This is a genomic window from Labedella endophytica, assembly GCF_003990045.1.
In the GTDB taxonomy this organism is placed as follows: domain Bacteria; phylum Actinomycetota; class Actinomycetes; order Actinomycetales; family Microbacteriaceae; genus Labedella; species Labedella endophytica.
Genome location: NZ_RZGZ01000005.1, coordinates 55,791 through 113,461, shown reverse-complemented (window position 1 = coordinate 113,461; position 57,671 = coordinate 55,791). Strand labels below are relative to the sequence as shown.

The 57,671-nt window shown below is 69.5% G+C and carries 53 protein-coding genes, 1 pseudogene and 1 riboswitch (2 of these 55 cut by a window edge); of the genes and pseudogenes, 41 read left to right on the top strand and 13 right to left on the bottom strand.

The genetic code is table 11. The features are described from left to right. Positions 1-483, top strand: the 3' portion of a protein-coding gene (gene rnc, locus ELQ94_RS15640; RefSeq protein ID WP_127051301.1) for a ribonuclease III. 210 nt of this gene lie to the left of the window's left edge; only the last 483 of its 693 coding nucleotides appear in the window; the start codon falls outside the window, past its left edge; it ends in the stop codon at positions 481-483. Between the two features lie 45 nt (positions 484-528). Continuing rightward, complete coding sequence (gene mutM, locus ELQ94_RS15635; RefSeq protein ID WP_127051300.1) at positions 529-1,425, top strand: bifunctional DNA-formamidopyrimidine glycosylase/DNA-(apurinic or apyrimidinic site) lyase; 897 nt, start codon at positions 529-531, stop codon at positions 1,423-1,425. A 31-nt stretch (positions 1,426-1,456) separates the two neighbouring features. On the opposite strand, the gene ELQ94_RS15630 is transcribed toward mutM, so the two are convergent. Further along, positions 1,457-2,542, bottom strand: coding sequence for a GNAT family N-acetyltransferase (locus tag ELQ94_RS15630; RefSeq protein ID WP_166404863.1), 1,086 nt, complete (start codon positions 2,540-2,542; stop codon positions 1,457-1,459). Between the two features lie 186 nt (positions 2,543-2,728). Between ELQ94_RS15630 and smc the strand changes: the two genes are divergently transcribed. Genes smc through ELQ94_RS15615 form a run of 3 tightly spaced genes read left to right on the top strand, consistent with a single transcriptional unit; the run spans position 2,729 to position 7,692 of the window. Further along, positions 2,729-6,262: a chromosome segregation protein SMC gene (gene smc, locus ELQ94_RS15625; protein ID WP_127051298.1), complete on the top strand. Its 3,534-nt coding sequence runs from the start codon at positions 2,729-2,731 to the stop codon at positions 6,260-6,262. 52 nt (positions 6,263-6,314) lie between these two features. Then, positions 6,315-7,190, top strand: coding sequence for a signal recognition particle-docking protein FtsY (gene ftsY / locus ELQ94_RS15620; RefSeq protein WP_127051297.1), 876 nt, complete (start codon positions 6,315-6,317; stop codon positions 7,188-7,190). Between the two features lies 1 nt (position 7,191). After that, on the top strand, positions 7,192-7,692 hold the full coding sequence (locus ELQ94_RS15615) for a DUF2004 domain-containing protein (RefSeq protein WP_127051296.1): 501 nt from the start codon (positions 7,192-7,194) through the stop codon (positions 7,690-7,692). A gap of 36 nt (positions 7,693-7,728) precedes the next feature. On the opposite strand, the gene lipA is transcribed toward ELQ94_RS15615, so the two are convergent. Then, complete coding sequence (gene lipA / locus ELQ94_RS15610) at positions 7,729-8,736, bottom strand: lipoyl synthase (protein ID WP_127051295.1); 1,008 nt, start codon at positions 8,734-8,736, stop codon at positions 7,729-7,731. Next, positions 8,733-9,365, bottom strand: coding sequence for a lipoyl(octanoyl) transferase LipB (gene lipB, locus ELQ94_RS15605; protein ID WP_127051294.1), 633 nt, complete (start codon positions 9,363-9,365; stop codon positions 8,733-8,735). The genes lipA and lipB overlap by 4 nt, the downstream gene beginning before the upstream one ends. 91 nt (positions 9,366-9,456) lie before the next feature. Here lipB and ffh point away from each other — a divergent pair, with 91 nt between their 5' ends. Beyond that, positions 9,457-11,037, top strand: coding sequence for a signal recognition particle protein (ffh, locus tag ELQ94_RS15600; RefSeq protein ID WP_127051293.1), 1,581 nt, complete (start codon positions 9,457-9,459; stop codon positions 11,035-11,037). A gap of 78 nt (positions 11,038-11,115) precedes the next feature. On the opposite strand, the gene ELQ94_RS15595 is transcribed toward ffh, so the two are convergent. After that, complete coding sequence (locus ELQ94_RS15595) at positions 11,116-12,255, bottom strand: glutamate--cysteine ligase (RefSeq protein WP_127051292.1); 1,140 nt, start codon at positions 12,253-12,255, stop codon at positions 11,116-11,118. Between the two features lie 269 nt (positions 12,256-12,524). On the opposite strand from ELQ94_RS15595, the gene rpsP reads away from it, so the two are divergent. The 4 genes from rpsP to trmD are packed head-to-tail and all read left to right on the top strand — an operon-like array spanning position 12,525 to position 14,634. Next, entirely contained in the window at positions 12,525-12,953 is a 429-nt protein-coding gene (gene rpsP, locus ELQ94_RS15590; protein ID WP_127051291.1) for a 30S ribosomal protein S16, read from the top strand. A 2-nt stretch (positions 12,954-12,955) separates the two neighbouring features. Then, entirely contained in the window at positions 12,956-13,192 is a 237-nt protein-coding gene (locus tag ELQ94_RS15585; protein ID WP_127051290.1) for an RNA-binding protein, read from the top strand. A gap of 1 nt (position 13,193) precedes the next feature. Then, positions 13,194-13,910, top strand: coding sequence for a ribosome maturation factor RimM (gene rimM, locus ELQ94_RS15580; protein WP_208007756.1), 717 nt, complete (start codon positions 13,194-13,196; stop codon positions 13,908-13,910). 10 nt (positions 13,911-13,920) lie between these two features. Next, positions 13,921-14,634 carry a tRNA (guanosine(37)-N1)-methyltransferase TrmD gene (trmD, locus tag ELQ94_RS15575; protein WP_127051289.1) on the top strand — a complete coding sequence of 238 codons (714 nt, stop codon included), beginning with the start codon at positions 13,921-13,923 and terminating at the stop codon, positions 14,632-14,634. Here trmD and map read toward each other — a convergent pair. Continuing rightward, the gene (gene map / locus ELQ94_RS15570; protein WP_127051288.1) at positions 14,618-15,385 is read right to left on the bottom strand and encodes a type I methionyl aminopeptidase; all 768 of its coding nucleotides are present in this window, start codon (positions 15,383-15,385) and stop codon (positions 14,618-14,620) included. The genes trmD and map overlap by 17 nt on opposite strands. Positions 15,386-15,482: 97 nt before the next feature. On the opposite strand from map, the gene ELQ94_RS15565 reads away from it, so the two are divergent. From ELQ94_RS15565 to dprA, 8 genes are all read left to right on the top strand, one after another. Continuing rightward, positions 15,483-15,974: a hypothetical protein gene (locus ELQ94_RS15565; protein WP_127051287.1), complete on the top strand. Its 492-nt coding sequence runs from the start codon at positions 15,483-15,485 to the stop codon at positions 15,972-15,974. 155 nt (positions 15,975-16,129) lie between these two features. Beyond that, positions 16,130-16,477, top strand: a complete 348-nt coding sequence (gene rplS / locus ELQ94_RS15560; RefSeq protein ID WP_127051286.1) for a 50S ribosomal protein L19 — start codon at positions 16,130-16,132, stop codon at positions 16,475-16,477. Between the two features lie 78 nt (positions 16,478-16,555). Beyond that, positions 16,556-17,332, top strand: coding sequence for a signal peptidase I (gene lepB, locus ELQ94_RS15555; RefSeq protein ID WP_127051285.1), 777 nt, complete (start codon positions 16,556-16,558; stop codon positions 17,330-17,332). A 24-nt stretch (positions 17,333-17,356) separates the two neighbouring features. Continuing rightward, positions 17,357-18,004, top strand: a complete 648-nt coding sequence (locus ELQ94_RS15550; protein ID WP_341807740.1) for a ribonuclease HII — start codon at positions 17,357-17,359, stop codon at positions 18,002-18,004. A 10-nt stretch (positions 18,005-18,014) separates the two neighbouring features. Beyond that, positions 18,015-18,338: a DUF2469 domain-containing protein gene (locus tag ELQ94_RS15545; RefSeq protein WP_127051284.1), complete on the top strand. Its 324-nt coding sequence runs from the start codon at positions 18,015-18,017 to the stop codon at positions 18,336-18,338. A 125-nt stretch (positions 18,339-18,463) separates the two neighbouring features. Beyond that, positions 18,464-18,820 carry a YraN family protein gene (locus tag ELQ94_RS15540; protein WP_127051283.1) on the top strand — a complete coding sequence of 119 codons (357 nt, stop codon included), beginning with the start codon at positions 18,464-18,466 and terminating at the stop codon, positions 18,818-18,820. Beyond that, positions 18,820-20,355, top strand: a complete 1,536-nt coding sequence (locus ELQ94_RS15535) for a YifB family Mg chelatase-like AAA ATPase (RefSeq protein ID WP_127051282.1) — start codon at positions 18,820-18,822, stop codon at positions 20,353-20,355. Before ELQ94_RS15540 ends, ELQ94_RS15535 begins: the two co-directional genes overlap by 1 nt. Beyond that, the gene (gene dprA, locus ELQ94_RS15530; RefSeq protein ID WP_127051281.1) at positions 20,352-21,578 is read left to right on the top strand and encodes a DNA-processing protein DprA; all 1,227 of its coding nucleotides are present in this window, start codon (positions 20,352-20,354) and stop codon (positions 21,576-21,578) included. Before ELQ94_RS15535 ends, dprA begins: the two co-directional genes overlap by 4 nt. 18 nt (positions 21,579-21,596) lie before the next feature. Here the strand turns inward: dprA and ELQ94_RS15525 are convergent, their stop codons facing one another. Next, positions 21,597-22,586: a hypothetical protein gene (locus tag ELQ94_RS15525; RefSeq protein ID WP_127051280.1), complete on the bottom strand. Its 990-nt coding sequence runs from the start codon at positions 22,584-22,586 to the stop codon at positions 21,597-21,599. Between the two features lie 159 nt (positions 22,587-22,745). On the opposite strand from ELQ94_RS15525, the gene ELQ94_RS15520 reads away from it, so the two are divergent. Continuing rightward, entirely contained in the window at positions 22,746-23,666 is a 921-nt protein-coding gene (locus tag ELQ94_RS15520) for a tyrosine recombinase XerC (RefSeq protein ID WP_127051279.1), read from the top strand. A 27-nt stretch (positions 23,667-23,693) separates the two neighbouring features. Here ELQ94_RS15520 and ELQ94_RS15515 read toward each other — a convergent pair whose 3' ends face one another. After that, the gene (locus tag ELQ94_RS15515; RefSeq protein ID WP_243697068.1) at positions 23,694-24,194 is read right to left on the bottom strand and encodes a peptidoglycan DD-metalloendopeptidase family protein; all 501 of its coding nucleotides are present in this window, start codon (positions 24,192-24,194) and stop codon (positions 23,694-23,696) included. A 473-nt stretch (positions 24,195-24,667) separates the two neighbouring features. On the opposite strand from ELQ94_RS15515, the gene rpsB reads away from it, so the two are divergent. The 9 genes from rpsB to ELQ94_RS15470 all read left to right on the top strand — a co-directional run bounded on the left by rpsB (position 24,668) and on the right by ELQ94_RS15470 (position 31,498). Continuing rightward, positions 24,668-25,651 carry a 30S ribosomal protein S2 gene (gene rpsB, locus ELQ94_RS15510; protein WP_127051277.1) on the top strand — a complete coding sequence of 328 codons (984 nt, stop codon included), beginning with the start codon at positions 24,668-24,670 and terminating at the stop codon, positions 25,649-25,651. 22 nt (positions 25,652-25,673) lie between these two features. After that, entirely contained in the window at positions 25,674-26,501 is an 828-nt protein-coding gene (tsf, locus tag ELQ94_RS15505) for a translation elongation factor Ts (protein WP_127051276.1), read from the top strand. 113 nt (positions 26,502-26,614) lie between these two features. Continuing rightward, the gene (gene pyrH, locus ELQ94_RS15500; RefSeq protein WP_127051275.1) at positions 26,615-27,328 is read left to right on the top strand and encodes a UMP kinase; all 714 of its coding nucleotides are present in this window, start codon (positions 26,615-26,617) and stop codon (positions 27,326-27,328) included. A gap of 36 nt (positions 27,329-27,364) precedes the next feature. Continuing rightward, entirely contained in the window at positions 27,365-27,919 is a 555-nt protein-coding gene (gene frr / locus ELQ94_RS15495; RefSeq protein WP_127051274.1) for a ribosome recycling factor, read from the top strand. Between the two features lie 40 nt (positions 27,920-27,959). Next, positions 27,960-28,961 carry a phosphatidate cytidylyltransferase gene (locus ELQ94_RS15490; protein WP_127051390.1) on the top strand — a complete coding sequence of 334 codons (1,002 nt, stop codon included), beginning with the start codon at positions 27,960-27,962 and terminating at the stop codon, positions 28,959-28,961. A 53-nt stretch (positions 28,962-29,014) separates the two neighbouring features. After that, the gene (locus tag ELQ94_RS15485) at positions 29,015-29,566 is read left to right on the top strand and encodes a DivIVA domain-containing protein (RefSeq protein ID WP_127051273.1); all 552 of its coding nucleotides are present in this window, start codon (positions 29,015-29,017) and stop codon (positions 29,564-29,566) included. A 53-nt stretch (positions 29,567-29,619) separates the two neighbouring features. Further along, positions 29,620-30,312: an aggregation-promoting factor C-terminal-like domain-containing protein gene (locus tag ELQ94_RS15480; protein WP_243697067.1), complete on the top strand. Its 693-nt coding sequence runs from the start codon at positions 29,620-29,622 to the stop codon at positions 30,310-30,312. A gap of 138 nt (positions 30,313-30,450) precedes the next feature. Further along, the gene (locus ELQ94_RS15475; protein ID WP_127051271.1) at positions 30,451-30,750 is read left to right on the top strand and encodes a hypothetical protein; all 300 of its coding nucleotides are present in this window, start codon (positions 30,451-30,453) and stop codon (positions 30,748-30,750) included. A gap of 31 nt (positions 30,751-30,781) precedes the next feature. Next, the gene (locus tag ELQ94_RS15470) at positions 30,782-31,498 is read left to right on the top strand and encodes an alpha/beta hydrolase (protein WP_127051389.1); all 717 of its coding nucleotides are present in this window, start codon (positions 30,782-30,784) and stop codon (positions 31,496-31,498) included. Between the two features lie 81 nt (positions 31,499-31,579). Here the strand turns inward: ELQ94_RS15470 and ELQ94_RS15465 are convergent, their stop codons facing one another. Beyond that, on the bottom strand, positions 31,580-32,626 hold the full coding sequence (locus ELQ94_RS15465; protein ID WP_127051270.1) for an AI-2E family transporter: 1,047 nt from the start codon (positions 32,624-32,626) through the stop codon (positions 31,580-31,582). A 218-nt stretch (positions 32,627-32,844) separates the two neighbouring features. Here ELQ94_RS15465 and ELQ94_RS15460 point away from each other — a divergent pair, with 218 nt between their 5' ends. Both ELQ94_RS15460 and ELQ94_RS15455 read left to right on the top strand, forming a co-directional pair. After that, positions 32,845-34,770, top strand: coding sequence for a DUF8094 domain-containing protein (locus tag ELQ94_RS15460; protein WP_127051269.1), 1,926 nt, complete (start codon positions 32,845-32,847; stop codon positions 34,768-34,770). Next, the gene (locus ELQ94_RS15455; RefSeq protein WP_127051268.1) at positions 34,767-35,720 is read left to right on the top strand and encodes a tetratricopeptide repeat protein; all 954 of its coding nucleotides are present in this window, start codon (positions 34,767-34,769) and stop codon (positions 35,718-35,720) included. Before ELQ94_RS15460 ends, ELQ94_RS15455 begins: the two co-directional genes overlap by 4 nt. Positions 35,721-35,831: 111 nt before the next feature. Here the strand turns inward: ELQ94_RS15455 and glgB are convergent, their stop codons facing one another. Continuing rightward, positions 35,832-38,021 (bottom strand): 1,4-alpha-glucan branching protein GlgB, encoded by a 2,190-nt coding sequence (gene glgB / locus ELQ94_RS15450; protein ID WP_127051387.1) that lies wholly within the window; start codon positions 38,019-38,021, stop codon positions 35,832-35,834. 161 nt (positions 38,022-38,182) lie between these two features. Continuing rightward, a complete protein-coding gene (locus ELQ94_RS15445) occupies positions 38,183-40,225 on the bottom strand; it encodes an alpha-1,4-glucan--maltose-1-phosphate maltosyltransferase (RefSeq protein ID WP_208007765.1) in 2,043 nt (680 codons plus the stop codon). A gap of 236 nt (positions 40,226-40,461) precedes the next feature. Here ELQ94_RS15445 and glgP point away from each other — a divergent pair. Next, positions 40,462-43,036 (top strand): annotated as a pseudogene (glgP, locus tag ELQ94_RS15440) (alpha-glucan family phosphorylase). 25 nt (positions 43,037-43,061) lie between these two features. Here glgP and ybaK read toward each other — a convergent pair. Together ybaK and glgX are read right to left on the bottom strand one after the other, a co-directional pair. Continuing rightward, positions 43,062-43,535, bottom strand: a complete 474-nt coding sequence (gene ybaK / locus ELQ94_RS15435) for a Cys-tRNA(Pro) deacylase (protein WP_243697066.1) — start codon at positions 43,533-43,535, stop codon at positions 43,062-43,064. A gap of 17 nt (positions 43,536-43,552) precedes the next feature. Next, complete coding sequence (gene glgX / locus ELQ94_RS15430) at positions 43,553-45,601, bottom strand: glycogen debranching protein GlgX (protein ID WP_127051266.1); 2,049 nt, start codon at positions 45,599-45,601, stop codon at positions 43,553-43,555. Between the two features lie 58 nt (positions 45,602-45,659). Here glgX and ELQ94_RS15425 point away from each other — a divergent pair, with 58 nt between their 5' ends. The 6 genes from ELQ94_RS15425 (at position 45,660) to gatB (ending at position 53,992) form a co-directional block, all read left to right on the top strand. Then, positions 45,660-46,883 (top strand): cysteine desulfurase family protein, encoded by a 1,224-nt coding sequence (locus ELQ94_RS15425; protein ID WP_127051265.1) that lies wholly within the window; start codon positions 45,660-45,662, stop codon positions 46,881-46,883. Positions 46,884-46,924: 41 nt separating this feature from the next. Then, positions 46,925-48,049, top strand: a complete 1,125-nt coding sequence (mnmA, locus tag ELQ94_RS15420; RefSeq protein WP_127051264.1) for a tRNA 2-thiouridine(34) synthase MnmA — start codon at positions 46,925-46,927, stop codon at positions 48,047-48,049. 118 nt (positions 48,050-48,167) lie between these two features. Continuing rightward, complete coding sequence (ligA, locus tag ELQ94_RS15415; RefSeq protein WP_127051386.1) at positions 48,168-50,624, top strand: NAD-dependent DNA ligase LigA; 2,457 nt, start codon at positions 48,168-48,170, stop codon at positions 50,622-50,624. 58 nt (positions 50,625-50,682) lie between these two features. Beyond that, entirely contained in the window at positions 50,683-50,982 is a 300-nt protein-coding gene (gene gatC / locus ELQ94_RS15410) for an Asp-tRNA(Asn)/Glu-tRNA(Gln) amidotransferase subunit GatC (RefSeq protein ID WP_127051263.1), read from the top strand. Continuing rightward, on the top strand, positions 50,979-52,490 hold the full coding sequence (gatA, locus tag ELQ94_RS15405) for an Asp-tRNA(Asn)/Glu-tRNA(Gln) amidotransferase subunit GatA (protein ID WP_127051262.1): 1,512 nt from the start codon (positions 50,979-50,981) through the stop codon (positions 52,488-52,490). The genes gatC and gatA overlap by 4 nt, the downstream gene beginning before the upstream one ends. After that, positions 52,490-53,992, top strand: a complete 1,503-nt coding sequence (gene gatB / locus ELQ94_RS15400) for an Asp-tRNA(Asn)/Glu-tRNA(Gln) amidotransferase subunit GatB (protein WP_127051261.1) — start codon at positions 52,490-52,492, stop codon at positions 53,990-53,992. The genes gatA and gatB overlap by 1 nt, the downstream gene beginning before the upstream one ends. A 100-nt stretch (positions 53,993-54,092) precedes the next feature. On the opposite strand, the gene ELQ94_RS15395 is transcribed toward gatB, so the two are convergent. Further along, a complete protein-coding gene (locus tag ELQ94_RS15395; RefSeq protein ID WP_127051260.1) occupies positions 54,093-54,656 on the bottom strand; it encodes a TIGR03086 family metal-binding protein in 564 nt (187 codons plus the stop codon). 115 nt (positions 54,657-54,771) lie between these two features. On the opposite strand from ELQ94_RS15395, the gene dinB reads away from it, so the two are divergent. The 4 genes from dinB to ELQ94_RS15375 form a co-directional block, all read left to right on the top strand. After that, positions 54,772-56,025 carry a DNA polymerase IV gene (dinB, locus tag ELQ94_RS15390; RefSeq protein ID WP_127051259.1) on the top strand — a complete coding sequence of 418 codons (1,254 nt, stop codon included), beginning with the start codon at positions 54,772-54,774 and terminating at the stop codon, positions 56,023-56,025. A gap of 38 nt (positions 56,026-56,063) precedes the next feature. Further along, positions 56,064-56,432, top strand: a complete 369-nt coding sequence (locus tag ELQ94_RS15385) for a spore germination protein GerW family protein (protein ID WP_127051258.1) — start codon at positions 56,064-56,066, stop codon at positions 56,430-56,432. A gap of 15 nt (positions 56,433-56,447) precedes the next feature. Further along, positions 56,448-56,557, top strand: a riboswitch (TPP riboswitch). Positions 56,558-56,593: 36 nt separating this feature from the next. Next, a complete protein-coding gene (locus ELQ94_RS15380; RefSeq protein ID WP_127051257.1) occupies positions 56,594-57,226 on the top strand; it encodes an ECF transporter S component in 633 nt (210 codons plus the stop codon). A gap of 2 nt (positions 57,227-57,228) precedes the next feature. Further along, positions 57,229-57,671, top strand: partial view of an ABC transporter ATP-binding protein gene (locus tag ELQ94_RS15375; protein ID WP_127051256.1) — the beginning only. It continues 1,039 nt past the right edge of the window; 443 of the gene's 1,482 nt are visible here — the first part of the coding sequence; it begins with the start codon at positions 57,229-57,231; the stop codon falls past the right edge of the window.

Below are 57,671 nucleotides of genomic sequence, written 5' to 3'. Positions count from 1 at the left end.
TCGCTCGCCAAGATGCGGGCGAGCGTCGTCTCGACCGTCGCCCTCGCCGTCGTGGCCCGTCGCATCGATCTCGGGGAGCACATCCGTCTCGGTCGGGGCGAAGAGCTCACGGGTGGCCGAGACAAGGCGTCGATCCTCGCGGACACGATGGAGGCCGTGTTCGGCGCCGTCTTCCTCGACAGCGGACCGGCTGTGGCGAAGGACCTCGTCCTCCGGCTCGTGTCGCCGCTCATCGGCGAGATCGATCGCTTCGGCGCGACCATGGATCCGAAGACGAGCCTCCAGGAGGCTGCGGCGGCTCTGGGCGGCCCCGCACCCACGTACACGGTGACGGCCTCGGGGCCCGATCACTCGCGCGTCTTCGTGGCACGGGTCGCCGTCGGCGACATCGTGTCGGCGGAGGGCACCGGCAGCAGCAAGAAGCACGCCGAGATGGCCGCGGCCCTGACCGCGTGGACAGAGCTCGATGCCCGAACTCACTGACCCCCGCTCCCTGATGCCCGAACTCCCCGATGCCTGAATTCGCCGATGCCTGAACTGCCGGAGGTCGAGGTCGTCCGGGCCGGACTCGAGCCGGCGGTGACCGGGGCACGGGTCACCGGTGTCGAGGTCCTCGACCGCCGCTCCCTTCGACGCCACCTCGGAACGGCGTTCGAGGACGATCTGACGGGGCTCATCATCCGGTCGGCCGTGCGTCGAGGGAAGTTCCTGTGGTTCCCCCTCGACGATGGTCGTGCGCTCACCGCGCACCTCGGCATGAGCGGACAGATGCTGTTGCGCCGGCCCGGTGAGACGGACCGGTTCACCCGGGTCGCGCTGTCCCTCGAGCATCCCGAGCACGGCGAGCTCGCCGTGAACTTCGCCGACCAGCGCATCTTCGGCGGGCTCGCGATCGACCCGCTGGTGGTCGCACCGGACGCTCGACCCGCCGGCCACGCTGGAGCCGTCGTCGCGGACGCCCTGCTCCCCGAACGCGTCGCGCACATCGGCCGGGATGCGCTCGACCCGTTCATCGACGAGGAGCGGGTCGTCTCGAGGATCCGAGCGAGTCGCAGCGGGATCAAGCGACTCCTGCTCGATCAGACGATCCTGAGCGGGATCGGCAACATCTACGCCGACGAGTCCCTCTGGGGAGCGATGATCGCCCCCGAGCAGCCAGGGGTCAGCCTCTCGGTCACGGACGTGCGCCGGATCCTCGAGGAGGTCCGCGCCGTGCTCCGGAAGGCGCTGGCGGAGGGCGGTACGAGCTTCGACGCCCAGTACGTCAACGTCAACGGCCAGGCCGGCTACTTCGCCCACAGCCTCAACGCCTACGGTCGCCAGGGCGATGCCTGCCGACGGTGCGGCACGAGCATCGTCCGGGTGGCCTTCGCGAACCGCTCGAGCCACTACTGCCCGGTGTGTCAGGTGCTGCGGGAGGCCTAGGCGGCTGCCAGGAGCTGCGGACGACGTCCCGTCACGGCAGCGAGACGTCCTTCCGCCACCCGCCCTCGGCGCCGATGGGACGGAACCCGAGAGCCTCATTGACGCTCAGCATCGGCCTGTTCTCCTCGGCGTTGTAGGTCGTGACGGTGGTCGACGCGGGGGAGGCGTCGCGCAGCGCGAGCAGGTTCGTCGCCTTCACGAGCATGCCGAGACGGTGACCACGATGCTCCGAGAGGACGAGCGTCGAATCCTGCAACACGGGCCGGCCGCGGTCGGTCGGTACGAGTAACTCCGTGAAGGCCACGAGGCGCCCGCTCGCATCGTGACGCGCGACGGTCGTGAGGGCGAGCTGACCTCCCGCGGCGCGATCGGACTCCATGCGTCGTACACGATCCGTGTCCCAGACCTCCTCGTCGACGTCGAGCCCACCGGCGGGCGCATCCGTCGACATCCGCTGCTGCAGCACGACCATGTCGGCGAGCCACTCGTCGGGAAGCGCGCCGGACACGGTGAGGGTCGTGTAGCCGGTGGCCCGGGCACCGACCTCGGCGGAGACGCTGGCGAGGACGGGGAGGGTATCGGCGACATCGAGGCGGGACATGCGCTCGACCTGTTCGAGGCGGTACCCGCGGCCCTGCGCGAACGACACCTCCGGGGCGTCCGAATCGATCCGGCCGAATCCCGTCGGGGGCCGGAGGGCTCGTCCGCCGCGGAAGGGTCCATGGGTGACGAACGCCTTGAGGATCGTGCGGTCGGCCTCGGTCGCCCACTCCTCGATACGGGTCAGGAGAGCCGTCCCGATCCCCGCATCGCGAAAGTCGGGCAGCACCTCGGCCGAGACGAAGGCGGTGGGCGATCCGGGCTCGGCCGGCAGATCCAGCACGCCGCGCCCGACGATGCGCCCGTCGACCCGCGCGAGCAGCAGCCGTCTCGGACCGTCCGTGGAGTTGAGCCAGCCCGGGAGGATCTCCTCGGCCGTCGATGCGTATTCGTCCGTACCGAACGCCGCGGCTTCCACGGCGTTCCGGACGTCGACCATCTCCCGGAAGGACGCGCCGTCCGGTCCATCGAGGGTGGCAGGGATGCGTCCCTCCTCGATGACGACGCGTTCATGCACTCGCTCGTCCACTCTCTCGCCCTTCTTCTCCGCCGCCGATGGGCAGCCGAGGCTACCGCGCACGCGTGGTCCCTGACCAGACCGCGTTCCGACCCCCGTCGTCGCGCAGCGTGGGAACCCGGCCGGGCCGGGTCGTTCGGCTACCGTAGAGCCGAACGACCCGGGCCGGACGAAGGGACAGCACGCGTGTACTTGAAGAGCCTCACGCTCAAGGGCTTCAAGTCGTTCGCGTCCCCGACCACCTTCGCCTTCGAGCAGGGGGTGACGTGCGTCGTCGGCCCGAACGGCTCCGGCAAGTCCAACGTCGTGGACGCGCTCGCCTGGGTCATGGGCGAGCAGGGCGCCAAGACGCTCCGCGGCGGCAAGATGGAGGACGTGATCTTCGCCGGTACGTCGACGAGGGGTCCGCTCGGCCGGGCCGAGGTCACGCTCACGATCGACAACGCAGACGGCGCCCTGCCGATCGAGTACACCGAGGTCACGATCAGCCGCACGCTCTTCCGCAACGGCGGCAGTGAATACGCGATCAACGGGGAGAGCTGCCGCCTCCTCGACGTCCAGGAGCTCCTGTCCGACTCGGGACTCGGTCGCGAGATGCACGTCATCGTCGGTCAGGGGCAGCTCGACGCCGTCCTCCGTGCGAGCCCCGAGGAGCGCCGTGGCTTCGTCGAGGAGGCCGCCGGCATCCTCAAGCACCGTCGCCGCAAGGAGAAGACGGTCCGCAAGCTCGAAGCGATGCAGACGAACCTCACCCGATTGAGCGACCTCGCCGGGGAGATCCGGCGGCAGCTGAAGCCGCTCGGACGGCAGGCGGAGGTCGCGCGGGAGGCGCAGACGATCGCGGCCGTCGTGCGCGACGCCCGCGCCCGGCTCCTCGCCGACGAGGTCGTCGGACTGCGCCGGCAGCTCGAGGACTTCTCGCGGAACGAGTCGGAACGGCACACCGAACGGATCGTGCTGCAGGAGCAGCTCGAGCAGAAGACCCTGCGGATCGCGCGGATCGAACAGGAGCAGCAGGGCGATGCGGTGGACGGCGCGCGCCGGACGAGCTTCGCGCTCGAATCCGTCCAGGAGCGGACGAGGAGCCTCCACACCCTCGCCACGCAGAAGCTCGCGCTGCTCGGTGCGGAAACCGAACCGACCGAGCTGGCCGACGGAGTGACGCCCGAGAGGGTCGCGCGTGCCGCCGCTCTCGTCGTCGAACTGCAGGAGGGGCTCGTCGCGGCGGATGCCGCCTGGCAGTCCGCGCAGGCGGACACGGCATCGGCACGCGAGAGGCTCGACGCGATCGACGTGGAGATCGCGGCACAGAGCGCACTCGTGTCCCGCCACGACCTCGAGATCACGAAGCTCACCGGCCAGGCGGAGACCGCCGCCAGTCGCCTCGCCGCGGTGCGCGGGGAGCGGCTCCGTCAGCAGAACGCGATCGACCAGGCGGAGGCGCGCCGCGACGAGGCGGCCGCGACCCTCGCGCGCATCGACGACGAATCGCCGCTGCGCGACCTCGGGGACAGCGGACTCGACGAGGCGTACGAGCTCGCCCAGGGAGAGGTCTTCGAGGCGGAGGCGGAGATCGATCGACTCCGGGAACAGCTGCACGGTCACGAACGCGAGAGGGATGCACTGACGGCGCAGGTCCGTGCGCTCGGCCGCGCCCTCGAGGTCAAGGACGGCGCCTCCGACCTCATCCGGGCATCGCTTCCGGGAATCAGAGGCATCGTGGGGGACTCGGTCCAGGTCGACGCGGGCTTCGAGACCGCCATCGCGGCGGCGCTCGGGTCCACGGCCGACGCCGTGCTCGCCGAGGATCTCGACGCCGCCGTCGCCGCCGTGACGCGCGCGACCGAGAACGACCTCGGCCGTGTCGAGGTCGTGATCGCCGACGGCGAGGTCGTCGCCGTCGACTGGCCCGAACTCGACGGGATCACGCCGGCCGCCGCGGTCGTGACGGCACCCGACGGTGTCCGCGGCCTCCTCTCCTTCGTCGGCATCGCCGATGATCTCGACTCGGCCCGAGCGGCCGCCCCAGCGCTCCGATCGTCCGGGATCGGCGTCCAGCTCACGCTCGTGACGCGCGGGGGAGAGGTCCTGACGGAGCACCTGCTCCGCGGCGGATCCGGCGGAGAGCAGGGACGCATCGAGCTCGTCGCCGAACGCGACGCCGCGGCCGAACGCCTCACCGAGGTGGAACGGACGATCGACGAGGAGCGGTTCGAGCTCGCCGAACAGCGCGCGACGGTGACGGCGGCCAAGGAGCGTTCGCAACTCGCTCTCTCTGCGTTGCGCGAGTACGACGCCCAGCTCGCCGCCGAGACGGAGAAGGTCAACAGGGCACGCGTGCAGGCGGAGGCCTCCGCCGCCGAGTTCGACCGGCTCGTGCTCGCTTTCGAGTCCTCCACCGAGCAGGTCGCGGCAGCCGAGACGGCGGCGGATCGAGCGCGAGCCGACCTCGAGACGGCCCGGTCGCGACCACGGCCGATCCTCGACGTGTCGACCCGCGACGCCCTGTCCGGTGAGTTCGAGCAGACGAGGGAGCGGGAGATCGAGGCGCGCCTCGAGGTCGAGACGGCGCGTGAGCGGATCCGCTCGGAGCAGGAGCGCGTCCGCGCTCTCGAGCGCCGCAGGGCGGCCGAACGCCAGGCCGCCGAGCAGGCCGCTCGACGCGCCGTGATCCGTCGTCGTCAGATGGAGACCGCGCAGCGGGTCGTCGACGCCCTTCCCGATGTCCTGTCCTCGATCGATCGTTCCGTCGCCGAGGCCCGCCTCGTGCTCGCGCGCGCCGAGGCCGACCGGTCGAGCCAGAACGAGGAGCTCGGGCGCCTGCGACGCGAGGAACAGGCCCTCCGGGAGCGCCTCCAGGCGATCACCGAGAGCGTGCACGGCCTGGAGCTCCAGATCTACGAGAAGAAGCTGCACCTCTCGAGCCTGCTGGAACGGGCGGGGTCCGAGCTCGGCCTCGTCGAGGACGTCCTCGTCTCCGAGTACGGGCCGGACGTGCCGATCCCCGAGGCGGACGCGGAACCCGACGAGAACGGCGAGCGCCCGAGCGCGCCGTTCGATCGCGCGCAGCAGCAGCGGCGGTTCGACCAGGCGGAGCGCAAGCTCGCCCAACTCGGTCGCGTCAATCCGCTCGCGCTCGAGGAGTACGCCGCCCTCGAGCAGCGCCACACGTTCCTGACGGAGCAGTTGACGGACCTCACGAAGACCCGGGCGGACCTCGTGACCATCATCGAGGAGCTCGACGAGAAGATGCAGGTCATCTTCGCCGCGGCCTTCGAGGACACCCGCACCGCCTTCACGGAGGTCTTCCCCGTGCTCTTCCCTGGGGGTACTGGCTCCATCCGGCTGACCGACCCGGACGACCTCCTGACGACCGGCATCGAGGTGAGCGTGAAGCCCGCCGGCAAGAAGATCGAGCGGTTGTCGCTGCTCTCGGGTGGAGAGCGTTCCCTCGCCGCGGTCGCTCTGCTCATCGCGATCTTCAAGGCTCGTCCCAGCCCGTTCTACATCATGGACGAGGTCGAGGCGGCGCTCGACGACGCGAACCTCGGTCGCCTGCTCACGATCTTCCAGGACCTGCGCGAGTCGAGTCAGCTCATCGTCATCACGCACCAGAAGCGAACGATGGAGATCGCCGACGCTCTCTACGGAGTCTCGATGAGGCAGGACGGGGTCTCCGCCGTCGTCGGTCAGCGGGTCGTGGCGGAACAGGCCTCCTGAGCGCACGTCGGTCGCCGACAGCAGGGCCGGGTCGCGCGGGTAGGCTGTGAGGATGGCAGAACGCACTCCGTGGTCCCTGAGCGGTGCCCTGCGCGGCATGTTCCAGCGCCCCACCATCACTGACGAGACCTGGGACGATCTCGAGACCGCCCTCATCGGTGCCGACTTCGGTCCCGACGTGACGGAGGCGGTCATCTCCGAGCTCCGAGCGAACGTCGAGCGTTTCCGCACGACCGATCCGCGCGACCTCCAGCGCATGCTCCGCGAGACGATCGAGGAGCGGCTCGCGAAGTACGACACGACGCTCCGGCTCACGGACCGCCCGGCGGTCGTGCTCGTCGTCGGGGTCAACGGCGTCGGCAAGACCACGACGATCGGAAAGTTCGCGCGATTCCTCGGCACGTACGGCCGCACGGTCGTGGTGGGTGCCGCCGACACGTTCCGCGCCGCGGCCGTCGACCAGCTCGCGACGTGGGCCGAGCGAGGCGGCGCCCAGATCGTGCGGCCGCAGCAGCAGGGGCAGGATCCGGCCTCGGTCGCCTACCAGACGGTCGAGTTCGCGCAGCGCACCGGTGTCGAGATCGTGCTCATCGACACGGCCGGGCGCCTCCACACCAAGGGCGGGCTCATGGACGAGCTCACGAAGATCCGCCGCGTCGTGGAGAAGCAGGCGCCGATCGCCGAGGTGCTGCTCGTGCTCGACGCGACGACCGGCCAGAACGGACTCTCTCAGGCGCAGGCCTTCATCGAGCACGCAGGGGTCACGGGGCTCGTCGTCACGAAGCTCGACGGCTCGGCCAAGGGCGGCTTCGTGCTCGCCGTGCAGGAGCAGACAGGCATCCCGATCAAACTCGTGGGGCAGGGTGAGGGGATCGGGGACCTCACCGGATTCACCCCCCACGTCTTCGCACAGAAACTGGTGGGCTGAGATGGCAGTGGAACACGACTTCTTCGGTGTCGTCGACGCCGGGAGCGACGGAAGCGCGTACTGGTCGGAGAACGTCGAGCTCGGCGATCTGTCCGTCGACGTCTCTCTCGTCGCCGACGACGCGAGCGACCTGCGCGAGGACGACCTCGACCTCGTCCAGGCCATGATCCTCTCGCTCGACGGGATCGATCGCGAGACCCGCGAGTCGATGGTCGCCGAGCTGGGTGACCGCTCGTCCGTCACGGTCACCTACGTCGACGCCCTCATCGAGGAGCTCGGCGACGCGGTGCACGACGTGCTCACGGACTCCTCGGGCGACCTCCCGATGGACGTGCTGCGATCGCTCATCGTCTCGCGCGTCGAGTTCCGTCCCCTCTCGCGCGGTACGGACGACGTCTTCGCGGTCCTCGAGTACACCCTGGGGGAGGACCTCAGCGAGGACTACCTCGTGGCGTCGATCAATCGCACCGGCGAAATGGTCGACACGGAGATCCAGGGCTGACCCCCCGCGATAGGCGCTGACGCGGCACGTCGTCGGTCAGCGCGTCTTGACGCCCGCCGTGCGCGCCTCCTGCCGGAACTCACCGTCGCCGGCGAGGTGCCGGAGCGCGTCGGCGACGGGGCGGCCGGTCGCTTCCATCGTGCGGGCCCAGAGTCGACCCGCGCGATAGGAGGAGCGCACGAGAGGTCCGGCGAGCACCCCGGAGAAGCCGATCTCCTCGGCCTCCGCGCTGATCTCCACGAACTCCTGCGGTGTCACCCAGCGCGCGACGGGCAGATGGCGTGGCGTGGGACGCAGATATTGCGTCACGGTGATGATGTCGCACCCGGCGGCGCGCAGATCGCGCAAGGCCTCGGAGATCTCCCCGCGTTCCTCACCCATGCCGAGGATCAGATTGGACTTCGTGACGAGACCAGCCTCCCGTGCGCGTGTGATGACGCCGAGGGAACGCTCGTAGCGGAAGGCGGGCCGGATGCGGGAGAACAGGCGCGGTACCGTCTCGACGTTGTGCGCGAAGACCTCAGGGGCCGCGGCGAAGACGACGTCGAGGAGATCGGGATCGCCCGAGAAGTCCGTCGCGAGGATCTCGACTCCGGTGCCCGGATTCAACGCGTGGATGCGCCGGACGGTCTCGGCGTGCAGCCACGCACCCTCGTCCGGGAGATCGTCGCGTGCGACTCCCGTCACGGTCGCGTAACGCAGCCCCATCCGCCGGACGGACACCGCGACCCGCGTGGGCTCGCCCGTGTCGTAGGCCGCCGGCTTCCCCGTGTCGATCTGGCAGAAGTCGCACCGCCTCGTGCACTGGGCGCCCCCGATGAGGAAGGTCGCCTCGCGGTCCTCCCAGCACTCGTAGATGTTCGGACAGCCGGCCTCCTGACAGACCGTGTTGAGGCTCTGCGCCGCCACGAGATCGCGGAGCTGGGTGTACTCGGGCCCCATCCGAGCTCGCGTCTTGATCCATTCCGGCTTGCGTTCGATCGGCGTCTCGGCATTCCGCGCTTCGATGCGGAGGAGCCGGCGGCCCTCGGGTGCGGCGCTCACGCGATCGCCCGTTCCGCGGCGAACCCTGCCGCGACGATCTCGGCGAGGTCGACGGGATCGACGGGACGATGCGCCTCGATCGAGAGCGTCGAGACACCGGCGTCGGAGATGCCGCAGGGCACGATCGTCCCGTAGGCGTCGAGCGTGTTGGAGCAGTTGAGTGCGAAGCCGTGCATCGTGGTCCCCGACACGACCCGCACGCCGACGGCTCCGACCTTGACGGGCCCGCCCGACGCCAGGACCCAGACGCCGGAGCGACCGGGGATCCGGACGCCCGAGACGCCCACACGACCCGCCGCGTCGATCATGACCTGCTCGAGCCGGCGGACGTGGCCCACGACGTCGCGGTTCGAGCCGAGACGCACGATGGGGTACCCGACGAGCTGTCCCGGTCCGTGCCACGTGATGCGCCCACCCCGGTCGACCTCGACGACGGGACTGCCGTCGCGGGGCAGGTCACCCGGTTCCGTGCGGCTGCCGGCGGTGTAGACGGGATCGTGCTCGCACAGGATGACGGTGTCCGGGCGTTCCCCCGCGACGACCTCGGCGTGGATCGTGCGCTGGAGGCGCAGCCCCTCGTCGTACGGGAGGGTGTGCGGGGAGAACCCGGGAAGCAGGACGTCGGTCATGACGCCAGTGTCTGATTAATGGACTCAGTACACAAATGCGACACGCCTGTGCGCGCCCGCACGTGTCTCGACACGTTAAACTGGACGTCTCATGGCTACCTTTGGAAACCTCTCCGACCGCCTCGCGGACACCTTCAAGAACCTGCGCAAGAAGGGCACGCTGTCGGCGTCCGACGTCGACGGCACCGTGCGGGAGATCCGTCGGGCACTGCTCGAGGCCGACGTCGCCTTCGACGTCGTCAAGCAGTTCACCTCGCGCATCCGCGAGCGCGCGCTCGGCGACGAGGTCAACAAGGCCCTGAACCCGGCGCAGCAGGTCGTTCAGATCGTCAACGAGGAGCTCGTCGGCATCCTGGGTGGACAGCAGCGTCGCCTCGAGTTCGCCAAGAACCCCCCGACGGTCATCATGCTCGCGGGCCTCCAGGGTGCCGGTAAGACCACGCTCGCCGGCAAGCTCGCGAAGTGGCTCGCGAAGGACGGTCACACGCCGCTCCTCGTCGCAGCCGACCTCCAGCGCCCCAACGCGGTGACGCAGCTCTCGGTCGTCGCGGAGCAGGCGGGTGTCGCGGTCTTCGCCCCGGAGCCGGGCAACGGCGTGGGGAACCCGGTGAAGGTCGCGAAGGACGGCGTCGCCTACGCCCGTTCGCGCCAATACGACACCGTGATCGTCGACACGGCCGGTCGACTCGGCGTCGACGCCGAGCTCATGAAGCAAGCCGCGAACATCCGCAAGGCCGTCGACCCCGACGAGGTCCTCTTCGTGATCGACGCGATGATCGGCCAGGACGCCGTCAACACTGCCAAGGCCTTCCAGGACGGCGTGGACTTCACGGGAGTCGTGCTCTCGAAGCTCGACGGCGACGCTCGCGGCGGTGCCGCGCTCTCGGTCGCCTCCGTCACCGGTCGCCCCATCATCTTCGCCTCCACGGGCGAGGGACTCGACGACTTCGAGCCCTTCCACCCCGACCGGATGGCGTCGCGCATCCTCGACCTGGGTGACATCCTGACCCTCATCGAGCAGGCCCAGGAGGCCTTCGACGAGGAGGAGGCCCGAAAGGTCGCCGAGAAGTTCGCGACCGACACCTTCACGCTCGAGGACTTCCTCAAGCAGATGCAGCAGCTGCGCAACATGGGCTCGATCAAGAAGATGATCGGCATGCTCCCTGGCGCCGGCGCCATGCGTGAGCAGCTCGACTCCTTCGACGAGCGCGAGATCGTTCGCACCGAAGCGATCATCCAGTCGATGACGCCCGCCGAGCGGCGCAACGCCAAGCTCCTCAACGGGTCTCGTCGACTCCGGATCGCGCGCGGTGCCGGGACGAGCGTCACCGAGGTCAACCAGCTCGTGCAGCGCTTCGAGCAGGCCGCGAAGATGATGAAGACCGTCGCACGCGGCGGTATGCCCCAGATGCCCGGAATGGGGCCGGTCCCGGGTGCGCACGGCGGGGCGAACCGCAAGCAGCTCGCGAAGGCGAAGAAGAAGGGCGGGAGTTCCCGTTCCGGCAACCCCGCGAAGCGCGCGGCGGAGAACTCGGGCCTCGGTGCCGCGGCCCCGCAACCGGGTTCCGGTTCCGGATTCGGACTCGGGGCACCGGGCGCGGCGCCCGCCGGTGCGGACGGACCGTCCGAGGACGAGCTCGCCGCCCTCCAGAAGTTCCTCGGTCGCGGCTGATTCGCCGCCGGCTCCGATCGGAGGCGGCGGGCGACGCGGCCGGGAGGTTCGCGGTCGTGAGCGTCACGACCGCGAGACTCAGCGGCCCGTGATGCCGTGCCGCAGCTCGTACGCGAGGGAGCGGACGACGGCCGTCAGGTCGCCCCCGTTCTTCTCCGCCACGCGGAGCTGTCGCTGGTAGCTCGCTCCCGCGTCCAGGATGTCCACGATCGACGCGAGTTCCGCAGAGCACCCCAGGCGGTCCGCGGTGTCGGCGAGGGTCCCGACGAGTTCGCGGAGGTCGTCGGATACGAGCGACTCCCGGCCGTCGGCCCCGACGATGAGCTCGGCGTCGAGCCCGTACCGGGCCGCGCGCCACTTGTTCTCCCTCACGTACCAGGGTGGCAGGGAGACGAGGGCCTCGCCGCGGTCGAGCACGGTGGACAGGTGGTCCGTCAGGCAGTGGATGAGTGCGGCGACGGCGCCGAACTCGGTGAGGGTGGATGCGCTGTCGCATGCGCGGAACTCGACGGTGCCCCAGCGGGGAGCCGGCCGGATGTCCCAGCGGACCTCGGTGACGTCGTCGACGACGCCGGTCCTCGTCATGTCGTCGACGTAGCGTTCGAAGGCCGACCAGTCGGGGAGCTGGTATGGCAACCCCGCCGTGGGTAGCTGCTGGAACATGAGGGCGCGGTTCGACGGGTATCCGGTATCGACCCCGGCCCAGAACGGGCTCGACGAGGACAGGGCCTGGACGTGCGGCGACCACGTGAGGAGGGCGTCGAGCAGCGGCATCACCTTGTCGCGGTCCTCGATGCCGACGTGGGTGTGCACGCCCCAGATCATCATGTTCCGTCCCCACCACCGGGTGCGGTCGATGAGCTTGTGGTAGCGCTCCTTGTCGGTGATGGGCTGGTCGAACCATTGGCCGAACGGGTGCGATCCGCTCGCGATCAGCTCGACGCCCAGGGGATCGATGATCTCCCGGACCTCGTTGATCTGTCCCTCGAGGTCGCGGATCGCCGACGGGACGTCGCGGTGCACGTCGCTCACGAGCTCGATCGTGTTGAGGAGGAGTTCGCCGGTGATGCGGGGGTGTTCCGAGCCGTCCGGACGTCTGAGCCCCTCGAGGACGTCGTCGGCGATCGAGCGGAGTTCACCGCTCTCCCTGTCCACGAGGGCGAGCTCCCACTCGAGACCGATCGTCGAGCGGTCCGACGAGGCGAACTCGATCTGCACGTGATGTCCCTTTCGGTGGCGGACGGGCGTCGTCGACATCCTTCCACGAGGGGAGGCGGTTTCTCGCGACCGGTCGGGCACGTTGCGCGGTGAGTCGTCCGCGACGAGGTGATTAGGAACCGTGCCCGCCTCATGACAGAATAGAGAGTTGGATGCGCCGTGCCGACCCTCTATCCGGTCCGGCTGCGTCCCCTCGAGCTCATGCCGAGTGTGCCCCCACGCTCACGGCGACAGTTCATACGACATCTCATACACATCAGGAGCATCGTTTGTCCGTCAAGATCCGTCTCAAGCGCCTCGGTAAGATCCGCGCGCCCTACTACCGCATCGTCGTCGCCGACTCGCGCACCAAGCGCGACGGCCGCGTGATCGAAGAGATCGGCAAGTACCACCCCACGGAAGAGCCCTCGTTCATCGAGGTCGACTCCGAGCGTGCGCAGTACTGGCTCTCCGTCGGCGCCCAGCCGACCGAGCAGGTCGCCGCCCTCCTCAAGCTCACGGGCGACTGGGGTCGCTTCAAGGGTGACAAGGACGCCGTCTCGACCGTCAAGGTCAAGGAGCCGAAGGTCGCCTTCGTCGCCGACGAGAAGAAGAAGCCCGTCCTCAAGCCCAAGTCGGAGCCGAAGGCCGCTCCCGCTCCGGAGGCCGCCGACACCGAGGCGCCCGCCGCAGAGGCCGCCGACGCAGACAAGGCCTGACGTTGCTCGGACCCGCGCTCGAACACCTCGTCAAGGGGATCGTCGACAATCCCGACGACGTCCGCGTGGTCGAACAGAACACCGCTCGCGGTGAGGTCCTCGAGGTTCACGTGAACCCCGAGGACCTCGGCCGCGTGATCGGTCGTTCGGGCCGCACCGCCAAGGCGCTCCGCACGCTCGTCACCGCCCTCGCCGACGGCCGCCGTGTGCGCGTCGACGTCGTCGACACCGACGCCTGACGTGTCGGACGCGAATCGCAAGACCGAACTGCGCGTCGGTCGACTCACGAAGGCGCACGGCCTCAAGGGCGCGTTGAAGGTCGAGCTCTACACCGACGACCCGTCGACGCGCTTCACGCCCGGAGCCGTCTTCACGCTCCAGGTCCCCGACGAGTCGCCGTGGGCCGGTAAGACCCTCGAGCTCGCCGAGATGCGCTGGTACAACCAGCAGCCGGTGGCCTTCTTCGTCGGGATCGACGATCGCACCGCTGCCGAGACCCTCGTGAAGGCGATCCTGTGGGTCTCTCTCGACCCCGACGCCCTCCCCGAAGAGGAGAACGCCTGGTACGACCACCAGCTCGTCGGCCTCCGTGTCCTCGACGGGGACGACGAGGTCGGACGCGTCGCGCGGGTCGATCACTTCCCGGCGCAGGACCTTCTCGTCGTGACCACACCGAGCGGCGAGGTCCTCGTTCCGTTCGTCGCCGCCATCGTGCCGTCCGTCGACGTCGTCGCGGGCACCGTGACGGTGACCCCTCCTCCCGGTCTCTTCGAGATGAACGCGGACGCCGACAGCACGGACAACGACAGTGCCACCGCCGAGGAACCCTCGGAGGTCGACGCGGCGGGTGACGGCTCCGCGAGTGTCGACGACGACGGCATCGAGACCGATGCGGTCGCGAACGCCGACACCGGTACTCCCGACGACGTGTCGTCGGATCCCGCTGACCGATCCTGACGGAGGACCCGTGCGATTCGACGTCGTGACGATCTTCCCGGAGTTCTTCGACACGCTCGACATCTCCCTCCTCGGCCGTGCTCGGCGAGGGGGGACGGTGTCGTGGGGGATCCACGACCTGCGTGACCACACCCACGACCGTCACCGGACCGTCGACGACACCCCCTACGGCGGGGGAGCCGGCATGGTCATGCGCCCCGAGCCGTGGGGCGAAGCACTCGACGGCATCCTCGACGACGCCGACGACCCCGTCGTGATCTTCCCCTCGCCGGCCGGCGAGGTCTTCACCCAGTCGCTGGCACGGGAACTGAGCCAGGAGAAGCACCTCGTCTTCGGGTGCGGGCGGTACGAGGGAATCGACCAGAGGGTCTTCGAGCACACGGCGACGCGAGCCAGGACCCGTCTCGTGAGCATCGGGGACTACGTGCTCAACGGGGGAGAGGTCGCGGTCGTCGCGATGCTCGAAGCCATCGTGCGTCTCGTTCCGGGGGTCGTCGGGAACCCGGAGAGTCTCGTCGAGGAGTCCCACGAGGCCGGTCTCCTCGAATACCCGTCGTACACGAAGCCGCCCGCGTGGCGTGGGCTCGATGTGCCCGACGTGCTGCGGAGCGGCAACCACAAGGCGATCGCCGACTGGCGGCTCGAGGCGAGCCGCGAGCGTACGAGGCGCGTGCGTCCCGATCTGCTTCCGCCAGACGACGAGGGCGTCAGCCCCGCGCGGTGAGGACGATCGGTCCGTCGTCCGTGATGGCGATCGTGTGCTCCATGTGGGCGCCGCGCGATCCGTCGGCGCTGCGGAGCGTCCAGCCGTCCCTATCGGTGTAGATCTCGTCGGTCGTCTCGAGGAACCAGGGTTCAACGGCGATGACGAGCCCCGGGCGCAGCGGGAAGCCTCGTCCCGCTCGACCGTCGTTCGGTACGTGCGGATCCCCGTGCATCGTGCGCCCGACGCCGTGGCCGCCGAAGTCGGTGTTGATCGAATAGCCGGCGGCGGTGGCCACGGCCGAGATGGCCGCCGAGATGTCGCCGACCTTCGAGCCCGTCGTCGCCGCCTGGATGCCGGCGTCGAGCGCCGCGCTCGTGACGTCGATGAGGCGGCGGTCCTCCGGTCGTTCCCGACCGACGATGATGCTCACCGCGGAGTCGGAGACCCAACCGTCCACCGCGACCGCGAAGTCGAGGCTCAGCAGGTCGCCGTCGCGCAAGCGGTAGTCGAACGGGAGTCCGTGGAGCACGGCGTCGTTGACGGAGGTGCAGAGCACCTTTCCGAACGGGCTCGCGCCGAAGGACGGGTGGTAGTCGATGTAGGAGGAGACGGCCCCGCGGTCCCGGATCATCTGATGGGCGATCGCATCGAGCTCGAGCAGGTTCACCCCCACGGCCGCCTCGGCGGAGAGCCGGGTGAGGACCTCGGCGACGAAGCGGCCGGCCGGTCGCATCTCCTCGATCTCGGCTGGCGTGCGCAATTCGATCATCGTGAACCTCCGTGTCCCATTCTGACAGCCCGATCGGGGTGCTCCCGTCACAGGGCACGCTCCGCCAACTCCCAGCGGCCGATCCTAGAATCGCCCCATGCTTCTGCGACGCGCGTTCTTCTACTGGCAGTTCATCGCCGCGATCGTGCTCCCGCTCTGGCTCTTCGTCGGGTGGGGTGTGTCCGATGCGAGCGGCTGGTCCTTCGTCGGCCTGCTCGTCCTCGCTCCGTTGCTCTTCGTCTTCCTCACGATCGTGAGCGTCCTCGTCTACATGCGGGCGGGCGTGCGTCGGTCGAACGCCGTGTCGTGGCTCGACATGGCCCTCGTGGGTGCCGTGCACGTGGCCATCGTCGTCTTCGGTCTCTTCACGGAGGCCACGTCGGCCGTGGCCGTGCTCGGCGTCGTCCTCGGCCTCGCCGCGTTCTGGGGCGCCGTGTGGCAGCTCGTGCAGGAGACCCGCGAGCGGGCTCGAGCCGCTCTGCGCGAGTTCGAGCAGATGGCGACGTCCCCGACGAGCGCCCCACGCGCCCATTCCGTCGACGGTCGCGTCATCGTCGTGGAGGAGACCCACGACGGCACCGTCCGCTGACGCTTTGCGGTAGGGGTCGTGCGCATGGCACAATAGACGATTGTGCCGCTCTCGGGGTCTGCCTCTGGGGTTTCCCGTGTTTCGAGCAGCGCACCTCATCGTTGAAACCCTGACTGCGCGGTCGTCCAGAGGCGGTCGCAGAGAGCGAATCCATCATGCACATCCTCGACTCCGTCGATGCAGCATCCCTGAAGGCGGACATCCCCGCCTTCCGTGCCGGCGACACCGTCAAGGTGCACGTCAACATCATCGAGGGCACCCGCTCTCGAATCCAGATCTTCCAGGGTGTCGTCATCGGCCGCTCGGGCGAGGGCGTCCGCGAGACCTTCACGGTCCGCAAGGTCAGCTTCCAGGTGGGTGTGGAGCGTACGTTCCCCGTGCACTCCCCGAACATCGACCTGATCGAGGTCATCACCCGCGGCGACGTGCGTCGCGCCAAGCTCTACTACCTGCGCGACCTGCGCGGCAAGAAGGCGAAGATCAAGGAGAAGCGCGACGCGTAAGCAACGCGCCGGACGCCTTGCGCGTCATCTCCACGGAGCTCCCCCCGGTTACACTGGTGGGGAGCTCCGGGCGGTTAAATGACAGACAACACTCTCTCGGTGGACGACGCGTCCACCCGTCCGAGACGTACCCGACGGTCGGCCGGCGACGGCGACACATCCCGCAAGCGCGGAGCGCTCTACTTCCTCCGCGACCTGCTCGTCATCTTCGTGGTGGCGCTCCTCGTGTCCTTCCTCGTGAAGACGTTCCTGGTCCGTTCGTTCTACATCCCGTCCGGATCCATGCAGAACACGTTGCAGATCGACGACCGGATCATCGTGAACCAGCTCGTGCCCGATGTGGTCCCGCTGGCCAGGGGAGACGTCATCGTCTTCCGTGATCCCGGGGGGTGGCTCACGCCCACTCCCGAGCCGGAGCGCTCGCCCGTCGTCGAGGCCGTCGACTGGACCCTTGGCCTCGTCGGACTCACGTCGCCGGACAACGACGAGCACCTGATCAAAAGACTCATCGGGCTCCCCGGCGATCACGTGGTCTGCTGCAACACGCTCGGGCAGATGAGTGTCAACGGTGTGCCGCTCGACGAGCCCTACGTGCTCCTGCCCGACCCGTCCTCCCCGGTCTCGAAGGACGCCTTCGACATCACCGTTCCCGACGACTCGCTGTGGGTCATGGGAGACAACCGATGGAATTCGAAGGACTCGCGCTACAACACGACGACCCCCGGCGGGGGCTACGTGCCCATCGACGATGTGGTCGGTCGCGCGTTCGTCGTGAGCTGGCCGATGGCCCACTGGTCCTGGCTCGACAATTATCCGACCGTCTTCGACGCTGTTCCCGAGCCCTCTGATGAGTGATCGCCGACGGGCGACCACGGCTGCATGATGGCCGTCGTCCTTCCGCACCTCGACATCGAGCTCGAGATGCTCGCCGCCGGCGCGCCCGTGGTCATAGGCATCGACGAAGTCGGCCGCGGCGCCATCGCCGGCCCCGTCGCCGTCGGAGTGGCGGCTGTCGCCTCGTCGTGCGCGCCCCTGCCCGACGGAGTACGTGACTCCAAGCTCCTGAGCGAGAAGCGTCGCGAGATCCTCGAGCCCGTCGTGCGGGACTGGGCCGTGGCGACGGCCGTCGGCTACGCGGAGGCGCACGAGATCGATGAGCTCGGGATCATGATGTGTCTCGGTCTCGCCGGGAAGCGCGCCCTCGCCTCCCTCCACGCCCAGGGGGTCGACGTCCGCCGCGGCACCCTGCTCCTCGACGGGAACCACGACTACCTCAGCGGTTCCCTCTCCAGGCCCTTGAACATCGTCACGCGCATCAAGGCCGACCGCGATTGCGGATCCGTTGCGGCCGCCTCCGTGATCGCCAAGGTCGCGAGAGACCGGGTCATGATCGCGCGTCACGCCGAGCACCCCGACTACGGATGGGCAGGCAACAAGGGGTATGGCAGCGCCGCCCACCTCGAGGCGATCGGGGCCGGAGGGCCCACGTCTCACCACCGTCGCACCTGGCTCCACGCGACGGCATAAGATGGGATCGATGGACGACGAAGAGATCGAAGACTACGACCGCGAAGTCGAGCTCGCGCTGTACCGCGAGTACCGGGACATCGTCGGACAGTTCGCCTACGTCATCGAGACGGAGCGGCGGTTCTACCTCGCGAACGAGGTCGATCTCGTGCGCCGCGACACCGAGCACGACTTCTACTTCGAGATCACGATGAAGGACGTCTGGGTCTGGGACGTGTACCGCTCCGACCGTTTCGTGAAGTCCGTGCGCGTCCTCACCTTCAAGGACGTCAACGTCGAGGAGCTCTCGAGCCGCGACTTCGAGCTCCCGAAGGAACTCGCGCTCGACGAGTAGCGGGGTGACTCCACCCCACACACGGCCGTCGTCCACAGGCGGCTGATCGCACGTCCCTCCACCGTTCCCCGTTCCGGCCTCCGGCCGTGTTCTGCGTCGCCGCATGCTCGTGTGCGGAGGTGCACATGGCACGCAAGGACGAACTGGGGCGACGGGGAGAAGACCTCGCCGTCGACTTCCTGGAACGAGCGGGATACGAGATCCTCGCTCGGAACTGGCGGACGAGGACGGGTGAGGTCGACATCGTCGCCCGCATGGACGGGATCACGGCGATCGTGGAGGTGAAGACCCGAACGAGTGTCGCGTCCGGTCATCCCTTCGAGGCGGTCACGTTCCGGAAGCTCAAACGTCTCCGCGCGCTGGCGGCGGAGTGGAGCGCGAGTGATCCGCGTCGTTCGGCCGTGCTCCGCATCGATGTCGTCGGGGTGGTCGCCCCTGCCGATGCGCCGGCCGTGGTCGAGCACCTCACGGGGGTGATGTGATGGCGGTCGGGCGCACGTGGGCCGTGAGTCTGCTCGGACTCGACGGCGCGATCGTCGAGGTCGAGACGGACGTCTCCGCAGGGCTTCCCCGCTTCACGATCATCGGACTGGCCGATCGTGCGATCTCGGAGGCGGAGGGACGGGTGCGTCAGGCGATCGTCAACTCCGATTGCACGCTGCCGCCCCACCGCATCACGGTCAACCTCTCACCGGCGGGGCTTCCCAAGAACGGCACGGCCTTCGACCTCGGGATCGCGCTGTCCTGCCTCGCGGCGACGGGTGCGGTCTCCGCGGAGTCGATCGGCCGCGTCGTGCACGCCGGAGAGCTCGGCCTCGACGGCAGACTGCGTCCGACGCCGGGCATCCTCCCGATCGTGCGCGCCGCCCGTCGCGCCGGACGAACCGTCGTCATGGTCCCTTCGGCCAATGCCGCCGAGGCATCCCTCGTGCCGGACATCGAGGTGGTCGCGGTGGATTCCCTGCGCGCGGCCGCGATCTGGCACGGGGCCGAGCTCGAGGCGGGTGAACCGGTCCTCGACGCCCCGGCCGCGCCGGGGCGTCCCTCCGCCAGAGCCCTGGAGCTCGGCGACGTGCTCGGACAGGAGGACGCCGTCGAGGCCCTCGTCACGGCGGCCGCGGGCGGACACCACCTCTTTCTGCTCGGACCCCCCGGATCGGGGAAGACGATGCTCGCCGAACGGCTCCCCGGCATCCTTCCGCCCCTGTCGACGGAGGCCGCTCTCGACGTCTGCTCCGTCCGATCGCTCGGCGGCGAGCGGGTCGGGGCCTCGCTCGACACGGTCCCGCCGTTCGAGAGCCCGCACCACACGGCGACGGCGGCGGCCGTCGTCGGCGGCGGGAGCGGTCTCATCCGTCCAGGGGCCGTCGCGCGGGCGAGCCACGGCGTCCTGTTCCTCGACGAGGCACCGGAATTTGCTCGCGTGGTCCTCGATTGCCTGAGGCAACCGCTCGAGACGGGATGGATCACCATCCACCGGGCCAATGCGATCGCCCGCTTCCCCGCCCGGGTGCAGCTCGTCCTCGCCGCGAACCCGTGCCCGTGCGGTCAGTACGGTGCGCCCGAGTCGTCCTGCCAATGCCCTCCCGCGGCGATCCGGCGCTACTTCTCTCGCGTCTCGGGGCCTCTGCTCGACCGCATCGACCTGCAGGTGACGGTGCGGCGCGTATCGAGCGCCGCCGCGCGCGCCGCCGGGGAACGGCCCGGGGCTACCACCGAGACGGCGCGGGTCCGCGTCCTCGAGGCGCGCGAGCGCGCCGAGCACCGCTTGCGCGGCACCCCGTGGTCCCTCAACGCCCATGTGCCCGGGTCGTGGCTGCGGTCATCACCCGTCGCGCTCGCGCCCGCGACGATCCGCCCGCTCGACCGCGGTCTCGAACGGGGTGCTCTCACGATGCGCGGCTACGACCGGGTCCTCCGAGTGGCATGGACGCTCGCGGATCTCCGCGGAGCCGAACGCCCGGAGCTCGACGACGTCAGCCGAGCCCTCTTCCTCCGGAAGGGGATCGCGGCATGACGGTCGCCGGTCTCTCAGACGCCCGGATGGCCGAGCTCGCCGTGCCGGTCGCCGACGGCGACGTGACGGACGAGTCGCTCCAGGAGATCGCCGCGCGGGCGGCTTGGTCGTCCGTCGCGGAACCGGGTGACGGGGCCGCCGGTGGGGTCGTCGCGGCGCTCGGCGCCTCGGCGACGATGCGTCTGCTGTCGTCGAGGGGATCGACGGCGCGGATCCGTGGGCTGTGCGAGGAGCAGGGGCTCGGCGAGATCACCGAAGCGGTCCTCTCCGCCTGGGTGTCCGGTGTCACGCGCTGGCGTTCGAGGTTCGACGCCGACGCGGTGGTGGAGGCGTTCGGTCGTGCGCGATCGTCCGGTGCTCGCCTGGCGGTCCCGGGTTCGCCGTCCTGGCCGTCCCGCGTCGACGACCTCGGGGTCCACGCGCCGCTCGCCCTCTGGGTGCGCGGCCGGGCACTCGCGGGGGAGTTCGGCCGGTCGATCGCCCTCGTCGGTGCCCGCGCGGCGACGGGTTACGGCGAGCACGTCACCCTCGAGGCCTCGAGCGGCCTCGTCGACCGCGGGTTCGCCATCGTCTCGGGCGCGGCGTACGGGATCGACGGTATGGCTCATCGGGCAGCCCTCGCCGACGGCGGCACGACGATCGCGTTCCTCGCCGGGGGAGTGGATCGCCCGTATCCGAGCGGCCACACCGCGTTGCTCGCGCGGATCGCGACGACCGGGGCGGTCTACGCCGAGGTCCCCTGCGGCGTTGCTCCCACCAAATGGCGGTTCCTGCAACGCAATCGACTCATCGCGGCGGCCTCCGCCGCCACGGTGGTGCTCGAGGCCGGAGCGCGGAGCGGTTCCCTCAACACCGCCGGTCACGCGTCATCCCTCGGCCGCCCGCTCGGAGCGGTACCGGGACCCGTCACCTCCGTGGCATCGGCGGGATGCCACCGCCTCCTCCGCGAGTACGACGCGACGTGCGTCACCTCGGCGGCGGAGATGGCGGAACTGGCGGCGAGCGGCTCGTCGACGGACGTCGGAGGGCCGGGGTCCGACCGACCCTCCCGATCAGTGGAGGCTGAGCAGATCCTCGGAGCGCTCTCCCGTCGACGAGCGGCGTCCGTGTCGGAACTCGCCGAGGCGACAGGACTCATCAGCGGAGACGTGCAGGCGGTCCTGGGGCTGCTCGATCTCGAGGGGACCGTCCGGGAGTCGGGAGGCGGGTGGACCAGAGTGTGAGAGGCGGTCGGCCGGGTCTCACGCTCGCGGATCGGTCGGATCATCCTCGACCGCCGCCCGGGCGCGCTTCATCGTGGCCTCCGCACGCTTCCACTCGAGCTCCCGGGACCGCAGATCGGCGGTCATCGCGGCGAGGGCTTCGTCGGCAGCGTCGAGATCCGCCTGCGCGGCACGCACCGCTTCGCGCCGCGCCTCGAGCTCGGCCTGTGCCACTGCGCGACGCTCCACCAGGGTGTCCCGGTCGGACTCGCGCCGCGCTCGATCCGTTCGTGCGGCCTCGACCGACTTCTCCGCGACGGCGAGCTCCCTCTGGAGTCGGCGTCGATCGGACGCGGCGGGCCCCGGGGTGCGTGATGGCGCTGCGGCCCTGGCGGCAGGGGAAGGCACCCGTCTCGGACGGCTGCGGGTGTCGGCACCAGCCTCTGCCGGATCCGCCGCCTCGTGACCCGTGACGTCGAAATCGGGGTCGTCGGCGTCCTCCGGGGCGAGACCGTCCGGGGGGATCGCAACGAGTGCACGGATCTCCGGAGGGGTCATCCCACCCGTGCGCGGGACGGAGACGAGGCGGCCTGAGGCGAGGGCGTCCGCGATCGGGGAGTCTCCGAGGGCGGCGAGCAACCCATCCGAGACCTCGTCGGCGACGCTCGCGCTCAGCGGCCTGCCGGCGTCGGCCGCCGCGGCCCGCGCCTCCTCGACGAGACGGACGACGAGCATCTGGCGGTCATGCGAGGCCGCGCGCAGCTCGTCCCGCTCGCCGGCCGCCGTCGCCGCCTCGATCCGGTGGCGCACGTCGGCGAGATCATCGATCACCCCGGGACGGTTCCGCACGATGCGGCCGAGGATCCACGCGGCGGCGGTCGGCTTCGGGAGTGCTCGGACGGCGGCCGCGAGGTCGCCGTTCCCTGCCTTCTTGGCCTCCGATGCCCGGGCGTTCCGGGACGCCGTGAAATCCCCGAACGGTCCGGCGAAGAGTGCGTCGGCGATGGCGACGAGGTCCGGGGCGTCCATGATCCGATTCCAACACATCGTTGCTCCGTCCAGGACGGGCTGGCGGAGTGCTCGCGACCCATGGTGGTGGTGATGCAGAGGACCGACCGGGCTCCTGGATCGCGGAGCCGACCGCCAGCCGCATGCCCGCTCCGCCTCTTCTGGTGCAGGCTGGTCGTCATGGACCTGGCAGCCGCGACCGACTCATTCGTCGCCTACGTCCGGGACGAGCGCAACTACTCGTCCGAGACCGTGCGGGCGTACCGCTCGGACCTCGCGACCTTCCGCGCGTGGGCCGAACGCCGATCCGTCACGACGGTCGAGTCCCTGGACCTCCCGGTGCTGCGCGACTGGCTCTGGGCATCGGCCCAGGACGGCCTCGCGCCGCGCACGCTCGCCCGACGCTCCGCCGCCCTCAAGAGCTTCTGCCACTGGTTGGCCGTCACGGAGGCGACGCCGCACGACCTCGCCGGCCGCCTCCGCACTCCGAAGAGCGGATCGCGTCTCCCGGAGGTGGTCCAACGCACGCAGATCGACGACCTCCTCGAGCGACTCGCCGCCGAGGCCGAGTCGGGCGAGCCGATCGCGCGACGCGACCGGGCCGTGATCGAGCTGCTGTACGCCAGCGGGATCCGCGTCTCGGAACTCTGCGGCCTCGACCTCGGCGACCTCGACCTCGACCGGCTGACGGCGCGAGTGACCGGTAAGGGAGACAAGGAGCGCGTCGTACCCTTCGGGATCCCCGCGCGATCGGCCGTCGTCGACTACCTTGCCGACGCCCGCGTGCGACTGTTGGAACGGGCGGGGGAGCGTTCGGGGGCGGAGACCGCGCTCTTCCTCGGGGCACGGGGTCGCCGCCTCGGAACCCGGGCCGCGTACACGATCGTCGAGCGCGTCTTCGCGGGGACCGAAGGGATCGCCGCCTCCGGCCCCCACAGCCTCCGACACTCTGCTGCCACCCATCTGCTCGACGGAGGAGCGGATCTCCGGAGCGTCCAGGAACTCCTGGGGCACGCGAGCCTCGGAACGACGCAGATCTACACGCACGTCTCGATGGAGCGCCTCGCGCAGAGCTACCGGCAGGCGCATCCGCGCGCTTGACATCGGGCCGCACGACGGCGGGTCCTCTCAGGGGCCGAGCGGGAGCAGGACGGACCGCTCGGGAGGGGCGAAGAACGGCAACGGGTCGACGTAGGCACCCTGCACCCGGACGCCCACGTGCAGGCAGCCGTCGGCGCAGTGCATCGCCTCACCCGCTTCGAGCAGCCCGATCACCGTTCCCGCGGAGACGGCGGTGCCCCGGGCGACGGTCGGCACGACGGGATCGAACGACGAGACGACACCACCGCCATGGTCGACCGTCACCACGGATCGACCCGCAACGGGTCCGGCGAACGTCACGACGCCCGCCGCGGCCGATGCGACCGCGGTCCCGGGCCGCGCTCCCACATCGATTCCACGGTGGCCGGCCCCGTACTCGTGCTCGGGCGCGTCGAACGGACGGAGGACGGACCGGGGAGAGGCGACCGGCCAGAGCCACCCGGAGCCCGGCCCGGGAGTCGCTGCGGCGGCACGGTCGAGCGCAGAAGAGGATCCGCCTGTCGCGCTCGGCGCGGACGCGCTCGTCACGTCGGCGGCGACCGGAGGCACGGTCCCCGAAACCGCGGGGACCAGCGAACCGACGATCACGACAACGATCGCGGATGCCCGGAGAACCCTGCGTCTCGGGGCCGCGTCGCGCTGCCAAGGCGGAGTCTCACAGGGCACGGGCGACGCGAGGAGGGGCGGGGTCATCGGACCACCACACCAGGCGGGCGATGTCCTCGGCGTGCGACCAACGACACCCGGGGATGGGCGCGCCGATCGCGTGTCGGGGACGACGGGTGGGGACGGCTGTCGTGTATCATGGGCAGAGCACCTCGCTCTGCGGGGTGACTACGCGTGCCCACTCGCGGCAGCACAACCACCGGTCCCCTCTCCTCGTCCGAGTCCCACTCGGACGGTCGGTCGCGGGGGCGGTCGTGCACCAGGGCACCAGGAGATCGGTCGACCGACCGACGACAACCGAATGGCGCTCGCGCGCCGGAAAAGGAGAACGGCTCATGGCCGTCGTCACCATTCGCCAGCTGCTCGACAGCGGCGTGCACTTCGGGCACCAGACCCGCCGTTGGAACCCGAAGATGAAGCGATTCATCTTCACGGAGCGTTCCGGCATCTACATCATCGACCTGCAGCAGTCGCTCGGCTACATCGACAAGGCCTACGACTTCGTCAAGGAGACGGTCGCCCACGGCGGAACCATCCTCTTCGTCGGCACCAAGAAGCAGGCTCAGGAGTCCATCGCCGAGCAGGCCATGCGCGTCGGCCAGCCCTACGTCAACCAGCGCTGGCTCGGTGGACTGCTCACGAACTTCCAGACGGTCTCCAAGCGACTCGCCCGCATGAAGGAGCTCGAGGAGCTCGACTTCGAGGACGGCTCGAAGTCCGGCTTCACGAAGAAGGAACTCCTCATCAAGAAGCGCGAGCTGGACAAGCTCCACAAGTCGCTCGGTGGAATCCGCAACCTCACCAAGACGCCGTCGGCGCTGTGGGTCGTGGACACCAAGAAGGAGCACCTCGCGATCGACGAGGCGAAGAAGCTGGGCATCCCCGTCATCGGCATCCTCGACACCAACTGCGACCCGGACGAGGTCCAGTACCCGATCCCGGGTAACGACGACGCGATCCGCTCCGTGAGCCTGCTCACGCGCATCGTGGCCGACGCCGCCGCCGAGGGTCTCATCCAGCGCCACCAGAAGCCCGAGGAGGGCGCCGAGCCCGCCGAGCCGATGGCCGAGTGGGAAGCCGAGCTCCTCCAGGCCGGTCAGGCCGCCGAGGCGCCTGCTGCGGCAGCCGAGCCCGCCGAGCTCCCCACCGAGGAGAACGACGCCGATGCCGAGGTCGCCGAGAAGAACGCGGCCAAGGGCGACGACGCTCCCGTCGAGGACCCCAAGACCCCCGAGACGGACGCCGAGACCGAGGCGCGTCTCGAGGCCGAGGCCGGTGCGGACGAGAAGGTCCCCGCCGCCGACGCCGACAACAACTGAGCACTGAAGGAGTAACCGCCGCATGGCAAACTTCAACATCGCCGACCTGAAGGCTCTCCGCGAGCAGCTGGGCACGGGAATGACCGACACGAAGAACGCACTCGTCGAGGCCGACGGAGACGTCGAGAAGGCCACGGAGATCCTGCGTCTCAAGGGTGCCAAGGGCAACGCGAAGCGCGCCGACCGTTCCACGAGCGAGGGCCTCGTCGCCACCGCTCAGACGGACGCCGGCGTCACGATCATCGAGCTCGCGTGCGAGACGGACTTCGTCGCGAAGAACGACAAGTTCGTCGCCCTGTCCGAGAAGGTCGTCGCGGCCGTCTCGGCCGCCGCCGCGACCACGCTCGAGGAGGCCCTCGCGGCCCCCGTCGACGGCATCACGGTGGCACAGGCGATCGACGACCAGGCAGCCACGATCGGCGAGAAGGTCGAACTGCGCCGCGTCGCCCTCGTGACCGGCGACCAGTTCTCGGTCTACCTGCACCGCACGTCGAAGGACCTGCCGCCGCAGATCGGTGTCGTCGTGGCCTACACGGGCTCGGACGCCGAGACTGCTCGTGGCATCGCGCAGCACGTCGCCATGTTCGCCCCGCAGTACCTCACGCGTGAGGACGTGCCGTCGGACGCCGTCGACAAGGAGCGCGAGATCGTCACGGAGATCTCCCGCGGCGAAGGCAAGCCGGAGGCCGCGCTGCCGAAGATCGTCGAGGGTCGTCTCACGGCCTTCTTCAAGCAGGTCGCCCTGCTCGAGCAGGACTACGCTCGCGACAACAAGCAGCAGGTCGGGAAGATCCTCGAGGCCGCAGGCCTCACGGTGACCGACTTCGTCCGCTTCAAGGTCGGCGCGTAACCCATGAATGAGAGAGTCCGGATCGCCCATGGCGATCCGGACTCTTTCGTGTGTACGGCGAACCCCGCCGCCCACTAGTTTTAGGCAAGACCTTCGGGAAGGAACCGGCCCACATGACCGCACCGCAGAAACGACGTGTACTTCTGAAACTCTCGGGGGAGGCGTTCGGCGCCGGAGCTCTCGGGGTCAATCCCGACGTCGTCAGTCAGCTCGCCCGCGAGATCGCCGCGGCGGCCCGCGAGGTCGAGGTGGCGATCGTCGTCGGCGGAGGCAACTTCTTCCGCGGGGCCGAGCTGTCCCAGCGCGGTATGGACCGCGGACGGGCCGACTACATGGGCATGCTCGGAACGGTCATGAACGCCCTCGCGCTCCAGGACTTCCTCGAGCAGGCCGGCGCCGAGACCCGCGTCCAGTCGGCGATCGCGATGACGCAGGTCGCCGAGCCGTACATCCCGCGCCGGGCCGAGCGCCACCTCGAGAAGGGGCGGGTCGTCATCTTCGGTGCCGGAGCGGGCCTCCCGTACTTCTCCACCGATACCGTCGCGGCGCAGCGGGCCCTCGAGATCGGCGCCTCGAGCGTGCTGCTCGCCAAGAACGGCGTCGACGGGGTCTACACGGCCGACCCGCGCACGGACCCCGACGCCACACGGATCGACCGCATCTCCTACCAGGAGGCGCTCCAGCGCGGCCTGAAGGTCGTCGACTCCACCGCCTTCAGCCTCTGCATGGACAACGGCATGCCGATGCGCGTGTTCGGCATGGAGCCCGAGGGCAACGTGACCGCGGCGATCGAGGGCAAGGAAATCGGAACCCTCGTCAGCAACTAGACTCGTCGAGGATTGTCGTTACGTAAGGAGAACCGAGTGATCGCGGACGTTTTGGCCGATGCATCGAGCCGAATGGACAAGGCCGTCGAGGTGGCGAAGGACGATTTTGCCACCGTTCGCACGGGGCGGGCCAACCCGCAGATGTTCCAGAAGGTGCTCGTGGACTACTACGGCACCCCGACGCCCCTCGGGCAGCTCGCCTCCCTGCAGAACCAGGAGGCGCGCACACTCATCGTCACGCCGTACGACAAGGGTGCGCTGCGCGACATCGAGCAGGCCATCCGGGACATGCCGAATCTCGGTGCCAACCCCACCAACGACGGCAACCTCGTCCGTGTGAGCCTCCCCGAGCTCACGCAGGAGCGCCGCAAGGAGTTCGTCAAGCTCGTCAAAACGAAGGCCGAGGACGCGAAGGTGTCCGTCCGCAACATCCGTCGCAAGGCGAAGGACGACCTCGACGCCCTCAAGAGCGAGGTCGGTGACGACGACGTCGCCCGTGGTGAGAAGGAACTCGAGGCGCTCACCAAGTCGCACATCGACGCCATCGACGAGGCGCTCAAGCGCAAAGAAGCAGAGCTGCTCGAGGTCTGACCGTGAGTCGAAACCCGGCAGGACGGCGTCGGACGTGACGATGCCGGACGGTGACGAACCGGCGTCTCCGACAGTCCCTTCTGAGGCTCGTCGGCAGTCGCAGTTGAACGCGAAGCGCGCCGAGATCGAGGACCGCGTGCGGACGACGCGCGCGGACCTCGAGGGACGCGTGACCGAGGCCCGTGCGCAGTTCGACCAGGCGAACGAACGTGTGGAGGCACGCGTGGGTCGGAACCTGCTCATGGCCGTGGGCATCGGCGTCGGTCTCGGTGCCGCGCTCCTCCTGAGCCTCTTCCTGTTCAAGGGTCTCTTCGCGGTCTTCGGAGCAGCTGTCATCGTCTTCACGACCCTCGAGCTCGCGACGGCGCTCCGCCATTCCGACCGCCGCGCGGACCGCTGGCCGGCCGCCGGCGCTGGCCTCGTCATCGTCGCCGCCGCCTACTTCACCGACGGCCCCACCCGCTGGGCCGTCATGATCGCCGCGATCACCTTCGTGCTCGTCTGGCGTCTCATCGCGCAGATGGCCGATGCGGACGGTCGTGCGCCGCTCGCGGTGATCCTCGACCTCGCCGCCGCGGTCTTCGTCCAGGCCTACATCGCGGGACTCGCGAGCTTCGCGGTCATCCTCGTCGCTCGCGACGGTGGCGAGCTGTGGGTGTTCGCGTTCATCGCGCTCGTGGTCGTGGTCGACGTCGGCGCGTACGCCTCGGGCCTGACCTTCGGCAAGCACCCGATGGCCCCGCGCGTCAGCCCGAACAAGACCTGGGAGGGGTTCGCGGGAGCGCTCGTGCTGAGCCAGGTCGCGGGAGTCCTGCTGGCGGTCTTCCTCCTCGATCAGCCCTGGTGGGTCGGCATGATCTTCGGCGCCGTCATCATCGTGACCGCGACGATCGGGGACCTGTCCGAATCGATGATCAAGCGCGACATCGGCGTGAAGGACATGAGTTCCTGGCTACCGGGCCACGGTGGTTTCCTCGATCGTCTCGACTCGATCCTGCCGTCTGCACCGGCCGCGTACCTGCTGTTCGTGATCTTCACGTGAGCGTGACGGAAGGTCGCACGGCGACGCGCCGCGACGTGAGCAAGAATGGGACGGTGACCACGCCTCCCTTCCCCAGTGTCCGTCGTGGCCGCGGCTACGATCCCGACGAGGTCGACTCGTTCCTCCGGGATGCCCGTGCCGCGTACGATCTGGATCCCTCCGCCGAACCGGTCCTGACGGCCGATGACATCCGACGGGTCTCGTTCGGGCTCGTCCGGAAGGGCTATTCGACCTCCCACGTCGACGCGGCCCTCGAGCGTCTCGAGGATGCGTTCGCGGTGAGGGAGCGGGAACGGTCCCTCGATGTCGTGGGACGCCGGGCGTGGCTCGCGGAGACGCGCGAGACCGCTCAGGTCCTGCTCAACCGTCTGTCGCGGCCGACGGGGGAGAGGTTCCGGCGTGTCGGCCGCCTCACCCAGGGGTACGACATCGAGGACGTCGATGCTCTCGCGAAGCGCCTGGTGGCCTATTTCGAGACGGGGGCGGCCGTGGATGTGGACGTCGTCCGGACGTCCGTCTTCCGCGCGCAGCGCGGCGGCTATTCCGAGGAGCAGGTGGACCGTGTGCTCGACGCGGTCGTCGACGTGATGCTCGCCGTTCGGTGACCCGCTGAACGCTTTCGTGACATTTCCGTGATCTACGCTAAAATCGGGGGATCGTGGGTAAGCATCAAGCACTCTCAACTCCTGTCCCGGTCGCAGACCGCCGGCGGAACGTCGGTCGTTCCCGAACGCGTTCGCGCAGAAGCCTTCCGCTGACCCTCCTGGGATCCGCGGCGGCCATCGGGTTCATCGCCGTCAATGTGGTCGACCCGTACTCGGGAGCCACGGCGTCGCCGTACTTCCAGATCGTGCCGCGCTACGAGCAGACCGAGGTCCAGTCCCTGGCCCTCTCGGGGGCGTACGACACGACGTTCACGCGTGATGTCTACGACTCGGAGGCCGCTCCGCCGCCCCCGCCTCCTCCTCCGCCCCCCGTGGTGGAGGAAGAGGAGGACGACGAGGACTCCGGTTCCGGCTTCGTCGCTCCGAGCGCCGCCGTCCCCGACCCGGGCACCGCTCAGGCGATCGCCTACGACAAGGTCGCGGCGCGCGGGTGGGGCGAGGACCAGTACTCCTGCCTCGTCGCCCTGTGGAACAAGGAATCGGGTTGGCGGGTCAACGCCCACAACACCAGTTCCGGTGCCTACGGCATTCCCCAGTCGCTGCCCGGCAGCAAGATGGCGAGTGCCGGTGCGGATTGGGCGACCAATCCCGCCACGCAGATCGAGTGGGGTCTCGGCTACATCAGCGGTCGATACGGAACACCGTGCGGGGCCTGGGGACATTCCCAGTCCGTCGGGTGGTACTGATCGGCTGATCCGTCCGTCGTTGCGCCCTGTGCACTGAGGGGAGAGCGTCGGCACCTCCGTGATTCGCCGCTGTCCCTCCCGATCCGACTCGCACCGTGCCGACCGCGTACGATCGATGGAGGACGGGAGCCGAGCGCCATGCCACGCAGTAATCGACCGCGACGATCGGGCGCGGCATCCTCCGGTCGCGAGGAGTCCGATCTGTCCTCGCTCCTCCAGGGATGGAAGCGTACCGAGGTGCGTCGGGGCGTGACGTGGTCCGTGCAGCCGATCTCGACATCGCGCGCACAGAAGGACTACGTCTGCCCCGGGTGCGGCGGGACGATCGATGCCGGCATCGCGCACGTCGTCGCGTGGCGTACGGACGGGCCGCTCGGCGATGCGGCCGACCTCGCGGCTCGCCGCCACTGGCATCTGCACTGCTGGCGGATCGGATGACCGGCCGCACCTGGACGAAAGGACGTCGATGATGGAGATCCGTGGGGGAATCGAGCTGCCCGCGCGTCGAGAGGACATCGAGCTGACGACGGAAGACGGGCTGACCCTCGTCGGAGAGCTCGCGGGTCCCGAGGACGGGAACGCGGTCGCGACTCTCGTGACGTTGCATCCTCTTCCGACGGCCGGCGGATTCATGGATTCGCACGTCCTCCGCAAGGCGGCGGGGCGCCTCCCGGCGCTCGCCTCCCTCAACGTGCTGCGTTTCAACACGCGCGGGACGACATCGCCGCGCGGGACGAGCGACGGCGACTTCGACGGCGGGATCGCCGAACGCGCCGATGTCGCGGCCGCGATGCGATTCGTGACGGAGCGAGGCCTCCCGCACCCCTGGTTCGTCGGATGGTCGTTCGGAACCGAGCTCGCTCTCAAGTACGGGCGGGAGCACCCGGTGGAGGGAGCGATCCTGCTGTCCCCGCCGCTGCATCGTGCGACGGCCGACGAGGTCGCGGCGTGGAACGGCGACGCCAGGCGTCTCATCGTGCTCGTTCCCGAATTCGACGACTACCTCCGTCCCCCCGAGGCGGTCGAGCGCTTCGCGTCGGTGCCCGACGCCGTCCTCATCCCGGTCGAGGGCGGCAAGCACCTCTGGGTGGGGGAGAACCTCACCCGCCGGGTCCTCACCGAGATCGTCGCGGCCGTCAACCCCGACGCGCTCCCGCTCGCGACGACGTGGCCCGACGCCGAATAGGACGCGTCAGGGCGCGGCGCATGAGTGCTCGGCGCGTCAGAGTCCGACGTGTGGGTGGCGGACCCGGCGCAGCCTGCCGCGTCAGAGCTCGTTCTGGCGGGGGATGACGACCTGCTTGATGATGAGCAGGACGGCGGCCGCCGTGGGGATGGCGATGAGGGCGCCGAGGATCCCGAGCAGGGAGCCGCCCGCGAGGGCGGCGATGACGACGACGGCACCGGGGACGGCGACGGCGCGCTTCATGATGTTCGGGCTGAGCACGTAGGCCTCCACCTGCATGTACACGAGGTAGTAGACGGCCGCGATCAGGGCGGTGACGGGTGAACCGAGACCCGGGATGAGGCAGACGAGCGAGATGATGATCGAGCCCGTCAGCGTGCCGACGAGCGGGATGAGGGAGAAGAAGAAGCCGATGCAGGCGAGCACGGGCGGGAACGGCGCGTCGATGATCGACAGCATGATGTAGCTGAGGATCCCGCTGCATGCGGCGATCGTCACCTGGCCCGTGACGTACCGCCCGACCGAGGTCGTGATCTGCTCGGCGAGATCGGCGAAACGCTCACGCTTCGTGGCGGGGACGAGCTGGTAGAGCCCGCGCATGGTGGCGGGCAGCGACGCCGTGAAATAGATCGTGAGGATGAGCACGATGAGGGCGCCGAAGAATCCGGAGCCGATCGCGAACACGACCTGCACGGCACCGCTTCCGATGTTCGTGATGTTGTCGGTGATGAACGACCCGGCTTCGCTGATGATGAGGTCGACGTTGAGGAACGGGAACTGCTCGCGCAGGTTCTCGATGAACTCGTTCGAGGCGACCTGCTGCTGCAGGAGCGGAACGAGTCGCGCGAGGTCGCTGATCTGATCGACGATGATCGGCACGACCATCCAGACGAGGCCGCCGAACAGACAGAGGAGGACGACGACGACGATGACGAGGGCGACCCAGCGGGGGAGTCCGCGGCGCTCGAGCCACGTGACGATGGGGTCGAGCCCGAGCGCCAGGAACAGCGCGGCCCCGATGTAGACGAGGATCGTCTGCAGCGTGACGATCGACAGCAGGATCAGGAGGCCGAGGCCGACACCGAGCGTGCCGACGAGCCCGACGCGGAACGCGTTCTGAATCCTCATCCGCCCTCATTTCGCTCGCGATCCGATCATCCTATGGGCGGCCGGGGCACGGTCCGCGACACGGCGAGAGGGGTGTATCGGGCCGTCCCAGGACGCCCCGGAGGCGGCGCACAGTCTTTATCGGATATTCTGGATCGTCCCGTGTCCGTTGCCGCGCCGTGTCCATACCGCTCGACGTGCCTTTCCGGCCGTCCATCGGCAACGTAGAAGGAGTGTTCGTGCGTTTCGTTCTCGCCATCGCCGCATTCGTCGTCGCCGCGGCGATGATCGTCCTGGGCATCGCCCAGCGGACGGTCTTCCTGCCGCCGTCGACCGTCGCCTCGGAAGGCGTCGTGTCCGGGGGCCTTCCCTACACGCTCGTCAGCGGAGCCGTCCTCAACTCCCGCGAGGGATCTCAGACGGTCACCGCCACAGGGTCGGACACGGTCTTCGTCGCCTACGGCCGCACGAGCGACGTCATGGCCTGGCTCGGCGACAGCGAGTACGCCGAACTCTCCGTCGACGAGGAGACCGGGGAACTCGAGACGACGATCCGGGGCGGAGCCGAGGAGACACCAGACGCCACCCCGGATCCGTCCGAGGGTGCCGCTCCCGAGACCACCGATCCGGGAGCCACCGCGCCCGAGACCGCCGCGCCCGAGACCGCCGCACCCGAGGACGAGGGCGACGCCGAGGCGGAGACCGACGAGGGGGCCGAAGCGGAAGCCGGGTCCGACGCCGATTCGTCGGACGAGACGGTCGACCCCCGCGGTTCCGACCTCTGGTTGAGCGAATACGTCGAGGATCAGGCCGTCATCGCGCCGATCAGCGTCCCGGACGACGTGAGCGTCCTCATCGCCTCCGACGGAGAGCAGGCCGCCCCGGCGACCGTGCGCCTGTCCTGGCCCGTGAGCAACGCCACTCCCTGGGCCGGCCCCCTCATCGCGGGGGGGATCCTGCTTCTCGTGGTCGGACTCGTCCTCTATCTCCTCGGACTGAACCACCTCCGGAAGTCCCGCGGCCCTCGCCGCAAGGGGATCACCGCCGGTCCTGGGCTCGAGCAGACCGCGAAACCGCCGCGCCGCCGCCGCCGGCAGCGCCGCGCCCGAGTGCGCGCGAGCATGCGGGTCGGGATGCCCGTGCTCCTCATCTCCGGCCTTCTTCTGAGCGGCTGTTCGGCCAACTACTGGCCGGACCTGTCCTCCGCCGGACAGACCCCGGAACCCACCGACAGCGCCGCCATCGTCCCCGAGGCGACCGAGGACGCGCCTGCTCCCGCCGTCACGGTTGCCCAGCTCGAGCGCGTCATCTCCCGGATCTCGGCGGTTGCGACCGAGGCCGACGCCGATCGGAACAGCGAACTCGCGGCGACCCGGTTCACCGGTGCCGCTCTGCTCGAGCGTCAGTCGAACTACACCACGCGCGGGAAGGTCTCCGACTACGCGGTGCCGCGGACGATCCCGTCCTCGCCGCTGCTCCTCTCGCTTCCCCAGGCAACGGACGTATGGCCGCGGTCCGTCTTCACCGTCGTCGGCGACCAGGAGGACACCGAGACCCCGCTCATCGCCATGATGCTCCAGCAGGAGACCCCGCGGTCCAGCTACAAGGTCTCCTATGCCGTCGCTCTGGAGCCGAACGCGACCATTCCCGAGTCGGCACCGGCCTCCATCGGAGCGGCGTTCATCCCGCCCGACTCGCCGCTCATGCTCGTCCCTCCCGCCGATCTGGCCGCGCAGTACTCGGACCTGATCGCCAACGGAGCCGAGAGCCAGTTCGCGGCGTCGTTCGCCGAATCGGATCCGTTCCGTGAGCTCATCGCCGCCGACCGGGCGACGAAGCAGGAGCAGCTCCCGTCGACGGCGAACATCGACTTCTCCGTCGGCCCGGGGGAGACCGAACCGATCGGCCTCTCGACGATCTCGTCCGGCGCCATCGTCGCCGTGAGCATGATGGAGAGCGAGACGGTCAAGCCCACCGAGACGGGAGCCGTCGTGAAGCTCCAGGGAGCCGTGGCCGCCATCGTCGGGCTCGAGGAGACGGCGAAGGGGGCCGAGGTCCAATACGCGGATCAGCTCCTGTTCTACGTCCCGCCAGCGGATTCGACCGATCAGGTCGTCCTGCTCGGTTTCAGCCAGTCACTCATCTCTGCGAAGGAACTGCCATGAGCATCCCCATGAACCCGGGAGCGAACCTCCGCGGTGCCGTCGACCTCTCCGGTCTGTCGAGCCGCCAGCCGGCCCCCCAGGCCGCCGGCAGCCGACCGGCGCCGTCGGGCGCCGCACCCGACACCGTCCGCGTCCCGTCGCTCGTGCTCGAGGGGAACGACCAGAACTTCGGCCAGTTCATCGAGTTGTCCTCGCGGGTGCCCGTCGTCGTCGACCTCTACTCCGTTCGCTCGGACGTGAGCGTCGCCCTGAGCCCCGTCCTCGAACGCCTCGTGGGCCAGCACGATGGGCACCTCGTCATCGTGCGCGTCGACATCGACGCGAACCCTCAGCTCGTCCAGGGGCTGCAGGCCACGACGGCACCGACCGTCGTCGTGCTCATCGGCGGGCAGCCGATGCCGCTCTTCCAGGGCGCCGTCCCGGAAGCACAGCTCGCGGACGTGCTCGGTCGCGTCATCGAGGCGGCCGCACAGAGCGGCGTCGCGGGTCAGGTCGTCGTGGACGGCGCCGCGGATCAGCCGGCTCCGGAGCCCGAGCTCCCGCCGCTCCACCAGGAGGCATACGACGCGATCGCCCGACGCGACTACGCGACCGCCATCGCGGCGTACACGAAGCAGATCGCGCAGCAGCCGAACGACAGGGAGGCCGTGGCCGGTCTCGCTCAGGTGAGCCTGCTCGATCGCCTCGACGGCAAGACCGTCGACGCCATGCGCTCCGCCGCGGCCGCCGACGCCACCTCCGTCGACGCCGCCCTCGACGTCGCCGACCTCGATCTCTCCGGCGGTCACGTCACGGACGCCTTCGACCGGCTGCTCGCCCTCTTCCCGACGCTCGACCCCGACGATCGGGACCGAGTGCGTGAGCGGATCCTCCAGTACTTCGAGATCGTCGGTGTCACCGACCCACTCGTCGTCTCGGCGCGTGCCCGGCTGGCCGGCCTGCTCTACTGATCCCGGCGGTGGTGCGGCACGCACCGTCACACGAGGAAGGGGGCGTCCCGACCATGGTCGGGACGCCCCCTTTCTCGGTCGTCCGGCGCCGCACGCGGCGGCACCGGTGCGTCAGCGCCGGCGCTTCAGCCAGAGTCCCGCGAGCGGGGGCAGCGTGATGTCGGCGGAGGCCGGTCGGCCGGCCCACGGCTCGTCGCGTGCCGTGACGCTCCCGAGATTGCCGACACCCGAACCGCCGAAGTCGCCGGCGTCGGAGTTCAGGATCTCGTCCCACACGCCGGCCTGGGGCAGTCCAGCACGGTAGGGACCGACGGTGGCGCCCGAGAAGTTCATGAACACGGCGATCTCGTCTCCGTTCCCGTCGCGTCGGAGGAACGACACGATGTTGTGGGTGGAGTCCCCGCCGTCGAGCCACTCGAAACCGGACGGGTCGTTGTCGAGGGCCCACAGCGCCGGGTTCTCGCGGTAGACGCGGTTGAGCTGCATCACGAGGGAGTGCAGGCCCCGGTGAGCCGGCTGGTCGAGGATCCACCAGTCGAGGTCGCGGGCCTCCGACCACTCGGAGAGCTGACCGAACTCCTGGCCCATGAACAGCAGCTGCTTGCCGGGGTGCGACCACATGAAGGTGAGGTAGGCGCGGAGGTTCGCGAGCTTCTGCCAGTGGTCGCCCGGCATCTTGTTGAGGAGCGACCCCTTGCCGTGCACGACCTCGTCGTGGCTGATCGGCAGGAGGAAGTTCTCGCTGTACGCGTACAGGAACGAGAAGGTGATCTCGCCGTGGTGGTACGTGCGGTGGATCGGATCGTTGGCGATGTACTGGAGCGAATCGTGCATCCAGCCCATGTTCCACTTGAACCCGAACCCGAGCCCGCCCCCGCTCGTCGGCGCCGTGACACCGCCCCAGTTGGTCGACTCCTCGGCGATCATCACGACACCGGGATTCCGGCGGTAAGCGGTCGCGTTCGCCTCCTGCAGGAGGCTGATGGCCTCGAGGTTCTCGTTCCCGCCGTGGATGTTCGGCAGCCACTCGCCGTCTTCACGGGAGTAGTCGAGGTAGAGCATCGACGCGACCGCGTCGACCCGAAGACCATCGACGTGGAACTCCTCGATCCAGTAGAGCGCGTTGGCGACGAGGAAGTTCCGCACCTGCGGGTTCCCGAAGTCGAAGATGAACGTTCCCCAGTCCTTGTGCTCCCCGCGACGGGGGTCCGGGTGCTCGTAGAGTGCCTCGCCGTCGAAGCGGGCGAGGGCCCAGGCGTCGGTCGCGAAGTGTCCGGGCACCCAGTCCATGAGCACGCCGATGCCCGCTTGGTGGAGTCGGTCGATCAGGTACCGCAGGTCGTCGGGAGAACCGAAGCGGCTCGTGGGCGCGTAGTAGCCCGTGATCTGGTAGCCCCAGGAGCCGCCGAAGGGGTGCTCGGCGAGCGGCATGAACTCGACGTGGGTGAACCCGAGCTCAGTGACGTATTCGATCAGGTGATCGGCGAGTTCGCGGTAGCCGAGCCCGAGCCTCCACGAGCCGGCGTGCAGCTCGTAGACACTCATCGCGCCATCGTGCGGGTTCGTGGCGGCGCGCTTCGTCATCCACGCATCGTCGTTCCACGCGTAATGCGATTCGGTGACGATGGAGGCCGTGAGGCCCTCGGTCTCGGCGTGCCGGGCCAGCGGATCGGCCTTCGAGAGCCACTCGCCGTCGCGACCGCGGAGCTGGAACTTGTAGAGCGCGCCGGGGTCGACGCCGGGAACGAAGATCTCCCACACGCCGGAGCCGCCCATCGAGCGCAACGCGTGCCCCTCGCCGTTCCAGTCGTTGAAGGTACCGACGACGCGCACGGCGCTCGCATGGGGCGCCCAGACGCTGAACGAGGTTCCGTACACGGCGCGCTCGGCGGTGCCGAGGGTGCGATGGTGGGCGCCGAGCACGTCCCACAGCCTCTCGTGCCGGCCCTCACCGATGAGGTGGAGGTCGAGCTCGCCGACCGTCGGAGCGAAGGCGTAGGCGTCGTCGGCGATCCAGTCCGGACCGCCCTCGTAGCTCGCCTCGATGCGGTAGGGCTGGTGGCCGGCCACGTGGGCTCCCTGCCAGATCCCGGATCGCACATGGGTGAGTTCCACGCGCGCACCGGAGTCCAGGACCGCAGCGACGCGCGAGGCGACGGGACGACGCGTCCGGATCACCGTGAGCGCGTCCGAGACGCCCTCTGAGGAGACCGGGTGGCTGCCGAGCACGGAGTGGGGATCGTGGTAGGTGCCGGCCGCGACGGCGTCGAGGACGTCGTCGGAGACGTCGGGGAGCGCCACCTTGTCCGGGGCGGATCGCTGGCTCGCGGGGGAGACGTGCTCGACGCTCCCGGCGTCGACGGGCGTGGGCTCCACGGTGTCGGCCGCGTCGAGGGCGCCGTCGGGAGACGGTGTCGACGACGGGGCGTCCGACGGGAGCGGGGGGATGGGGGGAATCGTGCTCACGGTCGGTCCTCCAGGATCTCGAGAATGTGCACAGGGGTGGTGAAGGCGTCCAGGCGGACGTAGTTGTGCTCGCCCCACTCCCAGACGGTGTCGGTGACGACGTCGCGGACGCGGAAGGGGGTGCCGTGGGGAATGCCGAACGCCGTGGAGTCGAGATGCACGACGGTCTCACGGACCGAGTGCGGGTCGACGTTCGCCACGACGATGACGGTGTCGGCCGAACCGGTGGGGGAGAGCTCGGCGCTCAGGTGCTTCGAGTAGACGAGGATGTTGTCGTCGTCGGACGAGTGCAGGCGCAGATTGCGGAGCTGGCCGAGCGCCGGGTGCTCGCGGCGAGCGCGATTGAGCGTGCCGATGAAGAGCCCGAGCGAAGACCCGGCGGCTTCGGCCGCCGCGTAGTCGCGCGGCTTGTACTCGTACTTCTCGTTGTCGATGTTCTCCTCGGAACCCGGACGGGCGACGTTCTCGAACAGTTCGAAGCCCGAGTAGACGCCCCAGAGCGGACCGGCGGTGGCCGCGAGGGCCGCGCGGATCGTGAAGGCGGCCGGTCCGCCGAACTGCAGGTACTCGGTGAGGATGTCGGGGGTGTTGACGAAGAGGTTCGGGCGGTAGTAGTCGGCGGTCTCCGTGGAGATGCTCGTGAAGAACTCCTCGAGCTCCTCGCGGGTGTTGCGCCACGTGAAGTAGGAGTACCCCTGCTGGAAGCCGACCTTCGCGAGGGCTCGCATCATCGCGGGTCGGGTGAACGCCTCGGCGAGGAAGACAACGTCCGGGTCGGTCGCGTTGACCTGCCCGATGAGCCATTCCCAGAACTCGACGGGCTTGGTGTGCGGGTTGTCGACACGGAACGTGCGGACCCCGAGCGACATCCAGTAGCGGACGATGCGCAGGACCTCGGTGCGGATACCCTCCGGATCGTTGTCGAAGTTGATCGGGTAGATGTCCTGGTACTTCTTGGGAGGGTTCTCCGCGTAGGCGATCGTGCCGTCCGGCAGGGTCGTGAACCACTCGGGGTGCTCGGTGACCCAGGGGTGGTCGGGCGACGCCTGCAGGGCGAGGTCGATCGCGACCTCCATACCCAGGTCCACGGCCGACGCGACGAAGGCCTCGAAGTCGGCGACGGAGCCGAGGTCGGGGTGGATGGCGTCGTGACCACCCTCCGCCGATCCGATCGCCCACGGCGAGCCGGGATCGTTCGGGCCCGCGTCGAGCGTGTTGTTCGGTCCCTTGCGGAAGGCGCGACCGATCGGGTGGATCGGCGGGAGGTAGACCACGTCGAAGCCCATGGCGGCGACGGCGGGGAGGCGCTTGGTCGCCGTCGTGAAGTCTCCGGAGATCCAGGAGCCGTCCGGGTTGCGCTTCGCGCCCTCCGATCGGGGGAAGAACTCGTACCACGAGGCGAATCCGGCGCGGGTGCGCTCGACCGTGATGGTGCGCTCGTCCGAGAACGATCGGATCCCCATGAAGGGGTTCTCGCGAGCGATCGCGGCGAGATCCGTGTCGTCGAGGACGGCGCGCCGGGCGTCCGGATCGCTCGACGAGGCCAGGGTCGCGGCGTGCCGTGCGAGAAGGCGTCGCTTCTCCTCGGAGCGCTCCGGATCGGTCGCCGCGGCGTTCAGGAGCTGCTCGCCGATCGTGTACATGAGCTCGACGTCGACGCCCGCATCGATCTTGATCTCGGCGTTGTGGTGCCACGTGGCGAACTCGTCAGCGAACGAGAGGATGCGGAAGGACCAGGCTCCCTCCTCGTCGAGTCGGGCGTCTCCGTACCAGGTGTCCGTTCCAGCGGGGCCGGGGTCCAGGACGACGCTCGACGAGACGCCGGTCGGGGAGGTGAGGAGGGCACGGACACCGATCAGGTCGTGTCCCTCGCGGAAGGCGGTCGCACCGAAGGTGACGACCTCGCCGGCGAAGGCCTTCGCGGGCCACCGTCCGCCCTCGACCTCCGGGGAGATCCCGAGGATAGGCAACCGCCCGATGGTCGCGGTCGCCGAGGTGGTCTGCTGGACCTCCGCGGCGGGCGCCGGGTCCTCCGCCACGGCAGTGCCGGACCCCGGCACCGAGGGGCTCACCGGTTCCGAGACCGCTCGATTCGGCGTCGCCGCCGACTGGACATCGCGTGCGGCCGGAAGACCGGCCTTCTTCTTAGCCACCCTCCGACCGTACCGGGTCGGGCTCCGCAACGGCAGGGGCGCGACGCGGCTGTGGCAGTGGAGTCACGACCCGCTACACTCCGCCTCCTTTCCGGCCAGGCCCGCTCCTCTAAGCTGAGCGCGTGAAGGCCATCCGTCGTTTCGCCGTCCGTCCAGCCCTACCCGAGCGCCTCGCGGCGCTCGAGACCCTCGTGGGGAATCTGCGGTGGGTCTGGCATGAACCGACCATGGCGCTCTTCGCGGACATGGTCCCCGGGAACGGGAACCGTCTCACACGGGATCCCTCCGAACTGTTCGCCTCGCTCTCCCAATCGCGGCTCGACGAACTCGCAGACGACGACCACTTCGTTCGCCGCGTCGAGGACCTTCGAGACGACCTGGAGCGGTATCTCACCGAGCCGCGCTGGTACCAGGGACTCGGCGAGTCCGCACCCCGTTCGATCGCCTACTTCTCGCCGGAGTACGGGATCACGGCCGCGCTGCCCCAGTATTCCGGTGGTCTCGGCATCCTCGCTGGCGACCACGTGAAGAGCGCGTCGGACCTCGGCGTCCCGCTCGTCGCGGTCGGGCTGTTCTACCGGGCCGGTTACTTCAGCCAGTCCCTCTCGTCCGATGGATGGCAGCAGGAGACCTACCCCGTCGTCGACCCGGACGGACTCCCGCTGTCCGTCCTGCGCGACCTCGACGGCACCCCCGTCGATGTGGTGCTCGCCCTCCCGGACGGCCGGTCCCTGAACGCTCGCGTGTGGGTCGCCCACGTGGGGCGGGTCACGCTCCTCCTGCTCGACACCGATGTTCCCGAGAACGAACCGGACCTGTGCCAGGTCACCGACCGGCTCTACGGCGGAGAGGAGGAGCACCGGCTCCGTCAGGAGCTGCTCCTCGGCATCGGAGGGGTCCGGGCGATCAAGCGCTGGAGCGACCTCACCGGGGCGGACATGCCGACGGTGTTCCACACCAACGAGGGGCACGCCGGTTTCCTCGGTCTCGAGCGGATCTCCGATCTCGTCGGAGGCGGCCTGAGTTTCGCCGAGGCCCTCGAGGTGGTCAGGGGCGGGACCGTCTTCACGACGCACACTCCCGTTCCCGCCGGTATCGATCGCTTCGATCCCGAGCTCATCGGCCGGTACTTCTCGACCGAGCTGCTCCCGGGGGTCGAGAGGGCTGACGTCCTCTCGCTCGGCCTCGAGGCCTCGACGAGCGACGGGCGGGATCCGGCCTTCAACATGGCCATCATGGGCTTCCGGCTCGCGCAGCGCGCGAACGGGGTCTCCCAGTTGCACGGCGAGGTCTCCCGCCGGATGTTCTCCTCGCTCTGGCCGGGCTTCGACGAGGACGACATCCCCATCGGCTCCATCACGAACGGCGTTCACCCGGCCACGTGGACGAGCCCCGAGATCGCCGATCTCGCGGAACGCACGTGGGGGACCCGGGATACGACGGCGGTGGAGTGGCGTGACGCCCGCGTATCGGATGCGGACCTGTGGGAGACCAAGCGCCGGCTCCGCGTCGACCTCGTCGAGGACGCTCGACGACGGGTCGGGGCCTCGTGGCTGTCCCAGAACCCGGGTGGTGTCGTGCCCGAGTGGGTGCGCGGGGTGCTCGATCCCGCGCTGTTGACGATCGGGTTCGCGCGGCGGGTGCCCACGTACAAGCGGCTGACGCTCATGCTGCACGACGAGGATCGCCTCCGAGCCCTCCTGCTCGATCCCGAACGCCCGATGCAGATCGTCGTCGCGGGTAAATCCCACCCGGCGGACGACGAGGGCAAGCGCCTCATCCAACAGCTCGTGGAGTTCGCGGCGGAACCGGACGTACGCTCGCGGATCGTCTTCCTCCCCGACTACGACATGGCGATGGCCAAGACGCTCTTCCCCGGCACCGACGTGTGGTTGAACAACCCGCTCCGCCCTCTCGAGGCGTGCGGGACCTCTGGGATGAAGGCGGCGCTCAACGGATCTCTCAACCTCTCGGTCCTCGACGGCTGGTGGGCGGAGTTCGCGGACGGCGACAACGGATGGTCCATCCCGACGGCCGCCGCGAACGTGACGGCGGAGGAACGGGACCGGATCGAGGCCTCCTCGCTCTACGAGCTGCTCGAGCACCACATCGTCCCGAGCTTCTACGACCGTGACGAGTCCGGGGTCCCGCACGGTTGGCTCAAACGGGTACGTCACTCCCTCGCGACCCTGTCACCGGTGCTGAGCGCCGATCGTATGGTGCGGGAGTACGTCGGGGCGCTCTATGTTCCGGCGGCGGGAGCGGCCCGGCGCTTGACCGAGTCGTCGGCCCGGCCGGCACGCGAGCTCGCCGCGTGGAAGGCCCGCGTCGTCGAGGCGTGGCCGCGGGTCGCGATCACGCACGTCGAGTCGGGTGGTCTCGACGTCACCCCGCAGGTCGGGGAGACGCTCCGGCTCCGCGCCTCGGTGTCGCTCGGGGGGACTCGCAGCGTCGGACGTGAGCGTCGAACTGGTCTACGGATCGGGCGCGATGGACGGCGAGCTGACCGACATCTCGACGATGCCGCTGCACCCGGTCGACGCGACGAGTGGTCGAGGGACCGGGGACGGTGGCCTCGTCTACGGTGGCGAATTGCGACTCGAGCACTCCGGGAGCTTCGGGTACACGGTGCGCATCGTGCCCCACCACGTGGACGTCGCGAGCGATGTCGAGATGGGGCTCATCGCGGTCGCGTGACCGGCGCCTCAGCGGTGGGCCGGTCTCACGGGGCGCCGATCGCTCCGATCGTGGCGCGGGTGATCGAGACGAGGTCGGCCGGCGAGAGCTCGACGTCGAATCCGCGTCGACCGCCCGAGACGAAGACCGTGTCGAGGGACATCGCCGTCGCATCGATCGCCGTCCGGTGAGCGTTCCGCTGGCCCAATGGACTGATGCCGCCGGATACGTAGCCCGTGCGGCGCTCGGCGACGACCCTCTCGGCGAGCACAGCACGCTTGGCCCCGAACAGGGCGGCGAGCGCCCCCAGGTCGAGGCGGCCCGCGACGGGCACGATCGCGACGACGATCTCTCCGTCGGCGTCGGCCATCAAGGTCTTGAAGACGCGCTCGGCCGGGACCCCGAGTGCCGCGGCCGCCTCGAGGCCGAACGCGGTCACCGACGGGTCGTGAGCGTAGGCGCGACCGACCCAGCGGACTCCGGCGGCATCGAGGATCCGGGTCGCGGGAGTGGCGGGCACACGCCGGGAGGGACGGTTCACGACACCGCTCGGAAGAGCAGGAAGCAGGTCCCGGGGATCTCGACGCTCTCCCCGGGCGCGTGGGTCGTCTCCTCCGTGAGCGGACGCTCGTCCGCACTCGACCAGAGCAGGTCGTAGCGGTCGACGCCGTGATGCAGCGGCAGCCGGATCGTCGTCGGGTGCTCCATGCCGTGCACCACGAGCAGGATCGTGTTCGGCCCCTCCGACTCGGGTGTCGAGCTCGCGAGGTACTGCAGGGTGCGGTGGTCGGGTCGCGTCCACTCGTCGTCGCTCATGGTCCCGCCGTCGGCGTCGTACCAGTCCATCCTGGTCGCACCCGGTGTGGCCGCTCCCGGCCGGCCGTAGCGGGTGGGACGCAGCGCCGGATTCTCGGCCCGCAGTCGGATGAGGCGAGCGGTGTGCGTGCGCAGGTCGTTCTGCCAGTCGAGCAGGCTGTGACTCATCCACGTGAGTTCGGAGTCGTGGCAGTAGGGATTGTTGTTGCCGCGCTGGGAGCGACCGAATTCGTCGCCAGCCGTGATCATGGGGATGCCCGCCGAGAGGAGAAGCGTGCCGAGGAGGTTCCTCATCGCCTTCCGCCGGGTCGCGAGGATGGCCGGATCCTCCGTGTCGCCCTCGGCGCCGTGGTTGAAGGAGCGGTTGTTGTCGCTGCCGTCGCGATTCGACTCGCCGTTCCCGGCGTTGTGCTTGACGTCGTAGGACACGAGGTCGGCGAGCGTGAATCCATCGTGGGCCGTGACGAAGTTGACCGAGGCGAGGGGGCCGCGCTCGGCGGAGAACGTGTTCGACGAACCGGTGAATCGCGTCGCGAAACCGCCGATGCCGACGGGGGCGTGCTCGGCCCGGCGGGCGTAGTCCACATCGCTCAACCAGAAGTTCCGGACGCGATCCCGGTACCGGTCGTTCCACTCGTGCCAGCCGCCGGTGAAGTTGCCGGTCTGCCATCCGCCCATCCCGGTGTCCCAGGGTTCGGCGATCATCTTGATGCCGGCGAGCTGCGGGTCCTCCACGATGCGGCGCAGGAGCGGGTGATCCCGACGGTATTCGTGCGTCGCGTCCCGCCCGAGGGCCGGTGCGAGGTCGAAGCGGAAGCCGTCCACCTGCAGGTCGTTCGACCAGTAACGCAGCGAGTCGATCACGAGGCGCTGGGCGGCCTCCGTCGCGAAGTTGACGGTGTTGCCGGTGCCGGCGGTGTCGATGTAGTGACCGGCATCGGTCTGCCGGTAGTAGCTCGCATTGTCGAGACCGCGCAGGCTCGTGGTCGGCCCGCCGGGTCCCTCCTCCGCGGTGTGGTTGTAGACCACGTCGAGCACGACCTCGAGTCCGGCCTCGTGCAGGAGCTTGACCATTCCCTTGAACTCCCGGAGCACGGCGGAGGGGCCGTCCGCCTGCGCGCGCTTCGACGCATAGGCCGCGTGAGGAGCGAAGAAGCCGAGGGTGTTGTACCCCCAGTAGTTCGTGAGTCCTTGCTTGATGAGGCGCTGCTCCGACACGAAGGCGTGGATCGGGAGCAGCTCGACGGTCGTGACGCCGAGGTCCTGCAGCGACCGGATGGTCGCGGGATGGGCGAGCCCCGCGTAGCTGCCGCGTAGCTCCTCGGGAATGGCCGGGTCCAGCCGCGTGAGCCCCTTCACGTGGGCCTCGTACACGACCGTGCGGTCGAGCGGCACACGCGGTTTGGGTACGCCGCCGAAGTCGAACTCCGTGTCCGGCACGGCGGAGCGGAACACTCCCGGCTTCCGACGGACGAGTCCCCTGCCCCACGGATCGAGCAGGAACCGGGAGGGATCGAACGCGTGATTCGGTCCGGTGGGACCGTCCGCCCGGAGCGCGTAGCGGGTGCCGACCGTGAGGCTGCGGGTCCGAGCCGCCCAGACGCCGGATCCGACGGGGTGCAACGGGACCGTCTTGACGATCCAGTCGAGGTCGGTGTCGTCGAAGATCACGAGGTCCACGGCCGTGGCATGAGCCGACCAGACGCGGATCTCGCCGCCGCCGGGGGTGAGTCTCACACCGAGGTCGCGGAGGGCGTCGGCGGCTGTCATGCGTTCTACAGTAGGGGGACGGACGTCGTCGGCGTGACGGCTGGGGAGGAGCGGGATCGTGGCGGTGTACCTCGACCATTCCGCGACCACTCCGCTGCGCCCGGAGGCCGCCGCGTCGTGGATCGAGACGGCGTCCTCGATCGGCAACTCCTCTTCCATCCACAGTCATGGCCAGGCGGCCAGGCGCACGCTCGAGGAGGCGCGTGAGGACATCGCCGCGACGCTCGGCGTCGACGGGATCGAGGCCCTCTTCGTCTCCGGCGGGACCGAGGCGATCAATCTCGCCGTCAAGGGCCTGTACTGGTCGCGCAACGATGATGCCGATCGACCCGTCGTCGTCGTCGCGCGCGGCGAGCACCACGCCACGATCGACGCCATCGACTGGCTCGTCGCGCACGAGGGTGCCGAGGCGGCCTGGGTCGATCTGCTGGACGACGGCTCGATCGACACCGTGCACCTGGAGCGCGTTCTCCGCGAGAACGCCGATCGCACGGCGCTCGTGACGGCGATCATCGCGAACAACGAGGTCGGCACCGTCAACCCGGTGGACCGGATCGCGCGGCTCGCCGTGGACGCCCGCGTTCCCCTGCACCTCGACGCCGTGGCCGCATACGGCCACGTCCCCCTCGACCTCCGCGCGCTTCGCGAGGCCTCCGGGGCGTCGGGGGCGATCGGGCCGGTCGCGTTCTCCGTGTCGGCGCACAAGATCGGCGGGCCCCAGGGGATCGGCGTGCTCGCCCTGCACCGGACCGCGACGGTCGAGCCCCTCCAGCACGGTGGCGGACAGCAGCGTCGGCTCCGCTCCGGCACGCAGGACGTGGCGTCGGCCGCCGCGTTCGCGACTGCCGCGCGGCTCGCGGCCTCCGAGATGGACCCCGAGCAGGAGCGGTTGAAGCGGCTGCGGGACCGGCTCGTGGCCGGTGTCCTCGCCCAGGTGCCCGACGTCGTCCTGAACGGTCCGCCCCTGGCAGGCGATCGCCGCCTCGCGAGCAACGCCCACTTCGCGTTCTCCGGGTGCCAGGGCGACTCGATCCTCTTCCTCCTCGACATGGCCGGGATCTCGGTGTCGACGGGGTCGGCGTGTCAGGCGGGGGTGCCGGAACCGTCGCACGTGCTCCTCGCCATGGGTCGTTCCGAGGACGCCGCTCGGTCCGCACTCCGGGTGACGCTCGGCCGCACGACGACGGAGACGGATGTCGACGCGTTCCTCGCCGCGATCCCCGGAGTGATCGTCTCGGCTCGGAGAGCCGGCCTCTCCGAGCGGGACGTGGGGGCCCGCTGACCCAGGGACCTCCGACGGCACCCGGCCGTAGACTGGTACGCATGAAGGTTCTCGCGGCGATGTCCGGTGGTGTCGACTCGGCGGTGGCCGCGGCGCGAGCCGTCGACGCCGGTCACGACGTGGTCGGCGTCCACCTCGCCCTCAGCCGGATGCCCGGTACCTTGCGCACGGGAAGCCGCGGGTGCTGCACGATCGAGGACTCGATGGACGCTCAGCGGGCCGCGAACCTCATCGGAATCCCGTACTACGTCTGGGACTTCTCGGAGCGATTCAAGCTCGACGTCGTCGACGACTTCGTCGCCGAGTACTCGGCGGGACGCACCCCGAACCCCTGCATGCGCTGCAACGAGAAGATCAAGTTCGCCGCCCTGCTCGAGAAGGCCGTCGATCTCGGTTTCGACGCCGTGGCGACCGGTCACTACGCCCGACTCGACCGCTCCTCCTCTGGATCGATCGAGCTCCACCGCGCGAGCGATGAGGCGAAGGATCAGTCCTACGTGCTCGGAGTGCTCACGCGTGAGCAGCTCGAGCACTCGATGTTCCCTCTCGGCGAGACCCCCTCGAAGGCCGTCGTGCGGGCCGAGGCGGCGGCTCGGGGACTGAGCGTCGCGTCGAAGCCCGACAGTCACGACATCTGCTTCATTCCGGACGGCGACACCCGCGGCTGGCTCGCCGAGCGCGTCGGCGCGGAGACGGGTTCCATCCTCGATCGCGAGGGCCGTGTCGTGGGCGACCACGACGGCGCGCACGCATTCACGGTCGGCCAGAGGCGCGGCCTTCGGCTCGGTGTTCCCGCGGACGACGGCAAGCCCCGCTTCGTCCTCGAGGTCCGACCGAAGACGAACGAGGTCGTTGTGGGTCCGAAGGAGGCGCTCGCGATCGCGGAGATCGCGGGGCACCGCTTCACCTGGGCCGGCGATCCGGCCGATGAGACGGGCGAGCCGTTCCGCTGCGACGTGCAGATCCGCGCCCATGCCGATCCCGTTCCCGCGGAGGCGCGAGTCGTGCAGGGTAGCGGCGGCGTCGAGTTCGTCGTCGTCCCCGACGTGCCCCTCGACGGTGTGGCCCCCGGCCAGACGGCGGTCGTGTACCTCGGCACACGAGTGCTCGGTCAGTTCACGATCGACCGCACCGTCAGCGCGGTCCCCGTTGCCGCCGTCGGCTGACGCTCCGACCGCCCGGACGCCACCCCCTGAGCATGTCGGTGGCGCTGCCTAGACTTATCGCGTGAACGCGACAGACTCAACTCCGGACGGCCCCGAGACCTCGACGGACACGGCGGCGATCCCGCCGGCGGACCTCTCTCCCGAGCAGGCGGCCGACGAATCGCAGCGGCTCACCTCGCGTGTCCTCGAGTTGCGCGACGCCTATTACGAGCGCGACGAGGTACTCGTGGACGACGGGCAGTACGACGCGCTGCTGCGTCGGCTCGACGAGATCGAGCGGTTGTTCCCGGCACTGCAGAGCCAGGACAGCCCCACCCAGACGGTCGGCGGTCGCGCCCAGGCCACCCTGTTCGACCCCGTGACCCACCTCGAGCGCATGCTGAGCCTCGACAACGTCTTCTCTCCCGAGGAGTTCGACGTGTGGGCCGGCAAGGTCGTCTCCGCGAGTGGTCGACCCGTCCGCTGGTTGTGCGAGCTCAAGATCGACGGTCTCGCGATCAACCTGCGCTACGAGCGGGGGCGCCTCACGAGTGCGGCGACGCGCGGTGACGGCGTGGTCGGGGAGGACGTCACCGAGAACGTCCGCCGCATGTCGGTCATCCCCACACAGCTCCAGGGCGACGGGCACCCCGAGGTCGTCGAAGTGCGGGGAGAGGTGTTCTTCCCTGTCGAGGCGTTCCGTGCGCTCAACGCCGATCAGGCGGCCGCGGGCGAGCGCGTGTTCGCCAACCCCCGCAACGCGGCGAGCGGTTCGCTGCGGCAGAAGGCAGAAGGCAAGAACGCCAAGGGGCTCGAGCTCATGGGACGGCGGTTGTCGAGCCTCGGGATGCTCGTGCACGGCATCGGCGCGTGGGGGGACCCGCCCGTCGCGAGCCAGTCGGAGATCTACGAGCTGCTCTCCTCCTGGGGCCTGCCGACGTCGACGCACTACGCGGTCGTCGACTCGATCGAGGACGCCGCGGCCTTCATCGTCCGTACCGGCGAGGACCGCCACTCGGTCGAGCACGAGATCGACGGCGTCGTGGTCAAGGTCGACGAGCTCGCCCTCCATGACGAACTCGGGGCCACGAGCCGTGCCCCGCGGTGGGCGATCGCCTATAAGTACCCGCCGGAGCAGGTGAACACGAAGCTCCTCGACATCGTCGTGAGCGTCGGCCGAACGGGCCGCGCCACCCCGTTCGCCGTCATGGAGAAGGTGCGCGTCGCGGGCAGCGAGGTCCGTCAGGCCACGCTGCACAATCAGGACGTCGTCAAGGCCAAGGGTGTGCTGATCGGCGACACCGTCGTGCTGCGGAAGGCCGGCGACGTGATCCCCGAGGTGCTCGGGCCCGTCGTGGAGCTCCGGGACGGGAGCGAGCGCGAATTCGTCATGCCCACCGCGTGCCCCGAATGCGGGACCCCGCTCGCTCCCGCGAAGGAGGGCGATATCGACCTCCGATGCCCCAATGCCCGGAGCTGCCCCGCGCAGGTGCGAGGACGCGTCGAGCACATCGGGTCGCGCGGCTCCCTCGACATCGAGGCGCTCGGAGAGGTGTCGGCGGCGGCGCTCACCCAGCCGATCGTGCCGGAGGAACCGCCACTCACGACCGAGGCCGGCCTCTTCTCACTGACCCTCGCGGACCTGTTCCCGATCGAGGTGGTCGTCCGCGACAACGAGACCGGACTCCCGAAGCTCCGGGAGGACGGTTCGGAGAAGACGGATACGCCGTTCCGACGTCAGCGGAAGAAGACCGACGGTCCCTTCGACCCCGAGTCGGAGGCGTTCTCCGGTTCGGAGACCCACGTCCCCTCGAAGAACGCCGTCGATCTCATCGCGAACCTCGACGCGGCGAAGCAGAAGCCCCTGTGGCGCTTCCTCGTGGGGCTCAGCATCCGCCATGTCGGACCGGTCGCCGCTCGCGCCCTCGCCGATTGGTTCGGCTCCCTCGCGGCGATGCGCTCCGCGACGCGCGAGGAGCTCGCGGCCGTCGAAGGGGTCGGACCGACGATCGCCGACGCCCTCCTGGAGTGGTTCGCCGTGGACTGGCACCAGGAGATCCTCGAACGATGGGCTTCCGACGGCGTGCCCTTCGAGACCCCCGGCCACCCGGGTCCCGGTGCCGCGGCGAACGCGGGCGGCGTGCTCTCGGGCGTCACGGTGGTGGCCACCGGCTCGCTCGACGGCTTCACCCGCGAGGGAGCGCTCGAAGCCATCATCAACGCGGGTGGCAAGGCGGCGTCGAGCGTGTCCAAGAAGACGGACTTCGTCGCGGCGGGGCCGGGAGCCGGATCCAAGCTCGCGAAGGCCGAGACCCTGGGTGTCCGGATCATCGACGCGGAGCAGTTCGCTCTCCTCGTCGCGGAGGGACCGGCTGCTCTCGGTGAGCCGGCGGTCGCCGACGAGCCGTCCTCTGACGTGCCGACCGCTGATGAGCCCGCCTCTGATGAGCCGACCGCTGACGAGGCCGCTGCCGATGAGCCCCTCGTGTCCGATGGGCCGGGCATGTCCGATGGGCCTGCCGTGTCCGATGAGTCGGCCGCCTCGGACGTCGCGTCGGCCGAGGCCGCCGCGACGGGTGGGCCCGGCCGCGAATGAGGCGGTCGGCCACGGCCTAGAATGGGTCGACACCCCGACATCCATCTGACGGAGATCCATGTCCGAAATCTCGGAGGAGCAGGTCGCGCATCTCGCGAACCTCGCCCGCATCGCACTCACACCCGAAGAGATCACGAGCCTCACGACCGAGCTCGATCAGATCGTCGACAGCATCGCGAAGGTGCAGGAGGTGGCGACGCCGGACGTGCCCGCCACGAGCCACCCGGTCCCCCTGCAGAACGTCTTCCGCGACGACGTCGTGGGCCAGACCCTCACGCGTGAGCAGGCGCTCGCGAACGCCCCCGAGCGTACCGAGGACCGCTTCAAGGTCTCGGCGATCCTGGGGGAGGAGCAGTGAGCGAGTTGATCCGCAAGTCCGCGAGCGAGCTCTCCGAGCTCCTGTCCTCCGGCGAGGTCTCGAGCGTCGAGGTCACGCGCGCCCACCTCGATCGCATCGAGGCCGTCGACGGCGAGGTCGCGGCGTTCCTGCACGTGTCGTCCGACGCCCTCGACAACGCCCGATCGATCGACGAGCGCCGCGCCGCCGGCGACGCCCTGGGGCCGCTCGCCGGGATCCCGTTGGCCGTCAAGGACGTGCTCGTCACGACGGACATGCCGTCGACGTCGGGTAGCCGCATCCTCGAGGGCTACATGTCGCCGTTCGATGCGACCGTCGTCGCGAAGTCGCGGGCCGCTGGCCTCGTCCCGATCGGCAAGACCAACATGGACGAGTTCGCGATGGGCTCCTCCACCGAGCACTCCGCGTACGGACCCACCCACAATCCGTGGGATCTCGACCGGATCCCTGGCGGGTCCGGAGGTGGCTCGGCAGCCGCCGTCGCCGCCTTCGAGGCTCCGCTCGCGCTCGGCAGCGACACGGGCGGCTCGATCCGCCAGCCCGCGCACGTCACGGGCACCGTGGGCGTGAAGCCGACCTACGGCGGTGTGAGCCGCTACGGAGCGATCGCCCTCGCGTCCTCCCTCGATCAGGTCGGACCGGTCACGCGTACCGTGCTCGACGCCGGGCTCCTGCACGACGTCATCGGCGGACACGACCCCCTCGACTCCACCTCACTGCGCGACGAATGGCCCTCGATGGCCGCGGCCGCGCGCGAGGGCGCCGCGGGAGGAGCCCTCACCGGGCTCCGCGTCGGCGTCGTCTCGCAGCTGAGCGGCGACGGCTTCCAGGCCGGTGTCCGCCGCCGCTACGAGGAGGCCCTGGCACTCCTCGAGCGCAACGGCGCCGAGCTCGTCGAGGTCAGCGCCCCGCACTTCGAGTACGCGATCGCCGCGTACTACCTGATCCTCCCGGCCGAGGCGTCGTCGAACCTCGCGAAGTTCGACTCGGTACGCTTCGGCATGCGCGTCTCGCCTCCGGGCGGCGGCACCGTCGAGCAGGTCATGTCGGCGACGCGAGAGGCCGGATTCGGTCCCGAGGTGAAGAGGCGCATCATCCTCGGCACCTACGCGCTCAGCGCCGGCTATTACGACGCGTACTACGGCAGCGCCCAGAAGGTGCGTACCCTCATCCAGCGGGACTTCGAGCAGGCCTTCGCCTCGGTCGACGTGCTCGTGAGCCCGAGCGCTCCGACCACGGCCTTCCGCCTCGGCGAGAAGCTCGACGACCCGCTCGCGATGTACCTCAACGACATCGCGACGATCCCGGCGAACCTCGCCGGTGTTCCCGCGATGAGCGTTCCGATCGGTCTCGCGCCGGAGGACGGGCTGCCCGTCGGACTTCAGATCATGGCGCCCGTGCGCGAGGACGCGCGGCTCTACCGAGCCGGCGCCGCGCTCGAGGCTCTGCTCCTCGAGCAGTGGGGACATGGCCTCCTCGCCGAGGCTCCGGAACTGGGAGGCAAGTGATGGCGAAGGATCGCCTGATGGACTTCGACAAGGCGCTCGAGCTGTTCGAGCCCGTCCTCGGTTTCGAGGTGCACGTCGAGCTCAACACGAAGACCAAGATGTTCTCGGCGGCGCCGAACGGCTTCGGAGACGCCCCGAACACGAACGTGTCGCCGGTGTGCCTCGGGCTCCCCGGCTCGCTGCCCGTGGTGAACGAGCAGGCCGTGCGCTACTCGATCAGCCTCGGGCTGGCCCTCGGTTGCAGCATCGCGCCGACGTCCCGTTTCGCGCGGAAGAACTACTTCTACCCCGACCTCGCGAAGAACTACCAGATCTCCCAGTTCGACGAGCCCATCGCCTTCGAGGGCCAGGTGGACGTGGAACTCGCCGATGGCAGCATCCGCACGATCCCGATCGAGCGCGCGCACATGGAGGAGGACGCGGGCAAGCTCACGCACGTCGGCGGTTCGACGGGCCGTATCCAGGGTGCCGAGTACTCGCTCGTCGACTACAACCGCGCAGGCGTCCCGCTCGTCGAGATCGTGACCAAGCCGATCTTCGGTGCCGAACACGACGCGCCCGAGCTCGCGAAGGCGTACGTCTCCACGATCCGTGACATCGTCATCGCCCTCGGCATCTCGGACGCACGCATGGAGCGCGGCAACCTCCGCTGCGACGCCAACGTGTCGCTCCGACCGCGTGGGCAGGAGAAGCTCGGCACTCGCACGGAGACCAAGAACGTCAACTCCCTCCGCTCGGTCGAGCGTGCGGTGCGGTACGAGATCCAGCGTCAGGCCGTCATCCTCTCCGAGGGCGGCTCGATCACTCAGGAGACCCGGCACTGGCACGAGGACACCGGGTCGACCTCCGCCGGGCGGCCGAAGAGCGACGCGGACGACTACCGCTACTTCCCTGAGCCCGACCTGCTGCCCGTGGTCCCGTCGGCCGAGCTGATCGAGGAGCTGCGCGCCGCGTTGCCCGAGGCCCCGGCGATCCGTCGCCGCCGTCTGAAGGAATCGTGGGGCTACACCGATCTCGAGTTCCAGGACGTCGCGAACGGCGGGCTCCTCGTCGAGGTCGAGCAGACCATCGCCGCCGGGGCGACCCCCGCGGCGGCCCGGAAGTGGTGGACGGGTGAGATCTCCCGGCTCGCGAACGCCGCCGGCGTCGAGGCGGTGTCCCTCATCAGCCCGGAGAACGTGGCGGCGCTTGCGCGGCTCGTCGATGACGGCACACTCACCGACAAGCTCGCCCGGCAGGTCCTCGAGGGTGTCATCGCCGGGGAGGGCACTCCCGAGGAGGTCGTCGAGGGGCGTGGACTCGCGGTCGTCTCGGACGACGGCGCCCTCATCGCGGCGATCGACGACGCCCTCGCCGCTCAGCCGGACGTGCTCGCGAAGATCCAGGACGGCAAGGTCCAGGCGGCGGGTGCCGTCATCGGCGCGGTCATGAAGGCGATGCGCGGCCAGGCCGACGCTGCTCGGGTGCGCGAACTGATCCTGGAACGAGCCGGACAGGCCTGATCCGCGCCGCCGGCCGCGAAGCGGTCGAGGTGGTAAGAGGAAGCGCCGCCCACATGGTGGGCGGCGCTTCGTCATATCGCGGGCAATCGTGCGCTCCGTGTCAGCGAGGGTCCCGACCCGTCAGGGCGAGGAGCTGGAACTGCAGTGGGGCGTCCTCCGGGACCGCGACGGGGGCCGCGAAGAGGCCGCTTGCTGTGAGCGTCTCACGCTGAGGGGCGAAGACGGTCCAGACGGCCTCGACGAGGCGTTCGTCGAGCACGTCGTCGTCACCGAGCGCGCGTGCGAGGTCCCAGGTGTGGATGGTGACGTCGGACACCTGCTCGGTCAGGTAATGCAGGGCCGTCACGGTGTCGGACGACAACTGCACGTGCTGGCGTTCGTCGTGGGCCCTCCACGCGAGCGAAGCGCGCTCGTGGTGCCGCTCCCACTCGACGACGAGATCCTCGCCGAGCGGCTCCACGGCGAGGCGTGCCTGGGGGAGCGATCGGCCGTCGAGGAGTGGGGGGACCCACTGCTGCTCCTCGGTCACGTGCGTCACGAGCGCGCGCACGTCCCACTCGGCGTCTGGCGTCGCTGCGCTCCAGTCGCTCACGCGGTGCACCCTCCGGCCGAACTCGTCGCCCGCGATCCGCTGGAACTCCAGCCACTCGTCGTATCCGTACATCGTCGCCTCCTGGTGTCGAGCCTACGCAAGAGCAACGCCGGGCGCGCCACGGCATTCCCCGGCCAGGGAAGGCCGCGACGGCACCGATGTCGGTGGCCGATGGGACAATGGACGCATGGGTCGAGACGACGGCGCGGGACGGCAGATCACCGTCGGTACCGCGGACGATTCCGAGACACCGATCCTCCACATCGACATGGATGCGTTCTTCGCCTCCGTCGAGCTCCTCACCCGGCCGGAGCTGCGCGGTCTGCCCGTCATCATCGGGAATCGCGACGGACGCTCTGTGGTGACGAGCGCCACGTACGAGGCCCGGCGCTTCGGGGTGGGCGCGGCGATGCCCGTGTCGAAGGCGCTGCGCCTGTGCCCTCAGGCCGTCGTCGTCCCTCCGAACTACGCCGCCTATGCGCACTACTCGAGCGAGGTCATGCGCCTGTTCTCCGACGTCACTCCGCTCGTCGAGCAGCTCAGCATCGATGAGGCCTTCCTCGACGTCTCGGGAGCCCGCCGTCTCCTCGGGTCCCCGTCCGAGATCGGATCCCTCCTCCGGCGGCGGATCGAGCACGAGACCGGCCTGACGTGTTCGGTCGGGGTGGCCGCGTCGAAGTTCGTCGCCAAGATGGCCTCGACCCGCGCGAAGCCCGACGGCCTCCTCGTCGTGCCCCGCGCGGACACACTTGCGTTCTTGCACCCTCTGCCGATCCGCACGCTCTGGGGAGTGGGCCCATCAACCGAGGAGTCGCTGCGGCGGCTCGGGCTCGCGACGATCGGCGACATCGCCGATGTGCCGATCGGTGCCCTGCGCAGCGCCGTGGGCAACGCGGGCGCGGCCAAGCTCCAGCAGCTCGCCCGCGGTCTCGATCCCCGTTCCGTCGAGACGACGCGCATCGAGAAGAGCATCGGGCACGAGGTCACGTTCCACGACGACGTCACCGACATCGACCGACTGCGCGTCGAACTACTCCGGCTCGCGGACAAGGTCGCCGTCCGTCTCCGGGAGCGAGGGTGGGTGGCGCGCACGATCGGCCTCAAGGTGAGGTGGTCGGACTTCACCACGCTGTCCCGGTCCCACACCCTCCCCGAGGCGACGTCGGTCGGCCGCCGACTCCACGAAGAAGCGGTCGCCCTGCTCGAGGGACTGCGTCCGCTGCGGCCCGTGCGCCTCATCGGGATCCGGGCCGAGCATCTCGCGCCCGTGGGCGACGGTGCGCTGCTCTGGGATCCGGACGAGGACTGGCGAGAGGCCGAGAACTCGGTCGACGCGGTGCGCAGGAAATTCGGCTCGGCGGCCCTCGCCCCGGCCTCGCTCCTGCGCGAGTCGAAGGGCGGGGCGGCCGGTCCACGCACCGGTTCGTTCCCCGACGATTGACCCTTGGTCGAGCCTGCTCTCCCGGGTAGCGTGGCAGCATGACCAACCCTTCGCTCGACCTCGCAGACCGTTTCCGCACCATCGGAGTCAAGTCCGTCTACGGCGACCCCGTCGACCTCGACGGCTCGACCATCGTCCCCGTCGCCGTGAGCATCTTCGGATTCGGCGCCGGCGAGGGCGAGGGCAACGGCGACGGAGCCGCGGGGGAGAAGACGACGGGCAAGGTCGGCGGGTCGGGCTCTGGCGGCGGCGGCGGCGGGTACGCGTGGCCGGTCGGCGCGTACGTGTCCGAGAGCGGATCGGTCCGCTTCGAACCCAACGTCATCTCGCTCATCGTCGTGAGTGTTCCGCTCATCGCCGTCACCGGTAAGGCGCTCGCCCTCATCATCAAGGCCCTCAAGCGCTGATCCGAGCGCTATAGTCGATGTGAACACGGGAGTCCGGTGAGCCGGGCTGAGAGGAAGGTCCTCAACCTTCGACCGTCGAACCTGATCTGGATCATGCCAGCGCAGGGAGTCTGACATCTCATAACCCGTGCCCTATCCACTCATCGAGAGGGGCACGCAACGTGCACGCATCATCGTCATCCATCGACACCACTCCGGATTCCCGGACCGATCGCTCGACGCGGTGGCGCGTCGTCGACATCGTCATCGCCGCCGTTCTCGGCGTCGCCACCGGCCTGATCTTCTGGCTCTGGAACACCGTCGGGTACCTCTGGTTCCAGACCGCCGACGCCGTCACGCCGGGATTCGGCGGCATCGCCGTGGGGATCTGGCTCATCGGCGGCGTCATCGGCGGGCTCGTGATCCGCAAGCCGGGGGCCGCGCTCCTCGTCGAGCTCATCGGCGCGATCGTCTCGATGCTCGTAGGGAACGTGTGGGGCGTGTCGACGATCTACTCGGGAATCGTGCAGGGACTCGGGGCGGAACTCGTCTTCGCGGCCTTCGCCTACCGCCGGTTCGGGGTGGTCGTCGCGGCTCTCGCGGGTATCGGCGCCGGCGTCGCCGCGTGGACCTTCGAGTTCTTCATCGGCAACATCGAGAAGAGCGCCGAGTTCAATGCCATCTACCTCGCGTCGACGGTCGTGTCGGGAGCCGTCCTCGCCGGAGTGCTCGGTTGGTTCCTCGTCCGCGCTCTGGCGGCAACGGGAGCGCTCAGCCGCTTCGCGGCGGGCAGGGACGCGCGGCGGGAGGTCTGACGATGACGGGCGGCGCCCGCATCACGGCGACCGGGTGGGGCTGGCGGCACGCCGGACGGAAGCGCTCGGCCGTCGCGGACATCACCCTGGACGTGGAGGCGGGGGAGCGGATCCTCCTCCTCGGCGCGTCCGGATCGGGCAAATCGACCCTGCTCGCCGGGCTCGCCGGCCTCCTCGGGGGTGAGGAGGACGGGGAACAGACCGGGGCCCTGGCCATCGACGGTCTGGATGCCCGCGCCGCGCGCGGCCGGGTCGGGCTCGTCCTGCAGGACCCGGACGCCGCTCCCGTGTTCTCGCGAGTGGGTGACGACGTCGCCTTCGGCTGCGAGAATCTCGAGGTCCCCCGCGAGGAGATCTGGCGGCGCGTCCGGCGTTCGCTCGATGCTGTCGGGCTCGCCGTCCCGCTCGACCGCTCGACGTCGGAGCTCTCCGGCGGCGAGAAGCA

Coding starts and splice junctions, on each gene's coding strand:
- mutM (WP_127051300.1), top strand. CDS start 529: ATGCCTGAACTGCCGGAGGTCGAGGTCGTCCGGGCCGGACTCGAGCCG.
- ftsY (WP_127051297.1), top strand. CDS start 6,315: ATGGCAGAACGCACTCCGTGGTCCCTGAGCGGTGCCCTGCGCGGCATG.
- ELQ94_RS15615 (WP_127051296.1), top strand. CDS start 7,192: ATGGCAGTGGAACACGACTTCTTCGGTGTCGTCGACGCCGGGAGCGAC.
- lipB (WP_127051294.1), bottom strand. CDS start 9,365: ATGACCGACGTCCTGCTTCCCGGGTTCTCCCCGCACACCCTCCCGTAC.
- ffh (WP_127051293.1), top strand. CDS start 9,457: ATGGCTACCTTTGGAAACCTCTCCGACCGCCTCGCGGACACCTTCAAG.
- map (WP_127051288.1), bottom strand. CDS start 15,385: ATGATCGAATTGCGCACGCCAGCCGAGATCGAGGAGATGCGACCGGCC.
- ELQ94_RS15565 (WP_127051287.1), top strand. CDS start 15,483: ATGCTTCTGCGACGCGCGTTCTTCTACTGGCAGTTCATCGCCGCGATC.
- rplS (WP_127051286.1), top strand. CDS start 16,130: ATGCACATCCTCGACTCCGTCGATGCAGCATCCCTGAAGGCGGACATC.
- lepB (WP_127051285.1), top strand. CDS start 16,556: ATGACAGACAACACTCTCTCGGTGGACGACGCGTCCACCCGTCCGAGA.
- ELQ94_RS15550 (WP_341807740.1), top strand. CDS start 17,357: ATGATGGCCGTCGTCCTTCCGCACCTCGACATCGAGCTCGAGATGCTC.
- ELQ94_RS15545 (WP_127051284.1), top strand. CDS start 18,015: ATGGACGACGAAGAGATCGAAGACTACGACCGCGAAGTCGAGCTCGCG.
- ELQ94_RS15540 (WP_127051283.1), top strand. CDS start 18,464: ATGGCACGCAAGGACGAACTGGGGCGACGGGGAGAAGACCTCGCCGTC.
- ELQ94_RS15535 (WP_127051282.1), top strand. CDS start 18,820: ATGGCGGTCGGGCGCACGTGGGCCGTGAGTCTGCTCGGACTCGACGGC.
- dprA (WP_127051281.1), top strand. CDS start 20,352: ATGACGGTCGCCGGTCTCTCAGACGCCCGGATGGCCGAGCTCGCCGTG.
- ELQ94_RS15525 (WP_127051280.1), bottom strand. CDS start 22,586: ATGGACGCCCCGGACCTCGTCGCCATCGCCGACGCACTCTTCGCCGGA.
- ELQ94_RS15520 (WP_127051279.1), top strand. CDS start 22,746: ATGGACCTGGCAGCCGCGACCGACTCATTCGTCGCCTACGTCCGGGAC.
- rpsB (WP_127051277.1), top strand. CDS start 24,668: ATGGCCGTCGTCACCATTCGCCAGCTGCTCGACAGCGGCGTGCACTTC.
- tsf (WP_127051276.1), top strand. CDS start 25,674: ATGGCAAACTTCAACATCGCCGACCTGAAGGCTCTCCGCGAGCAGCTG.
- pyrH (WP_127051275.1), top strand. CDS start 26,615: ATGACCGCACCGCAGAAACGACGTGTACTTCTGAAACTCTCGGGGGAG.
- ELQ94_RS15490 (WP_127051390.1), top strand. CDS start 27,960: ATGCCGGACGGTGACGAACCGGCGTCTCCGACAGTCCCTTCTGAGGCT.
- ELQ94_RS15475 (WP_127051271.1), top strand. CDS start 30,451: ATGCCACGCAGTAATCGACCGCGACGATCGGGCGCGGCATCCTCCGGT.
- ELQ94_RS15470 (WP_127051389.1), top strand. CDS start 30,782: ATGGAGATCCGTGGGGGAATCGAGCTGCCCGCGCGTCGAGAGGACATC.
- ELQ94_RS15465 (WP_127051270.1), bottom strand. CDS start 32,626: ATGAGGATTCAGAACGCGTTCCGCGTCGGGCTCGTCGGCACGCTCGGT.
- ELQ94_RS15455 (WP_127051268.1), top strand. CDS start 34,767: ATGAGCATCCCCATGAACCCGGGAGCGAACCTCCGCGGTGCCGTCGAC.
- glgX (WP_127051266.1), bottom strand. CDS start 45,601: ATGACAGCCGCCGACGCCCTCCGCGACCTCGGTGTGAGACTCACCCCC.
- mnmA (WP_127051264.1), top strand. CDS start 46,925: ATGAAGGTTCTCGCGGCGATGTCCGGTGGTGTCGACTCGGCGGTGGCC.
- gatC (WP_127051263.1), top strand. CDS start 50,683: ATGTCCGAAATCTCGGAGGAGCAGGTCGCGCATCTCGCGAACCTCGCC.
- gatB (WP_127051261.1), top strand. CDS start 52,490: ATGGCGAAGGATCGCCTGATGGACTTCGACAAGGCGCTCGAGCTGTTC.
- ELQ94_RS15395 (WP_127051260.1), bottom strand. CDS start 54,656: ATGTACGGATACGACGAGTGGCTGGAGTTCCAGCGGATCGCGGGCGAC.
- dinB (WP_127051259.1), top strand. CDS start 54,772: ATGGGTCGAGACGACGGCGCGGGACGGCAGATCACCGTCGGTACCGCG.
- ELQ94_RS15385 (WP_127051258.1), top strand. CDS start 56,064: ATGACCAACCCTTCGCTCGACCTCGCAGACCGTTTCCGCACCATCGGA.